General features: G+C 44.9%; 42 protein-coding genes and 1 pseudogene (1 of these 43 only partly in view). 20 read left to right on the forward strand and 23 right to left on the reverse strand.

Annotation, left to right across the window (positions count from 1 at the left end):
• Positions 1-158 precede the first annotated feature (158 nt).
• Positions 159-782 carry an FMN-binding negative transcriptional regulator gene (locus tag LEP1GSC052_RS14955; protein ID WP_010573447.1) on the reverse strand — a complete coding sequence of 208 codons (624 nt, stop codon included), beginning with the start codon at positions 780-782 and terminating at the stop codon, positions 159-161.
• 363 nt (positions 783-1,145) lie between these two features.
• Between LEP1GSC052_RS14955 and LEP1GSC052_RS14960 the strand changes: the two genes are divergently transcribed.
• The gene (locus LEP1GSC052_RS14960) at positions 1,146-2,612 is read left to right on the forward strand and encodes a potassium/proton antiporter (protein ID WP_010573446.1); all 1,467 of its coding nucleotides are present in this window, start codon (positions 1,146-1,148) and stop codon (positions 2,610-2,612) included.
• Between the two features lie 37 nt (positions 2,613-2,649).
• On the opposite strand, the gene LEP1GSC052_RS14965 is transcribed toward LEP1GSC052_RS14960, so the two are convergent.
• Positions 2,650-3,099 (reverse strand): SRPBCC family protein, encoded by a 450-nt coding sequence (locus LEP1GSC052_RS14965; RefSeq protein ID WP_010573445.1) that lies wholly within the window; start codon positions 3,097-3,099, stop codon positions 2,650-2,652.
• Between the two features lie 119 nt (positions 3,100-3,218).
• Here LEP1GSC052_RS14965 and LEP1GSC052_RS14970 point away from each other — a divergent pair, with 119 nt between their 5' ends.
• Positions 3,219-3,416, forward strand: coding sequence for a hypothetical protein (locus LEP1GSC052_RS14970; RefSeq protein WP_010573444.1), 198 nt, complete (start codon positions 3,219-3,221; stop codon positions 3,414-3,416).
• 122 nt (positions 3,417-3,538) lie between these two features.
• Complete coding sequence (locus LEP1GSC052_RS14975) at positions 3,539-4,330, forward strand: ArsR/SmtB family transcription factor (RefSeq protein ID WP_010573443.1); 792 nt, start codon at positions 3,539-3,541, stop codon at positions 4,328-4,330.
• Between the two features lie 18 nt (positions 4,331-4,348).
• Here LEP1GSC052_RS14975 and LEP1GSC052_RS14980 read toward each other — a convergent pair whose 3' ends face one another.
• Positions 4,349-5,272, reverse strand: coding sequence for an NAD(+)/NADH kinase (locus LEP1GSC052_RS14980; protein ID WP_010573442.1), 924 nt, complete (start codon positions 5,270-5,272; stop codon positions 4,349-4,351).
• Entirely contained in the window at positions 5,269-6,291 is a 1,023-nt protein-coding gene (locus LEP1GSC052_RS14985; RefSeq protein ID WP_010573441.1) for an SPFH domain-containing protein, read from the reverse strand. Before LEP1GSC052_RS14985 ends, LEP1GSC052_RS14980 begins: the two co-directional genes overlap by 4 nt.
• 276 nt (positions 6,292-6,567) lie before the next feature.
• Between LEP1GSC052_RS14985 and lfb1 the strand changes: the two genes are divergently transcribed.
• Positions 6,568-6,930: an LIC10280 family protein gene (lfb1, locus tag LEP1GSC052_RS14990; RefSeq protein ID WP_010573440.1), complete on the forward strand. Its 363-nt coding sequence runs from the start codon at positions 6,568-6,570 to the stop codon at positions 6,928-6,930.
• 226 nt (positions 6,931-7,156) lie between these two features.
• Complete coding sequence (locus LEP1GSC052_RS14995) at positions 7,157-7,618, forward strand: PaaI family thioesterase (protein ID WP_240630995.1); 462 nt, start codon at positions 7,157-7,159, stop codon at positions 7,616-7,618.
• Between the two features lie 136 nt (positions 7,619-7,754).
• Here the strand turns inward: LEP1GSC052_RS14995 and LEP1GSC052_RS15000 are convergent, their stop codons facing one another.
• The 4 genes and pseudogenes from LEP1GSC052_RS15000 to LEP1GSC052_RS15020 all read right to left on the reverse strand — a co-directional run bounded on the left by LEP1GSC052_RS15000 (position 7,755) and on the right by LEP1GSC052_RS15020 (position 15,221).
• Positions 7,755-8,318, reverse strand: a complete 564-nt coding sequence (locus LEP1GSC052_RS15000; protein WP_156892127.1) for a hypothetical protein — start codon at positions 8,316-8,318, stop codon at positions 7,755-7,757.
• Between the two features lie 331 nt (positions 8,319-8,649).
• On the reverse strand, positions 8,650-10,410 hold the full coding sequence (locus LEP1GSC052_RS15010; protein ID WP_010573437.1) for an acyl-CoA dehydrogenase family protein: 1,761 nt from the start codon (positions 10,408-10,410) through the stop codon (positions 8,650-8,652).
• A 72-nt stretch (positions 10,411-10,482) separates the two neighbouring features.
• Positions 10,483-11,880 (reverse strand): annotated as a pseudogene (locus LEP1GSC052_RS15015) (TolC family protein); the annotation flags it as partial.
• A gap of 59 nt (positions 11,881-11,939) precedes the next feature.
• Positions 11,940-15,221 (reverse strand): efflux RND transporter permease subunit, encoded by a 3,282-nt coding sequence (locus LEP1GSC052_RS15020; RefSeq protein WP_020986176.1) that lies wholly within the window; start codon positions 15,219-15,221, stop codon positions 11,940-11,942.
• A 479-nt stretch (positions 15,222-15,700) separates the two neighbouring features.
• Here LEP1GSC052_RS15020 and LEP1GSC052_RS20755 point away from each other — a divergent pair, with 479 nt between their 5' ends.
• Complete coding sequence (locus LEP1GSC052_RS20755) at positions 15,701-18,052, forward strand: ATP-binding protein (protein ID WP_020986761.1); 2,352 nt, start codon at positions 15,701-15,703, stop codon at positions 18,050-18,052.
• Positions 18,053-18,074: 22 nt separating this feature from the next.
• Here the strand turns inward: LEP1GSC052_RS20755 and LEP1GSC052_RS15030 are convergent, their stop codons facing one another.
• The 4 genes from LEP1GSC052_RS15030 to LEP1GSC052_RS15045 all read right to left on the reverse strand — a co-directional run bounded on the left by LEP1GSC052_RS15030 (position 18,075) and on the right by LEP1GSC052_RS15045 (position 20,850).
• Entirely contained in the window at positions 18,075-18,275 is a 201-nt protein-coding gene (locus tag LEP1GSC052_RS15030) for a cysteine-rich CWC family protein (RefSeq protein ID WP_040913059.1), read from the reverse strand.
• 22 nt (positions 18,276-18,297) lie between these two features.
• Entirely contained in the window at positions 18,298-18,738 is a 441-nt protein-coding gene (locus LEP1GSC052_RS15035) for a GNAT family N-acetyltransferase (RefSeq protein ID WP_010573431.1), read from the reverse strand.
• 82 nt (positions 18,739-18,820) lie between these two features.
• Positions 18,821-20,113 (reverse strand): alanine racemase, encoded by a 1,293-nt coding sequence (locus tag LEP1GSC052_RS15040; RefSeq protein ID WP_010573430.1) that lies wholly within the window; start codon positions 20,111-20,113, stop codon positions 18,821-18,823.
• Between the two features lie 83 nt (positions 20,114-20,196).
• Positions 20,197-20,850, reverse strand: a complete 654-nt coding sequence (locus LEP1GSC052_RS15045) for a TetR/AcrR family transcriptional regulator (protein ID WP_020986598.1) — start codon at positions 20,848-20,850, stop codon at positions 20,197-20,199.
• Between the two features lie 103 nt (positions 20,851-20,953).
• Between LEP1GSC052_RS15045 and LEP1GSC052_RS15050 the strand changes: the two genes are divergently transcribed.
• Positions 20,954-21,901: a hypothetical protein gene (locus tag LEP1GSC052_RS15050; protein ID WP_020986312.1), complete on the forward strand. Its 948-nt coding sequence runs from the start codon at positions 20,954-20,956 to the stop codon at positions 21,899-21,901.
• Between the two features lies 1 nt (position 21,902).
• Positions 21,903-22,343, forward strand: a complete 441-nt coding sequence (locus LEP1GSC052_RS15055; RefSeq protein ID WP_010573427.1) for an ABA4-like family protein — start codon at positions 21,903-21,905, stop codon at positions 22,341-22,343.
• A gap of 16 nt (positions 22,344-22,359) precedes the next feature.
• Here the strand turns inward: LEP1GSC052_RS15055 and LEP1GSC052_RS15060 are convergent, their stop codons facing one another.
• The gene (locus LEP1GSC052_RS15060) at positions 22,360-23,619 is read right to left on the reverse strand and encodes an esterase/lipase family protein (protein ID WP_010573426.1); all 1,260 of its coding nucleotides are present in this window, start codon (positions 23,617-23,619) and stop codon (positions 22,360-22,362) included.
• Positions 23,620-23,752: 133 nt separating this feature from the next.
• On the opposite strand from LEP1GSC052_RS15060, the gene LEP1GSC052_RS15065 reads away from it, so the two are divergent.
• From LEP1GSC052_RS15065 to LEP1GSC052_RS15080, 4 genes are all read left to right on the forward strand, one after another.
• Positions 23,753-25,456 (forward strand): B12-binding domain-containing radical SAM protein, encoded by a 1,704-nt coding sequence (locus tag LEP1GSC052_RS15065; protein WP_040913060.1) that lies wholly within the window; start codon positions 23,753-23,755, stop codon positions 25,454-25,456.
• A gap of 1 nt (position 25,457) precedes the next feature.
• The gene (locus tag LEP1GSC052_RS15070) at positions 25,458-26,573 is read left to right on the forward strand and encodes a helix-turn-helix domain-containing protein (protein ID WP_010573424.1); all 1,116 of its coding nucleotides are present in this window, start codon (positions 25,458-25,460) and stop codon (positions 26,571-26,573) included.
• A gap of 107 nt (positions 26,574-26,680) precedes the next feature.
• Positions 26,681-27,778, forward strand: coding sequence for a fatty acid desaturase (locus tag LEP1GSC052_RS15075; protein ID WP_010573423.1), 1,098 nt, complete (start codon positions 26,681-26,683; stop codon positions 27,776-27,778).
• 9 nt (positions 27,779-27,787) lie between these two features.
• Positions 27,788-29,119, forward strand: coding sequence for a condensation domain-containing protein (locus LEP1GSC052_RS15080; RefSeq protein ID WP_020986632.1), 1,332 nt, complete (start codon positions 27,788-27,790; stop codon positions 29,117-29,119).
• A gap of 17 nt (positions 29,120-29,136) precedes the next feature.
• Here the strand turns inward: LEP1GSC052_RS15080 and LEP1GSC052_RS15085 are convergent, their stop codons facing one another.
• The 4 genes from LEP1GSC052_RS15085 to rsgA all read right to left on the reverse strand — a co-directional run bounded on the left by LEP1GSC052_RS15085 (position 29,137) and on the right by rsgA (position 34,113).
• A complete protein-coding gene (locus tag LEP1GSC052_RS15085; RefSeq protein ID WP_040913625.1) occupies positions 29,137-31,608 on the reverse strand; it encodes a hybrid sensor histidine kinase/response regulator in 2,472 nt (823 codons plus the stop codon).
• 110 nt (positions 31,609-31,718) lie between these two features.
• Positions 31,719-32,312, reverse strand: coding sequence for a ClpP family protease (locus tag LEP1GSC052_RS15090; protein WP_010573419.1), 594 nt, complete (start codon positions 32,310-32,312; stop codon positions 31,719-31,721).
• Between the two features lie 15 nt (positions 32,313-32,327).
• On the reverse strand, positions 32,328-32,909 hold the full coding sequence (locus LEP1GSC052_RS15095; protein WP_010573418.1) for an RNA polymerase sigma factor: 582 nt from the start codon (positions 32,907-32,909) through the stop codon (positions 32,328-32,330).
• 124 nt (positions 32,910-33,033) lie between these two features.
• A complete protein-coding gene (rsgA, locus tag LEP1GSC052_RS15100; protein ID WP_010573417.1) occupies positions 33,034-34,113 on the reverse strand; it encodes a ribosome small subunit-dependent GTPase A in 1,080 nt (359 codons plus the stop codon).
• Positions 34,114-34,365: 252 nt separating this feature from the next.
• Between rsgA and LEP1GSC052_RS15105 the strand changes: the two genes are divergently transcribed.
• From LEP1GSC052_RS15105 to LEP1GSC052_RS15115, 3 genes are all read left to right on the forward strand, one after another.
• Complete coding sequence (locus LEP1GSC052_RS15105; protein WP_040913626.1) at positions 34,366-37,779, forward strand: alpha/beta fold hydrolase; 3,414 nt, start codon at positions 34,366-34,368, stop codon at positions 37,777-37,779.
• A 48-nt stretch (positions 37,780-37,827) separates the two neighbouring features.
• Complete coding sequence (locus tag LEP1GSC052_RS15110; RefSeq protein WP_010573415.1) at positions 37,828-39,396, forward strand: FAD-dependent oxidoreductase; 1,569 nt, start codon at positions 37,828-37,830, stop codon at positions 39,394-39,396.
• A gap of 166 nt (positions 39,397-39,562) precedes the next feature.
• A complete protein-coding gene (locus LEP1GSC052_RS15115; RefSeq protein WP_010573414.1) occupies positions 39,563-40,273 on the forward strand; it encodes a class I SAM-dependent methyltransferase in 711 nt (236 codons plus the stop codon).
• 137 nt (positions 40,274-40,410) lie between these two features.
• On the opposite strand, the gene LEP1GSC052_RS15120 is transcribed toward LEP1GSC052_RS15115, so the two are convergent.
• The 4 genes from LEP1GSC052_RS15120 to LEP1GSC052_RS15135 form a co-directional block, all read right to left on the reverse strand.
• On the reverse strand, positions 40,411-44,610 hold the full coding sequence (locus LEP1GSC052_RS15120) for an AAA family ATPase (protein WP_010573413.1): 4,200 nt from the start codon (positions 44,608-44,610) through the stop codon (positions 40,411-40,413).
• Positions 44,611-44,729: 119 nt separating this feature from the next.
• Positions 44,730-46,454: a GMC oxidoreductase gene (locus tag LEP1GSC052_RS15125; protein WP_010573412.1), complete on the reverse strand. Its 1,725-nt coding sequence runs from the start codon at positions 46,452-46,454 to the stop codon at positions 44,730-44,732.
• A 27-nt stretch (positions 46,455-46,481) separates the two neighbouring features.
• A complete protein-coding gene (locus LEP1GSC052_RS15130) occupies positions 46,482-46,916 on the reverse strand; it encodes a hypothetical protein (protein WP_020985679.1) in 435 nt (144 codons plus the stop codon).
• Positions 46,901-47,911, reverse strand: coding sequence for a hypothetical protein (locus LEP1GSC052_RS15135; protein WP_010573410.1), 1,011 nt, complete (start codon positions 47,909-47,911; stop codon positions 46,901-46,903). The genes LEP1GSC052_RS15130 and LEP1GSC052_RS15135 overlap by 16 nt, the downstream gene beginning before the upstream one ends.
• A gap of 301 nt (positions 47,912-48,212) precedes the next feature.
• Here LEP1GSC052_RS15135 and LEP1GSC052_RS15140 point away from each other — a divergent pair, with 301 nt between their 5' ends.
• Entirely contained in the window at positions 48,213-50,732 is a 2,520-nt protein-coding gene (locus LEP1GSC052_RS15140) for a SpoIIE family protein phosphatase (protein ID WP_020986714.1), read from the forward strand.
• 189 nt (positions 50,733-50,921) lie between these two features.
• Positions 50,922-51,863, forward strand: a complete 942-nt coding sequence (locus LEP1GSC052_RS15145) for a cation diffusion facilitator family transporter (protein WP_010573407.1) — start codon at positions 50,922-50,924, stop codon at positions 51,861-51,863.
• Between the two features lie 18 nt (positions 51,864-51,881).
• On the opposite strand, the gene LEP1GSC052_RS15150 is transcribed toward LEP1GSC052_RS15145, so the two are convergent.
• Together LEP1GSC052_RS15150 and LEP1GSC052_RS15155 are read right to left on the reverse strand one after the other, a co-directional pair.
• Positions 51,882-52,388 (reverse strand): PaaI family thioesterase, encoded by a 507-nt coding sequence (locus LEP1GSC052_RS15150; protein WP_010573406.1) that lies wholly within the window; start codon positions 52,386-52,388, stop codon positions 51,882-51,884.
• Positions 52,375-52,968 (reverse strand): TetR/AcrR family transcriptional regulator, encoded by a 594-nt coding sequence (locus LEP1GSC052_RS15155; protein WP_010573405.1) that lies wholly within the window; start codon positions 52,966-52,968, stop codon positions 52,375-52,377. Before LEP1GSC052_RS15155 ends, LEP1GSC052_RS15150 begins: the two co-directional genes overlap by 14 nt.
• A 391-nt stretch (positions 52,969-53,359) precedes the next feature.
• Between LEP1GSC052_RS15155 and LEP1GSC052_RS15160 the strand changes: the two genes are divergently transcribed.
• The 3 genes from LEP1GSC052_RS15160 to amt form a co-directional block, all read left to right on the forward strand.
• Complete coding sequence (locus LEP1GSC052_RS15160; protein ID WP_051185416.1) at positions 53,360-54,973, forward strand: 7TM diverse intracellular signaling domain-containing protein; 1,614 nt, start codon at positions 53,360-53,362, stop codon at positions 54,971-54,973.
• Between the two features lie 9 nt (positions 54,974-54,982).
• Positions 54,983-56,077, forward strand: a complete 1,095-nt coding sequence (locus LEP1GSC052_RS15165; RefSeq protein ID WP_020985748.1) for an MltA domain-containing protein — start codon at positions 54,983-54,985, stop codon at positions 56,075-56,077.
• A 275-nt stretch (positions 56,078-56,352) separates the two neighbouring features.
• Positions 56,353-57,671 carry the 5' portion of an ammonium transporter gene (amt, locus tag LEP1GSC052_RS15170; RefSeq protein WP_010573403.1) on the forward strand. 784 nt of this gene lie beyond the right edge of the window, so only the first 1,319 of its 2,103 coding nucleotides appear in the window; it begins with the start codon at positions 56,353-56,355; its stop codon lies off the right edge, out of view.

A 57,671-nucleotide genomic window follows, 5' to 3' on the forward strand; every position in this document is an offset into this window, starting at 1 on the left:
TATTTCTAAAAAAATTCTACCGACAACGCTCCGTCTCCTATTGCTGACAACGACCGAACAGAACCCAGCCCAGCCGGACCAAATTACGCCGCACCCGACTGCACGACCCTTCGCCGAAAACGCGGTACACGACATGCGACCGCCCGACAGACTACAAATCAAGAATTCTTCCGACTAATATTCTCCCTCATCCACCGAGCAATCGTTTTAGAATTATCATCCGACAACTCCTCCAGTTTTGAAGCGACCCGAGTCTGAAGTTCCACGGATTTATTCTGACTCAATTTGAATTTTCCTTCCAACCGAGTGACTTCGATTTGAAACGCAACCAACCCTCTGATCGTATTTTTAAAGTAAGAATTTTCAAAGTCCAACTTCCAATCCGGAGAAGGTTCGGTTTCATAAGAAGCGACAAGCTGGGCGATTCTTTCCATAGATTGAACGTCGTCCAAAAAACTCAGATGGCCGGACGCATGCACGGCCGCGTAATTCCAGGTCGGAACGGAATTCGGTTCGCCGGTCCAAGTCGGAGAAACATAACAATGCGCTCCCGAAAAAACGACCAAGACCGGTCCGTTGATTTTTTTCCAATGTTCGTTGGGACGCGCGAAATGTCCGAAAAGAAAAAGTTTTCCGGACTCGTTCTTTTCCGGATGAAAAACGAGATGACTCGCTTCGGGAAAAACATCCGAAGCCGACGCAAGAATTCCAAAAGGATTTTCTTGAATAAAGGAGATCAGTTTATTTTCGTCCGCTTCTTCGAACGCTTTTGGAACATACATAAATTTAAAACTCCTATATGCAGAATTTTGAATTGAACAAACGGAATTAAACGTTTATGGCAATCGGCGCCTTGGCGGCGCCGATTCAAATCCTTTTTTTAAACCGAATTCGATCGGATCATAAAACGATAAGGACCCGTTTCCCAAAATCAAGCAAATCTTCGAAAAGAAAATTTCTTGTACGAAAACGGAGAATTTGAGAAAAAAGGACTTTCAGAAGGTTCGATCCGAAAACTTTCAGGGTCTAATGAGCGATCTGCAAGAAACTCTTCGGAGTCCCTCTTGAATACGATGAAACGGATGAGAAAAATTCTGTTTCCCATCTACAATCGATAATACGGAATCTTACTCTTACGGTATTGAATGGAATTTGAATTCAGCACTCTTATTTTATCCGGACTGATCATACTCAGCATCGGACTTTTACGAATCTCTTCCAAGTTCGGAGTTCCTTCTCTTCTTCTCTTTCTTATGATTGGAATGGCCGCGGGTTCTGACGGCCCCGGAGGAATCGAATTCGACAACGCTCTTTTGGCGAGACAAGTCGGTTCGATCGCTCTCGCTTATATCCTTTTCTCGGGCGGATTGGAAACCGAATGGCAAAAGATCAAACCGGTTCTTTGGAAAGGAATCATTCTCGGGAACTTAGGCGTTTTAATCACTTGGGCCGCGATGGGACTTTTTTCCGTATATGTTCTCGGATTTTCTCCGATTATCGGATTCTTATTGGGCGCGGTCGTTTCTTCGACCGATGCGGCCGCGGTTTTTAACGTACTCAGAACCAGAAATACGGGGATGAAAAAGGGACTGACATCCCTTCTCGAACTCGAATCGGGAAGCAACGACCCGTTGGCGGTTCTTTTGACGGTGAGTATTCTCAGCTTATTAGGACCGACGCCGCCCCAACCCGGAGAACTCGCGCTTCATATCTTTATGCAATTCTCCATCGGAAGCGCGGCGGGGGCCGTGTTCGGATATCTGATCTTCAAAGGGCTCAATCGAATCAAACTCGAATACGAGGGATTGTATCCCGTATTGATTTCCGCTTCGGTTTTGTTCGTTTACTCCGCGACCGAGTTGATCGGAGGAAACCCGTTCTTGGCGGTTTATATCGCGGGACTCGTTTTAGGAAATCAATCCTTCGTCCACAAACGAAGTAATCTCAGATTCTTGGACGGGATCGCATGGTTGATGCAGATCATCATGTTCTTAACGTTAGGCTTGCTTGTATTCCCGAGCAGAATTCCTCCTCTTTTCGGAACCGGAATTTTGTTTTCCCTCTTTCTCGTATTCTTTGCAAGACCGATCGCCGTTTTCATTTCGCTTTTCCGATCGGGTTATAATATTAGAGAAAAGTTATTGGTCTCTTGGATCGGACTCAGAGGAGCAGCGCCGATCATTCTCGCGACGTTTCCGTTCGCGCAAGGAGTGGAAGGCTCGGACAAAATCTTTCACTTGGTATTTTTTACGGTTCTCATCTCGCTTCTTTTTCAAGGAACGAGCGTACCGCAAGTTGTTCGTTGGCTCGGGTTGGACGCGCCTCTCGAACAAAGAGCTTCGTATCCGTTCGAATTCGAAAACCGAGAACAAAGCGATTCCAATCTTCTCGAGTTCATTGTTCCGTACGGATCGACCTCGGTCGGAAAGTTCGTGTATTCTTTGAACTTCCCGGAGAATTCCCTCATCACGCTCATTTATCGCGGGGACGGACATATCGTTCCAACAGGAAAAACTAAATTAGAAGAAGGTGATGTTCTTTTGATTCTGACTCCGAAAGGAAGTGAAGACAAGATCCGGGAAATTCTATCCAAGATGGAAACCCCCGCTTAAAAAAATTTGCGGCCGCGGCGGGCGGTTCCTTCGTTTTTTACTTTTCCAAAAATTCTTTTAAAATCTTCAAAGAATGATCCCAACCCGTATCCGAATGTTCGTAAGAAGTCTGAGTCGGAAAATTCTCCTGAGTCAATAAAAGACGCGTTGTAGTTCCCACACCTCCGCTTTGATTTGGTTCCGCGCTCAACTCGAACGTAATGATGGAATAATTTTCGGGAACGTCCGGGATGCCCGAAAAATTGCTCCAATAATCGTATTGAAATACTTTTTCCTTTTCGAACCTACGAATCGTTCCATGATCCTCGTATTCTTTCCCTTCCCAAACACCGGTAAAAAGGATCGGAGTTCCGACCTTCCATTCTGAAATCGCCTTCGTTCCGTACAGATATAACTTGATGATTTCGGGATCCACGAGCCCGTTCCAAACCTTTGCGATCGGCGCTTGAATGGAAATTTCCTTTTTGAGCATTAACTTTTGATTCATTTCCCGTTCTCCAAAACGAAAACCTTCGTAATACTTTTATAACACGAATCGCAAAACTTGGATTGTAAAAACGCGACTTCCGATCGAATTCTAAATCTTTGAAGAATCCGGAAAAGAAATTGAATCGATTCTCCGATCCCGAAAACGATCAAAAAGAAATTTCCGTTTTGGAAAACGAACTCGGAGGTCTCGGAGGGAGCGGAGAAATGCTCGTCGAGGCCGCGCAAAAAGCGGATGCGCAATCGATCCGATCTGCGTTCGCTACGGTTCTTCTGATTTTATTTACGAAAATTGCCTACAAGCTTTACAAAGTTTAGAATTTGGAAGAGACATAATTCTCCTCTGCCAACGCCTTCGAAAAAGCCGATTTTTTCTTTTCCTTCCTAGCGGATTTGATTGACAGATCGGTGTTTTGAGGCTCATGTTACCAATAGGTCACATGTTAGAAGAAGAATTGAGTCCGGTCTTCAAAGCCCTTTCCGACGAAAGTCGGAGGAGAATTCTGGACATCGTTAAAAACAAACCCGGTATTTCGGTGGGAGAACTGACTGACTTTTTCGAGTTCAGTCGTTTTGCGGTGATGAAACACCTCAAGGTTCTCTCCGAGGCGAATCTTCTGAATATAGAAAAAAAGGGAAAGTTTCGAAGCATTCATCTCAACGCGATTCCGATCCAGATGATCTACGATCGTTGGATCTCGCAATACAGCAAACACTGGGCGACTTCTCTGACGAGACTCAAATATCAAATCGAAGGAGAAAGTAGAATGGAAGAGTTAAGACAAATCTATACTTTGTATATCAAGACCAACGTCGATAAACTTTGGGAAGCGTTGATCCAAGCCGACATCACACCGGAATGGTTCGACGGAATGAAGGTTCAATTCGAACCCAAGGCGGGTGCGAAGTTGACGTATGACATCAAAACTCCGGACGGAAATCAATTGTCGGTCGTCGAAGGAAACGTATTGGAATTTAATCCTAAGAAAAAACTCGTTTATACCTTCCGACTTTCCGCAGAACCGAAAGCGACTTCCGATCGTGAATCCAGAGTTACTTACGAACTCGATCCGGTCGGACCGGACTCTGTAAAACTCACAGTAACACACGACGACTTCGACGGTAAAACGCATACGTTCTTCGGAGTTTCTCAAGGATGGCCGAGACATCTCAGCAACCTGAAAACATATCTTGAAACCGGAAAAGGTATGAACCTGCCTCCGATGCATTGATATACATTGATTCGAACGTTAAGAAGGAACCACCAAATTTGCGTTTTCCTTTGAAACGCCGATCGTTGCGACCGAACCGGAATTGAATTTGAGATAATCGGATTCGATTCCGTCGCTGAAAATCACACCGCCCGAAGGCATCAACGATTCTACCGTCAGCGGAAATTCGTCATTTAAAACTCCCGCGGTGATTCCGATCTGAGTTCTTACGCTTTGAAACGGTTCGCGAACCGCAAACAAAAGTTGATCGTCTTTGAGAGCCGGACGTTTTAACGTTAATTCTTTTTCGAAAACTCCCGCAACTCCATAAGCCATATTGAATATAGAACTGAGCCAGCCCGTGCTCCCCGCCGGTGTGGAAACGATGATTCCGCTCGAGGATTGTTCCTCCATGGTTTCGTTGTAGGAAATTTTATATCTCGCCGAAGTATGCGAAGACGGGCCGATAAACAGATCGTTGAACGCGAGAAGTTTTTGTCCGTCGTTCAACTGCGCCTCGGCGAACCGAACCGTCTTGGAGGAATATTTTCCGTTCATCACGTTTTCAACCGCATGAACGAAACTTTCACGATCGAAAGGAAGAAGAACCCCGTCGTATCGTTCCCGATCGGGATTGACCGCGATGATAGGAACTCCTTTGGAATACTTGGCGGTGTTGGCGACCAAACCGTCCTGACCAATCGTAACGATCACGTTCTTATTCGAGAATAAAAACGAAGGAACGTAGATCCTTTCCACGATCTTGTATTTGATTCTTTTCGAAATTCTTTTCTGAACCAGATCCAACGACTCGTGAAAAATCTCGTGTTCGAGTTCGTATTCTTCGAACTTTCCGCCGAGTCTTTCTATATAAAAACGCGCCTGTTGTTTGGTGTTGAATCGTTCGATCAACGTTTCCAAACGCGTCTTATTCTTTACGATGATCGCGTATTCGACGCTCATTTTTTGGAATCTTTCTTTTCCTGAAGAAGATTTTCCAGAAGTTCGGGGCTGATGTTTAAGTTGCCGATCTTTTCGGCGTTCTCCGCGAGTTGTCTGAACGCGAGAGCGATGTTGAACTTAGGATCCGGATTGTTGTTCAAGGCGACTAACGTTCTCCAGTCGATGTCTCGGAAAGGTTTTAACGTCGTTTCGGTGACAAATCCTTGCGCTTCCGCTTCCTTTCTTTGGTTCGAGGTTTTCATCTCGATGAATTTTTTCTTTTGTTCCTCGACGACGATATCCGCTTGAACCTGCATTTCCCTGAGTTTTCTTTTGTTGTCCGCTTCGAGAATTTTGGCTTCCATCTGCTTTTCGGAAATTTGTTTTTTCTTTTCTTCCACCGCGATCTCGGTGTTCAACTCGCTTTCCTTGATTTTTCTTTCCTGCTCGACCGCGAAATTTCTTCTTTCGTAAATCGCTTGGTCCGCTTCTTGTTGGAGTTTTTCCCGCGTTTCGGTTTCCAAGGCTCTTTCCATTTCCGGATTGGGGCGGATGGCGAGAATGTTTACGTTTAGAATTTCGATTCCCAAAGTCGAAATCGCGGGCGAAGATTGAAGCCCCTGAAGAATTTGGGTTTCGATCGTCTTCGCGGAACGAATCGAATCCTTCAAACCGATTCCGTGGATAAAGGAAGAAGTGGAAGTCTGAGCGTAGTTGATGATTCTTTGATTCAGTTTTTCGATTTCATTCTTCTTATACGTTCCGCTTGAATCCACGGTAAAATCCAAAAGTTCGGAAAGAGCCTTGGGATTGGAAATCTTATACGTGATCTGACCTTGGATCGAAACCGTTTGATAGTCGTTCGTGGATTCGTTGAAGATAAAAGGCAAGTCGTTACTACCGAGAGGAATCGCCGCGATCGAACTCGTCGGGGCGAAGTAGAAAAAAGAAAGCCCTCTTCCTTCTTTGGAGACTTTTCCGTTTTTATAAAGAATTACGTGAGTCATGGAATCGAATTGGATGTAGTTCATTCCGAACATGATTTTGTTTCCCCCGCATTTTGGTTTTGTTACAGTTTCGATTTAGAACAACCGAGTTTTTCAGAAACGGTTTCTCCGATCAAATCATTTTGTAAAAGAAAGTTCGGTTTAAATTCTTAGCGTTCGATTTTACGATTCGTTCGTTCCTACTTGTAATCTGATTTTTATAAGTTAAGAAATAATTTCCTTTGGAAACCGATTCGTTTTTCGAATTATGAATTGACTTTTCCGAAATTCCTCCCAAAACTTCTTCCACTCTTTAAGGAGAATACGCAAATGTTTCGAATCATCTCAAAACTCTTTCTCGTTCTTCTGGTGTTCGGTTTCGTTTCAACCGCATACGCGCAGATCGGCCAAATCAATCCTTCTTCCATTAGCGGAAAGTATAGGGTTGCGGGAACCAATCCGGACGGTTCGTCCTACGGCGGAAGCGTTACGATCACACAATCCAACGGAGAATATCTTTTCACCTGGACCGTAGCCGGACAAACGTTTACGGGAACCGGAACCTTGGACGGAACCACCTTAACCGTGGATTGGGGACAAGCCGACCCGGTCATCTACGAAGTGAAAAACGGAGGCAGGCTTTTGGAAGGAACCTGGGCGGGTGGAAGCGCCACGGAGACATTGAGGAAATAAGAATATTCTTATATACTAAAGTCGCGGAACGATCGGTTTTTTCGGTCGATTCCGCGATACGCGATATCGAAGATTACCTCGCTCCTATTCTTTTCTTTTCCGTTTTCGTTGCCATCTTGATTAGTTTTGTTTCAAAACTTTAAAAACTCTCAGAACCATAAACGATTTTTTAGGAATCCATTCTTACCAAAAGAATTTGATTTTATTCTCCACTTTAAGAAGCTCAATGTCTATGGGCAAAGAATTCAAAACCAAAGATCCGAACTTTAAGGATCGAATCCAAGAAATTTTTCATAAGGCGAACTTCATCAATCTTTTGGAAATCGGAATCGATTCGGTCGAACCGGGCAAACTCCGTTCTTCCTTGGAAGTAAAAGACAAACATCTGCAACAAAACGGTTATGTTCACGCGGGCGTCATTTCCACGTTAGCCGATCATACTGCGGGCGGCGCGGCGGGAACTCTTATCGGTGAAAAGCAAGTCGTTTTGACCTTGGAATTTAAGATCAATCTTTTGCGGACCGGAATCGGAAATCGCCTTCGTTGTGAGGCTGAAGTTTTTTATCACGGTGCGACCGTGATCGTCGTCAATTCCGACGTTTATGCGCTTCATAAAAATCGGGAAAAACATATCGCGAAAGCGACCGTTACGTTAGCGGTTGTGGGCAGTCAATACAGCGGGAGTTGATTTGTTTTTGTGGTAGTTCCTGCAAATTACGTCGCATTGTTCGATCTGGGTCGTCCCAGGATCTTCTGCACAGCTCGAATTCGTATGAGTTCCTACATTTTAAAAAACTTCGAGACAAACCTCGGTTTTTGTTATTTCACTCCTCCTCGTCATCGTCTTCTTCCAATAAATAGGTAACTTCTTCCCAATCTAAAGAATCGCATTCAATCACCTCATCTCCGTCAGGAGAATCTCCAATCGTCGCCAAAAAATTGTCGAGCGTCCTCGTCAAAAGATAAACTCCGGAATGATAACCGTCTCCTTCTTTTCCTTCTCCCAACGATCCGGCCAACGCCTCTTCTTCGAACCAACCGACGCTACACTCCGGAGTATCGATCTTAACTACGAAGAAAAAAGATTGATCGGCGTGAAAGAGAGGAATGAATTTTTTCGCGTTCGTCCATTCTCCTCGAGGTCCGACAACCGCGTCGTCCAAACAATGATCGCTCATTGCCTCCCAAGAAGGAACGGCGGAACTCAATTGAAAGGAGCCGTCCGGACCCAAAGGAGTTTTTATAAACCGGGTGTAACCGTTTTCAAACTTTTCGAATTCACCGTCTTTCCAAAACTCCCGGAGACGTTGGGGAACTTTTTGTCCGAAGACTTTTTCATGACGATCCAAGAACCTCAGTGCAAGTTCGATTTTTTCGTTTGTATTCATGGAAATAAATTTATCACGAGAAACGAAATCGTCTTTGCATCGGATAATTTGGAAAATAATTTACAATCTCGATTCTTAAATGAACATAATTTCGCGGACGATCCGAAAATCACGCCTTACATCGAATGACAAAATCGATCTCAGCCGCGCCGCGCATCCAAGATAAAGAACATTCGAATATTGAAATGTTTAGAAGTGATCGTTTGTGGTTTGTTGGGATCGGAAATAGTTTGAAATTATTTCGAATGAGTTGGGATCGATCGTTTTGTCGATTTCCAATTCGACCGAAAATTCTCCGCTTAGAAAAACCAAGCGGAGAATCTAACAATCGTTATGCGGGAATCGCTTGTTTCGAAGCTCTTTCCAATTTGATCAAATTGGCGCTCGCGGTTGCGACGCTGTCCAAGTTGTAGGCTTGTGCAATCGACTTGCGTTTTTCCAGTTCTTTGCCGTTCAAGACTTTGAAAGATCTTTCCAAAAGCATTCCGCAAAGAAAACGAGCCGCAATTTCCACGACTTCAAAGGCCAAAGAATCTTTTACGCTTCCGTCATGGATCGATTTGAAAAGTCCTACGCTTGTATCGAGATCGTTCCAAACTTTTTTGAGATCTTCCGAAGCGGAGAATTTGGACAATTCTCCCTCGGCGTATTGTCTCAGTTGTCCTGTCGGCGACATTCCCGAAACCACGCCGCCGATCGCCGCGACCACTTGCAGTTGGGTGGTTCCTTCGTAGATCGTCGTGATTCTACTGTCTCTGTAAATTCTTGCGACGTCGTAGTCTTCGGTATAACCGCTTCCTCCGTGAATCTGCAAGGCGTCCGATGCGATCGAAACACATCCTTCCGAAGCGTAGTATTTGCTCAGAGGAGTAAAAAGATCCGCGAGTTTTTCCCAACGGCGAATGGACTCGTCTTGGTTCACGTCCCTTTCGGATTTTCCTTCCACCTTGACCGCGTGTTCTTTCGGCCAGTGATAAAGATCGATCGCCTTTCCGGTTTCGGCGATCAAAACGCGGGTCGCAAGAATTTCCCGTTCCATTCGATCGAGAATTTTTCGGACTGCTGGAATCTGTTCGATCGGTTTTCCGAATTGAATTCTTTCCGAAGCGTATTTTTTTCCTTCGTAATAAGCCGCGGTCGCGATTCCTAATGACTGAGTTGCGATCGTAAGTCTTGCGGCGTTCATCATTCCCATGGAATACTTTACGAGACCGTATCCGGTTTTACCGATCAATTCTCCCGGAGAATTTTCGAATACGACTTCGCAAGTAGGAGAACAATGAAGTCCCATCTTGTGTTCGACTCCGGCGACATGTACGTCGCTTCCTTTTACGAGAAAGAAGGAAAGTCCTCTCGCTCCGCTTTCGGGCGATCCGGTTCTCGCTAACGTAAGAATCACGGAAGGAGCGTTGACGTAACCGCAAGCGTGTGTGATAAAACGTTTTGCTCCGTTGATTCTCCATTGTCCGTTCGCGTCCTGAGTCGCTCTGGTTTGAACGTTCGGAAGATCCGATCCGTAGTTCGGTTCGGTCAACGCCATCGCCGCGCTGTATTTTCCGGCGGAAATATCGGGAAGCCATTTCTCGCACATTTCGGGAGAAGCGAATCGTTCCATAATCTCGACGATGTTGATGTTCCCGTAAGCGAGACAAAAAGCAGCATCGGCTCTCGCGGCGATCTCGCACATAAAGGATTGAACGGTTGCGGGCAAACCCATTCCGCCGTATTTTCTACTGATCGAAATCGGCATCAACCCGGCGTCTCGGAGCGTATTGTAACAATCTTCTTGCGCTTTCGGAAACGTCACCTTTCCGTTCTCGTACTTGAGTCCGATCTGATCCATTTCTTTACTGCGGGGAGCGACGAATTCTCCCATAATTTCGCCTAAGGATTCCAATACGGACTTATAGTATTCCTTGGCTTCTTCCACGTTGGAAGGAGCGTATGCTAATCTTTCGTTTCCGGACTTTTTATATTCTTCCGCATCCTCGAATTTATGTTCGTATGCGCGGACAATTTCTTCCCAATCGATCAACTCGTCGAAGACGAGTTTGATATCCTCATTGTCCTGAAAGTAATTACTGATAATCATGGGGATTCTTACCTCTCAACTATGCCCAATAGTTAAAACCATTGAGAAGAGATGTCAAGCGTACAAAGAAAACTAACCCCCCGTCTTATCCTCTTCTCTCGATTTTTTTAATCTCGGCAGTTCTCCGATCGCTACGGAATACCAAATCGTATTCAAAGAATGTTGATAATACGCCTTTCGATACGCGATTTCCGAATCCAGAAAAGAAGTCTCCGATACGAGAAGTTCGAGCCGGGATGCGGTTTTGAAACTGAATCCTCTTCTTTGACTGCTGAGATTGGATTCCGCGGAATTCCGAGCCTTTGCATACAATGATAATAACCGCGCCGAGTTTAAGGAACTTTCATACGCCTTTCGAATTTCGTCCGAAGCCACGCGTTTCGCCTGCGACAACTGAAGTTCCGCTTGTCTTACGGCGGATTCCGCCTGTTTGACGCCCGCGGTGATCGTTCCCGCAGACAACAACGGAACGTTGACCGACAACTGCATCGTTATATCCTTGTTCGGAGTCGTGTTGTGTTCGGGAATCGTATAATAATTGTTTAATGTCACCGAAGGCAAATGTCCGCCCCAAGCCTTTTTCAAATTGAGCTCGGCCATCTTGAGATTTTCCTTCGCCGCGATCACGTCGTATCGTTTTGCGATTCTTTCCTCGGGCAAAAGATTGTGCGGAAGCGTAACCGCCTCCCTGGGAATCGCAAGTTTCAATCCGCCTTCTCCCGCGCCTACGAGACTTTCTAAGGCCATCTCCGCTTGTTTGAGTTGATATTTAAAATCTTCCAGACCCGCTTCGGATCTGGAAAAATCGGCTTCGGCCCCGCTTAAATCGGCTCTTGTAACTCTGCCCAAGGAGAAAAGTCTTCTGCGTTCCTGGATCGTTTTACGAACCAGATCCGTTTTCTTTTCTTCCAGAAGAATGACTTCCTTTAACTGTAGAACATTATAATATGCTTGTGCGATTTCCAGATAAAGACGTCCGGATTCGTATCGAGCCTCGTTCATTCTTACGTTGGTAAGAGCGCCCGCCGCTTTGTAAGTCGTATATTGACTGACTCCGTTCAGAATCGGAATCGTCAAAAGCAATCTCGTTCCCGGTCCGACCGTAGGTGGCAAACTGCTGGACGAACTTCCCGTATACGGATTCGGGTCGGTATAATAAGGATTAAAGTGAGAATTCGGTCCCGGAATCCGATAGAACTTGTTGTAAACCAAGGACAACGAAGGAAAGAAAGAAGCGAAAGCCGCCATCTTTTGAGAATCCGCTTGCTGAATCGCTTCTTCTTTAAGCGCGATTCTTTCGGTTCTTTCCACCGCGTAAGAATAGAGTTCGTCTACGGTCAGTTCCTGTTCCGGAGAAATGTTTTTGATCTTTTCCGTAGTAACGCCGGTAACCTCTTCCAAACGAGGTTCTACGATCCCGTCGTTCGTTCGTATCGTGGAATCGTCCGTACATCCGGACAGAAACAAAAGCGGCAACGCAAATTGAATTATAAAACTTTTATATTCTATTTTTTGAATTTTCTTTGAAGTCATTTTTTGATTTTTTTATGTTTGGAAGCGTGTTCCTGCGCGAATTTGTGCGCCGGTTCTTGAATCGGCTTGTGCATCGGTTCGGGAAAAACGATCGTGGGCGACTTTGCCGTAGTTCCGACCTCTTCCTTCTTTTCCTTTTCCCCGAGATAATACGCCGCCGGAACCACCAAAAGCGTGATCAAAGTGGAAAGTGTCATTCCTCCCAAGATCGTAACCGCCATCGGAATTCTCGTTTCGGCTCCGGGACCCAAGGCCAAAGCGGGAGGAATCGCGGCGGCGATGGAGCTGAAAGAAGTCATAAGCACCGGTCTCAATCGGATCGGACAACCTTCCTTGATCGATTGTCTGATATCCTTTCCCGTGGATCGAACGTGATTGACGAACTCTACGAGAAGAATCGAATTCTTTTTCACCAAACCCAAAAGAAGAATCAATCCGATAAAACTGTACATATTGAAGGATTGTCCGAACAGATAAAGAGCGACTAACGCGCCCGTAAAACTGAAAGGCATCGCCAAAAGAATATACAAGGGTTGTTTTAAACTGTTGAACTGGCTCGCGAGAATCATATACGAAAGAAGAATTCCGAAAAGCAACGCGACGGTCAGACTGTTTCCCGATTCTTTTGCGGTTTTGGCCGAGCCGGTCACCGCGACGGAATAACCTTCGGGAAGAATCGACTTCGCTATTTCCAAGGCCTTTTCCGTGGAAGCGGTTTGTCCCAAAGCGGGCGGAGGATTTCCGAAAACTCGAATCGCTCTTTCCCGGTTGATCCGAGTGATCGTTTTCAACGCTTCCTTTTCCTGAATGCTGACTACTTCTTTAAGTTTTACGAATTCTCCGAACGTGTTTCGAACGCTTATGTCCGGGAGAACGGCGATCGATTCTCCCTTGTCCTTTTGAATCTTAACGCGAACATCGTAACTCCGACCATTTTCGGTAAAACGACTTACGTTTTTTCCGCCCATCAGCGTTCCGACCGTATTCCCAACGTTCGCCATACTCACGCCTCGAAGCGCCGCGGCTTCGCGATTGGTAACGAGTCTAAGTTCCTTTTGACCCGCGACGTAATCCGTATCGACGTCCAACACAACCTTACTTTCTTTCAATTTTTCTAATATTTGAACGGAAAGCGCGGACAACTTCTGCCAATCCGGACCGGTTAACACGAGTTCGACGGGATAACCTCGTCCCGCGGAAAATCCCCTTTGAGAAAGATCCTGCACCGAAAAGGTAGCTTCGGGAACGAGTTCCTTGAGATCCTTTCTTAAAATTCCGAACAAGGCGCCTTGTGTGATTTCCCTTCCGGTCTTCGGATTTTTCGGTCGATGACCCATCTCCTTCATCGTAACGAAGAACATGCCCGTATTGGCCTCGGTTCCTCCGAAGCCGCCCACGTTGGAAATATATTTTTCGATTTCCTTTCTTTGGATCAGATATTGTTCCACGGTTTTCATCACTTCGTCCGTTCTTTGCAGGGAAGAACCCAAAGGAAGTCTGGCTCGGATGATAAAACGGCCCATATCCTGAGGCGGAATGAATTCCTTTTTTAAAAGAAAAAAGAATCCGAGGGAAGCGACGAACAACGCAGTCGATCCGAACACGATCCAACGCGGATAATTTAATACGAAGTCGATCGAACGTCCGTAGAGATCCGTGCTGTAATCCAAAAATCTTTCGATATAAGGATCCATTCTTTTGAAGATCGAAACCTTAGAGACCCAAAGATTCCAGGTTTCACGCGCGTTCACCGAAAACACGGAAGAAAGAAACGACTTCCTTCCATTCTTAACCTGATCCTCGGAATATAAGGAAGCGCGCATCGGAGTAAAACTCAAAGCCTCGAACAAGGAAAGAAGAACCGAAACGGAAATCGTAACTCCGAATTCCAAAAAGTATCTTCCGATGATTCCTTTCATAAACGCTACGGGAAGAAAGATCGCAACGACGGCTAACGTGGCCGCGAGCGCGGCGAAACGGATTTCGGAAGCTCCTTCCAAAGCTGCGTCGAACCAGGACATTCCCATCTCTCGATGTCGCGTAATATTTTCGAGAACCATAATCGCGTCGTCGACGACGATCCCGGTCGCAAGAGAAAGGCCCAACATCGTAAACGTGTTGATCGTAAATCCAGCGAAGTATAAAAACAAAAAGGTTCCGATTACGGAAGTAGGAATCGCAAGAAGAACGTTACCGGTGCTTTTCCAATTTCCCAAAAACAATCTACAAACAAATCCGGTAAGAATGGCCGAAAAGATCAGTGTGAATTCGAGTTCGTTTACGCTGTCTCGGATATAACCCGTGTTATCGTTCGACACGGTAAGATCGTAACCTTTCGGAAGTTTCGGTTTTAATTCCTTCACCTTCGCCTTGATCAGATCTCCGACTTCGACGGCGTTTGCGCCTTTTAGTTTTTTGATTCCGATCGCTACGGCGGAGACTCCGTTGAATCGGGAAATTCTTCTTACCTCGCCTAACCCGTCTTCTACGATCGCGATGTCCTTAAGACGGATCGATCGGAAAAGCGGAGAACCGCTTCTCGAATTCAAGAAAATATTTCCGAACTGTTCCGCGGTGGGAACCTCGCCCACGGCGCGGAGACTGATTTCGCTCGTTCGATTCTCCACTCTTCCCGAAGGAACTTCGAGATTCTGTTCCTTCAAGGTGTTGACGATATCGTCCACGGCGATTTCGCTTCTGGAAAGTTTAATCGGATCGAGATAAACGTTGATCGTTCGATCCACGTAACCGCCGAGAATGATCTCGCCCACTCCCGAAATTTTCTGAAACTTATCCTTCAGAAAATCTTTCACGAAAAGCATCTTCTCCTTTTCGGTTTTGTCGACCGCGGTTACGGAAACCCAGATGATCGGGGTGTCGTCCGGATTCGATTTCGTAATTACCGCGGGATCCAATTCTTCCGGAAGTTTATTGGACACTTGCGCGAGTTTGGTTTGAATCTCCTGCACCGCAACGTCCACGTCTCGGCTTAACTCCAACTCGACCGTGACGGTCGCGGAACCGTCCGAAGAAATCGATCGCACTTCGGTTACGCCTTCGACGGCCATCAAAACTTCTTCGATCGGATCGACCACGTCGGTCTCCATCACCTGCGCGTTGGCCCCGACGAGAGTAAGAGAAACGTTAACCACGGGAAAGTCGACGTCGGGCATCTGAGAAACGCCCATTCGCGAGAATCCGACCGAACCGAACAGAATGATCGCGGCCATCATCATCCAGGAAAAGATCGGATTGCGTATAGATACTGCGGAAAGCAAGGCAAACCTCTTTGGAATTTAATAAGAACGAAGATCTAAAACGAACTTTGAATATAGGTCCGACCTGATTTTTCAGCCTCGGGTCCTATTTTTTATCCTAGGTTCCATCGTTTTAAGTATAGAATCTTGAACAATTAGCTCATTATTTCACAGAGTCGGAAATTATAATACATATTTCCTTAAAAAAAACGGAATCAACACAATTCGGTTTTCATCCGAAGCCCGTCCATAGATTTTTACCGCTCGATCCGGACTTCGTTCTTTCGAATAGACTAAACGCCGTTAGTAATTCCTATAAATAGAATCCAATAAATAACTTATAGACGACACGTAACTCGTTATCGAAGCGTTCGAATCGTTTTAAAAAAATCGAAATTTATTTTAAATCATTCAGTAAATTTCTTTCAATTCAATCTTTTCGTCCAATACTATGCGACCGGGTTCATCGGGGAAAAAACGATACGCATCTCGTTACGTCCATGAAAAAGAACGATATTTTTTCCACAGACCATCCTACTGCGAACGGAAAAGCGGACGATCCGCTTCGAAGTTCCTTTACGAAGAATCTAATCGGTAAAAAACAAAAGCTCGGAATTCGTACGAGAATCTCCGTTATACTCGCCGCCCTTTTATCCGTGGGTGCCCTTCTCGTAACCACGATCAATTCCGTCGTCGCTTATCAAAGACTCAAACAGGAAGCGGAATCCGGAGCCAGACTCGCTTCGGAAAAATACACGAGAGAAATATCACAGTTTTTGAATGTAGGTTTGGGAGCGGTTCGAGGTTTCAAATCCGTTCTGGAAAAAACGAGACCGAACCGACCCATGTTGGTGGAAGCCTTCGGAGGATTTCTTCATATCCAACCCGACTACTTCGGAGTTTGGGCGGTATTCGAACCGAACGCATTCGACGGTTTGGACAATTCTTATAGAAACGCGAAGGGGCACGACGCTTCGGGAAGATTCGTTCCTTATATCAATCGCGCCTTGGACGAAGATAAACTAGTATATGAGAATTGTGTAAACTACGAAGATCCCGGACCCAAAGGACTTTATTATTCCGTTCCGAGACAAACTCAAAAGGAATTTCTCACCGAACCGACGAGTTATCTCGTTTCCGGAAAATCGATTCTGATGGTTTCGATCGTCGCTCCCGTTTTTAGAAATTCGAAATTCGCCGGAGTCGTCGGAGTCGACGTCACGATCGAAAGAATGCAGACTAAGATCGGATCGATTCGTCCGTTCCGAAATCAGGGTTACTTGGCTTTTCTTTCCCCGGACGGTTCCTTTGCCGCAAACGGAAAAGATCCTTCGACCGTTGGAAAACAAATCGCCGAACCTTCGGAGAGAAAAAGAATCACGGACGGAATCGCCTCGGGTCAACCCTTTCTAGAAAACAAGGACGGTTTTACGCATTATTATTATCCGGTTTTATTGGGAGATTCTCCGAGACCCTGGGCCGTTCGAGTATCCATTCCGGATTCATTATATTCAGGAGATCTAATTTATCTTTGGTTCATCTCCCTCGTATCGACCTTCGTCATTCTCGGAATGATCCTTCTTACGCTCAGATTCTCCTTTGATCGATACGTTCTCAAAGGACTTTCCAAAGCGATCGCGTATTCCGAACAGATCGCAAAAGGAAATCTTTCCGCAAGGGCTCATTATCCGAGAGAGGATGAAATCGGCGCGCTTCTCGGCGCGATGGATAAGATGCGCGAGGATCTTTCCATGTATCTCGAGGAAAGAATCGCGACACAGGCCGCGCTTCGGGAAAGCGAAGAGATCCGAAAAAGAAACGAACTCATTGAAGCGCAGAAAAAACATCTGGAAGAAGCTCTTGAAAATCTGAGAAAAGCGCAGAACCAACTTCTTCATTCCGTGAGAATGGCGACGCTCGGACAACTTTCGGCGGGGATCAGTCACGAACTCAACAATCCTCTCGGCGCGATCAAGGCTTCCAATCAAACTCTTCTCGCTTCCGTTCCCAAAATGAGATCCATGCTTCCCGAGGTTCACTCGATTCTTTCCCTCGCTTCTCCCGAAGAAAGAAAACTTTACATTTCCTTTATAGACGCTTGTAGAAAAGGAGATTCCGGAATCGCCGGTCTCGAAGTGAGACGAAGAAGAAAAAACATCAGCAACACTTTGAAAGAATGGGACGTGCCGAACTCGGACGCATTAGCCGACACCATTGCTGATATGGGAGTCGAAAATCTTTCCGAAACGTACAAACCTTTGTTTCAAATGTCCAATCGCGAAACTCTTTTGGAATATATCTACTTGGAGGAAATCTATTTTCGAAATTCGGATACGATCCGCGTTTCTGTCGATCGAGCTTCCAAAATTCTTTTCGAGCTGAGAAATTATTCCGAAGCCGGAGACGAAAGTGCGGCTAAGAAGGTCCATATCGAGGAAACCCTGGAAACGGTTTTTACGGTGTATCAGCACTATATCCGACGAGGAGTCGATCTTACTCGATCCATCGACGAGATTCCGCCCGTTCTTTGTGTTCGGGAGGAAATCGTTCAAGTGTGGACGCATTTGATTTTCAACGCGTTGCAAGCGATGCAGTTTAAGGGAAAACTTACGGTTCGTCTTTTTCAACGGGAGAAGGAAGCCATAGTGGAAATAGAAGACAACGGACCCGGAATTCCGGACGAGATCCGCGACAAGATATTCGAACCTTTCTTTACGACCAAGGACGCGGGAGAAGGAAGCGGACTCGGACTCGATCTCGTTCGTAAACTTCTCGATAAAAACGAGGGAAGAATCGAATTTATCAGCGAACCCGGAAAAACCGTCTTTCGGGTATTCCTTCCTTTAAATTAGAATTTCAGAATATACTTTATAATCAAGAACGGTTCAATTCCTCCAAACAGGAAATACAAAGACAATCGTTATAATCTTCCTTAAGGCGTTTACGAACTTCTGGAGAAAGACTTACGGAAAAACAATCGCAGGCGTGGGCCGCCGCGCCGCAGGAGAACGTTTTCCCGCAGCGTTGACAGGGCTTTTGAACGATTCCGGTTTGGGAGAATTCAGTCATAGACATACATTCAAAAAATCGAATTCGATTACACGTCCCAGGAGTAATGAAAGAATTCTTGATCCTTGACGAACCCGATCGACTCGTATAATTTCTGAGCCGGATGATTGTCGAAAGCCGTGGATAAAGCGAGATACTTTGCGCCCGTTTCTCTCGCAAGAGAACCCGCTTGTTGGATCAGAGCTCTTGCGCCGCCTTTTTTACGATGCGCCGGACGAACAAAAAGATCGTTTAAGATCCAAGTGCGTTTCATCGACAAGGAAGTGAAAGAAGGATACAATTGCGTGAATCCGCAGTATTCGTTCCCATCGAGAAAGAGATAGATTTTGGATTCTTCATTGAGAATTCTTTCCTCGATGAACTTCGTGGCGCTCGCCAAATCCGAATCCTTTTTATAAAACCGACGATACTCGTCGAACAACTGCGCGATTTCCGGGAGGTCTTGAATCTGGGCTTCTCTAATTTTCATCGTTTATTTTCAATTTTCCTAATAGAATCATTTTGAAAAAGCCCGCTCGATTCAAGCGTAAATTGTGCGTTTCGACTTCGCATTAATTTACGAAACTCTTCCATTTCCCGGAAAGTTTTCCTTTGCGTAAAAGATGGATTTCTCCCAGTTCCGCCATTACCTTTTCGCTTTGAGTCGGTCTGTAAAAAACGAAATCGTTCGGATAAAGGGAAGTTTTAAAAGATCCGTTTAGGATTCCCTGGTTGGTACTCGCGCCGAACAAGGAATTATCCTGAAGACCCGAAGGAGATTCTTTCTTTGCGGAAAACGCGCCTCCATATGTGAAATAAGTTAATTCCTGATTTGGATCCCAAAGAGGAAATAAAAAGGAAATCGATTCCAAAAACGGAATTCGAGTTCCCTCCAAACGTTTTAAAATCGGAGCCGCGATAAAAACGGCCGGAGAATGTTCGTCCAAACTTACTACGTCGAAATCGGTCGGTTTTACAAGCGCGGAACCGACAGAAACGTCGTTGACGATCCCGTTTCCGAACCGCTGATAAAAACGATAGGTTTTACTTCCTCCTCCGTTGAACACCAAATCCTTTTGAAAAAATTCCGGAAAAGAATCCTTCGAGTCTTTTATAAATTTTGAATATACTTCCAAGGACTTCCGCAAAGAATTTTCGATCGCCTGAATCTTATCTCCGAAAACCACCGGTACCGAAGCTACATGAGGTTCGTATCCCATAAAACCCGCGAACTCAATACGGTTTCGATTTTTACGGATCAACTCAAAGGAAGAATGTAAACTCTTCGAATCCGAAAAGCCGCCCCGATGAAGACCGATGTCGATCTCGAAATTTACGGAAAGTTTCAGATTCTCCTTTTTCGAAAACTCCAAATATTCGTTGAGCCGTTCCTCCGTGTCGATCAGCCATTGAATCTTTTGAAATTCCCGGGCGCCGCTTTTCGAATAAATGTCCGCCAAAGCGTTTACGGGCATGGGTTTCCCCAAAAGAATATTATAATTCTTGAATTCTAAATCCGACAAAAGCATCGTTATATCCCCGGAATGAAACACCATCAATCGATCCGTGTCCGTCGCACGAACGATGTATCGTAGAAGTTCGAGAGAAGGAAGGGACTTAACGACAACGCGATACCGCAAAGGGGATTTCAGATTTTGTTTCAACAACTTGAGATTCTCATCCAAACGATCCAAATCCAAAAGAACGATCGGCTTTCCCGGTCCGTTGGCTTTCAGTTCTTCGTTTAAATTTTGAAAATAGGGAGAATAGGGTTTGCCCTGATCCTTGGGTTTGATCGCGCCTAACGCGAGTAAGAGTAAAACAACACTTCCGATTCCGATCGTCTTCTTGTTTATGAATTTCATTTTCGTATCCCGTTCCCGATGGAGAATTAAGAATTAAACTCGCCGGTTTACAACTCTTTTTACAAAAGAACGCACTACGTTTCTTAGGAACGAACGACTCCGTTTAAGATTGAATTCAAAGTGGAATCGATGATTTTTTCCAAGGTGCGTTCTTCTATAATTGCCTGGGGAATTTGTCTTCCGTTTGTAAGAACCGCAAAACCGTGAACCAAACTCCAAACCGTAAACGAAAGACCGTATGTGTCCTCCGATTTGAACAGACTCTTTTGTTGCCCGTCTTCCAAAATTCGAAAAAGACCCATGAAGGCCTCTCTTCCGATTTGTTCGAGTTCTTGCGGTGCTTCCTCTTCGCAGTTCAGCGCGCCTCCGAACATAAGCTCGGTTCTTCGAGGATGCTTCAACGCCAAGAGCACATAACGTCTCCCTGCGGAACGAAGTCTTTCGATCGGATCATCGCTGCTTTCCCAAGCGAGACGCATCTCGTTCGCGAGATCGGAAAAACCGCGCGCGGCAAGAGTGAATAAAAGATCGATCTTTCTCGGAAAATGTCTATAAGGCGCGGCGTGACTTACTCCCAAATCCGCGGCGATGTCCCTAAGACTCAAACCTTCGATTCCTTTTTTTTCCAAGATCTCCTCGGATTTAAGAATGATCGCCTTTTTGAGATCGCCGTGATGATAAGCCTCGATCGTCTCTTTTTTGGAAGATTTCTTTTTGGGGCCGATTTTTTTTTCCATAAAATGTTGCCAGTGACTACTTTTTATGTTGACAGAGCCAACATTTGATGTTTACAGTGGTAACATGAATTCCGGACGGGTCAAGACCCTTTTAGGAGGAACCATGAGAATTTTAAACAAAGTCCTTTCCGTTTCCAGGACCAACCCTTCGCTTTTTTGGAACGGTATAATCAACGTGATCAGTTTATTCGTATTGATTCCGGCGGTTTTTATCGACGAAAGAACGGTCACAAATTCTCCCGTTTGGCTAAAACCGATTAAGTTCGCTGTTTCGATCGGAATGTATTCCTTTACATTGGTGTGGATTCTTCAGTTTATCGAAGGAAGGGAAAGAACGATCCGAAATATCTCCCGGGTGATCACGATCATGTTGATCGTGGAGAATGTCGCGATCTTCGGACAGGCTTATCGCGGAGTTCCGAGCCATTTTAACATCACAACTCCTCTCAACGGTTTCATTTTCAGCCTGATGGGAACGAGCATTTCCATATTATGGATCTTTCATGTAGTTTTAGCGTTTTTGCTAATTCGACAAAAATCCGAAAACAAAGCGCTTATGGAATCTCTTCGTTGGGGAATGGGAATCGCCGCAATCGGAATGATCTTGGGATTTTTTATGACCGTTCCAAGGCCGGAACAAATCGAAGCGATGAAAGCCGGAATCCTCGAAGCGAACGGAGGGCATACGTTCGGCGCAAACGACGGCGGTCCGGGACTTCCCGTCCTCGGTTGGAGTACGATCGCGGGCGACATGAGAATTCCTCATTTCGTCGGAATCCACGCGATGCAGCTGATCCCGATGATCGCTCTTATATTAGGAAGTCTTAAAATATCGCAATCGATTTCCGTAAACGTAATCCGGAATTTTTCGATCTTCTTTACCGGATCGATTTTGGTTCTCGCTTTTCAGGCTTTAAGCGGAGAATCGCTTTTACGACCTTCTATTGGAATCGGAGTCGGACTTTCGACCTGCGGAATCGGGATGTTGTTTAGTTTTTTGATTCCGCTTTTTTCAAAAAGAATCTACAATACGTCAATCAAAGGAGTGTAAAATGGAGCTTTCCCTTCTATTTAAAATAGCAAACAACGTCGCGCTCGCGGGTTGGGTCTTATTGATCGTTGCGCCGAAATGGAAACATACGAGGTTGGTTACGACCGGTTTTTTAGGAACGCTTCTTTTCGGAAGCGTTTATACAATTTTACTAATATTCAGTTTTGGTAAAACGCAAGGAAACTTCGGTTCTTTGGAGGGGGTTACTTTGCTTTTTCAGAATCAAACCGTTCTTGTCGCGGGTTGGATTCATTATCTCGCGTTCGATCTTTTCGTGGGAACGTGGGAAAGCGCAAACGCAGAAAAGCTCGGAATCTCGCGCTGGCTTGTGATTCCTTGTCAGATCGCTACGTTTATGTTCGGACCTTTCGGATTACTAAGTTATCTGCTTCTCAGAACGATTCTTAGAAAACCGATCTTGATCGACCAGCCGTTCGAATAGAACGGCTTCTTACCTCTCAGCGATTCTTTAAAACTTTACGAAGAATTTCTCTGGTTTCCGGATGTGTCATCACCTGATAGTGGGAAGTTTCCAACAAACGATAGACACGCGATTCCGGATTCGGTTTTTTACGATACACCTTGTCGCTTAACAAAGTAAGACTCGGCTTCTCGACGATCCCGTCTCCGATCCAGGAAGACCATTTGGATTCTTCCTCGGTGACGAGACTGTAAATCTGAGTCGCATTAATATCGTCGAGTTCCCCGAAGTAGGAATCGTTCGTATATCTTTTGATCTGATCGTTGTGAACCCAATCCTCTTCTCTGATAATTCCGTGGGAAAGATCCTTGATCGCGTCGCTTCTTTGGTTCCCGATAAAACCCACGATGCTCACCGGAAGAATCGGCAAAGATTCCGCTCCGAGCCCGAGCCAAAAGCCGATCTTCTCGATATAAGATCCTCCGTCCGGAGAATTGATCACAAGAGCGTGGCGGATTTTTTTCGGAAAGGGAGAATTTTTCGTCCTCGCCTGATACAAAGCGCTTCTGAAAATCAGACCGCCCTGACTATAAGCAATGACGTCTAACGTTTTATCTTTCAATTCGAGAGAATTCAGAAGATTCTCCACAAGCTCGAGCATAAGCTTGGCGTTCGTGGAAAGATGAATTCCCGGATTAAAACGAAGATAAATCGGATAATAACCGCATTCTTTCATCGTATCGGACAAAGGAACTTCTCCCTTCGCGTTCCAAAGCCCTTCGTCGCAGAACAAACCTGGAATACAAAGGATCAAGTTCGGAAGTTTGGAATTCTTCCAGTCCATTAGAATTTCTTGATATTCTACGTCCTTTCCGTCCAAACGAAAAGACGCTTTGATATGCGAAGTCGTAACGAGCCCCGCAAAGGATTCTCCCACGATGCTGGATACGGGAATATTTTCGAAAAGAGTTCGTTTAACAACGATGTCCGCATTCTCAAGAGCGTCTAACGCGACGTGCATCGCCTTAGCGGTCGAAGTCAAAGCCTGGGTCAGACCTTGTTCGGTCTTTTGACCCGCGTTTCTTAACGATTCTCCGGACTTGGAAAGAAATTCGGACAAACTCGTGTTCTGAATCAAAGGCGCGTCCGAAAGCTGAGAAAGTTGTTTGGAAGTCCAGTCGAACGACTCGGTAAGAATCGAACGAACGCCTTCCAAGGTTCCCACCGAAGTGTCCTTCGCAAGTCGAACCAACAACTTACTCAGATCCATGCTCGGTTGTGTGGGTTTGTAAGGCATTTCCTTTTCTCCTTTCATCGCCCGCGAAGGATAACACGAAAACCGCGATGAGTCAACGGATAAAATTCTTTTTCAAGATCGAAGAAGAAGCGAAGTGACTTGATCTTACGATTCTTTATGTTCCTATGGCGACATGCGGCTCCTATTGATTCAACCGCCGGTCGAGGATTTTTACGATACGGATATTCGATTGCAACCGATCGGACTTTGTTATCTCAAAGGAGCCGTTCAAAAATTCTTACCCGATGTGGAAGTAATCATCCGCGATTTTCATCGAGGACTCGGGAACAAACTCGCGGGAAGGAGAACGGTTCCGATTCCGAGCGAACTCAAATACTTAAAGGACTATTATCCCGTTCCCGATAAAAGTCCGTTCTCAACGTTTTTTGAATATTTCCATTTCGGCGCTTCGTACGAAAGTATCGCGAACGAAGTTAAGGAGTTACAACCGGATCTAGTCGGAATCTCTTCGTTATTCTCCCCTTATTACAGAGAGGCGTTAAAAACCGCCGAGACGATTAAAAAAGTTTTGAACGTTCCCGTTTTGATGGGAGGTTCTCACGTTTCCGCCTGTCCGGAGTTGATGTTGTCGGATCCGAACGTGGACTTTATCATTCGGGGAGAAGGAGAAAAGCCGCTCTGCGATTTTCTTTACGAGTTTCAAAACGAGAAACGTTATGCGCTCGTTGATTCTCTCGGATGGAAAGAACACGGAAGACTGAACTTAAACCCGATCGGCGAGAATTTTTCCATACAAGAACTTCCTCCTCCCGATCTATCCTCTTTGTCCAAGGAACACTATCTTTTCGAAGGAAAGCCGATGCGTTTTATCATAACTTCGAGAAGTTGTCCGCATCGCTGTAGTTTTTGTTCGGTTCATACCACTTTCGGAACCAAGTATAGAAGAAACACGGTCGAGAACGTATTAAACGAAATCAAGGAATCGTATCGATTGGGTTATCGAGTTTTCGATTTTGAAGACGATAACCTAACCTTCTTTCGTCCCGAAATGAAACGCCTTTGCGAAGAATTGATCAATGCATTTCCGAACAAGGACGTTCAATTCGTCGCGATGAACGGAATTTCCTACATCAGCTTGGACAGCGAACTTCTTCATCTGATGAAGGACGCCGGTTTTACAAATCTGAATCTCGCGTTAGTCAGCTCGGACAAACTCGTTCGGGAAACAACCAAAAGACCGCATACGATCGAAAAATATCTTCAGATCGTTCAAGAAGGTTTCGAACTCGGATTTCAAATCACATCCTATCAAATCCTGGGACTTCCGATGGAAACTTTGGATTCGATGATGCAAACGCTTCGGTTTAACGCGAGACAACCTGTATTGATGGGTGCTTCTCTTTTTTATCTGACTCCGAATTCTCCGATCGCGAGCGGTTTTCCGAAAAGAAGCGAATCCGATATTTTTCTTTCCCGATTGACTTCGATGGCGATTCCTTCCGAACATTTTCAAAGAGAGGAAATTTATTCCCTTTTTATCGTAACCCGAATTCTGAATTTTTTAAAAAGCGCGCCCGTTCCAAAAGAGGAAACCGTTTCGCTCCATGACATTTTAAGAATATTAGAAAATTCCGGAATTCGATCCGCGCTCGGCGTTTCCCTTTTCAAAAAACTCACGGACGAAAAAATTCTTTACGCTTCCACAAACGGAGAATTCTTTCGTTTGAATAAGTTTCGTTACGAGGTTTTCGAGAAAGTGTTTTCGGAATTGGATTTTATAACCACGCTGAGCGGAGGAAGAATCGATCTTCAAGATTTAAAGGAATCAGTTTCTTCCAGCGCGAACGATTCCAAACTCGATTTTCGTCCGGTCTGATATGGAAACGTTCCGACTTTTTCTAATCTCTTATACAGTTTTCGGATCGTATCTCGGTTTTTTACTCTGCACGGGTCAAATGGTTTTAAATAAAATCACGGCCCTCAACCGACTTCTCGCTTTGTTGTTCGTTTGTCTAGGAGTGTTACAAATCTCCGTTCTTTGCATCGTTTACGAACCCGAGAATTTTTATCCTCGTTTGATTCTTTTGTATCTTCCTGTGTTGGGAACGATCGGTCCGGTTTTATACGGGATTCATAAAATCATCCAAGATCCGAATTTCGAACAAACCAAATTCGGGTTAAGAATAAAACACTGGATTCTTCCCGGAATTCTGTGGGCGATTTATCTTCTCAGTTTTGTTAAACGAAGTTCCGAAATCGAGGACGAAATCCGTTTCTTTTTAATCGAAAGAAGTTCTGCGGATTGGATCTGCGTTTTGCCGTTGGGAATTTTGATTTCTTACATTCTTTCCATTCTTAAGGGAAGCAGAATGTTGTTCAAAGGCGAGATTCTTAGAAACGAATGGACCGCGCGCGTTCTTTTGTTTATCTTATGCGCTACGATCCTCAATCATTCCGTTGCGACTTTGTTTTTGATCGATCGAAACGTTTTCTTTCTTCTTTTGAGTTCTTCGATGATGGCGTTCAGCCTTTGTGTTTCTTATCTAATCGGAAGAAAATATCCGCAGTATTTTCAAAATCTTCAAAACGTTGCAATGGAAACAGCCAAAAAATACGCGCGATCGCTTTTACAAGGAATCGATCGAAACACGGTGCGGGAAAATCTACTTCAATGTCTCGAAAAGGAAAAAATCTTTCGGGACGAGGACTTAACCTTATCAACGTTAGCCGACGAATTGGCGCTGACTCCGCATCAGCTTTCGGAGTTCATCAATCAGGAGATGGGAAAAAATTTCGCGGCTTTGATCAACGATTATAGAATTCGAGACGCGTGCGACTTTTTGTTAAACGAACCGGAACGGTCGATTTTGGACATCGCGTATGAAGTGGGGTTTAGAAGCAAAACGTCGTTTCATCGTTCTTTTCAGAAAGGAACGGGCTTGTCTCCGTCCGAATACAGGGAAAAGAATCGGAAAAAAGTTTCGGAATTTTAAAAACTAGGATAGAATTTCAATCGGATCGGACCCGGTTTATAAACTGGGACGACGACTTTCCGAAAGCGAGTTAGCATAACCCGATTCGACGATCGAAGAGGCGACTTATGAATTCTCAAGTGAAAACTCGAACCAAACCCTACGAAACGTTTTCCGAAAAGGAAAAGACGAAACGGATCATTCAATGGATCCGTTTTTGGGACAATCGAATTCGGTTTAGATTTCCTTTTTTAACGCGACATCAAGATACGATCGGTTTATCGATCACGATCGGCTCGGCATCCGGTATGATCCTGTTCGCCTCGCTCTATTTGATCGGAGCGATTCCTTTTTGGGTTTGTATCGTTTCCAACGCGATCCTTGCGTCCTTTCTCCACGAGATCGAACACGATCTGATTCATAATCTTTATCATAAGGGAAATGCGAAGATCCAAAACTTCATATTCTGGGTCGTTTGGCTTTTTAGAGCGAATACGGTCAATCCTTGGTTTAGAAGGGAGATTCATCTTCTTCATCATAAACTTTCCGGAAACAAAGAAGACGTGGAGGAAAGAATGATCGGAAACGGAATGCCTTTCGGTTTGAGAAGAATTCTTACGATGATCGACGGAAATTTCGCATTGGTTCTTCAGGGAAGAAAAGTCGCAAAGGACGCGTATTCCCAACTCAGAAAGATCAAAGCTCCTCGGATCATCGGACCTTATCGGGAAATCTTCTTTCTTTCGTGGTATTCGTTTTTGTTGTTAAACGCATTCCATATTTTGAATGTTTTGGTCGGAACTCCGATTTCCGAACCGGAGTTTTTACAGACGTTCCGATCGATTCTAAACGCGGCGGCCGTGGTCTATCTGATTCCGAACTGGCTTCGTCAAACTTCGATCCAGATCGTGTCTTCAAACATGCACTACTACGGCGATATACCGAACGTTTACAATCAAACCCAGGTTTTGAATTCTTGGTTTGTGTTTCCCTTTCATCTTTTCTGTTTCAACTTCGGAGCGACTCACGGAATTCATCACTTCGTTGTAAATCAACCTTTTTATCTCAGACAGTGGACTGCGTTTTACGCGCTTCCCGCGATGAAACGTTACGGAATTCGTTTTAACGATTTTGCAAGTATGTTCCGATCGAATTCCAAACTCGTTTCCGAAAATGAGTTCGAACTTTCCGAACCTACAAAACTTCAAATTCCCAATCCAAGATAACATAGATCGATGCAGAACACGAACGACTTGGAAAAAATCAAGATCCGGGAAAGAAGTTTAGACAAAGCGGAATCCGCGTTTTGGCTTTTGGATCAAGCGTCCTCGATGAACTTCGCGGTGATCGCGGAAGGAAACGGAGAATTGAACCAAAACGAAATCAGAAAAGCGCTCGATCACGTTCAAGCCAAACATCCGCTCGCAAACGCAAGGATCGAGCTCGAAAATGGAACCTACTTAACCTTTCGGATCGGAAACGAAAATCGAATTCCGATCCGGACCTTACGATCCGAAGGAACAAATTGGACGGACCTCGTCGCGGAAGAAATGATCGCTCCTTTTTCTTTAGGAGAATCTCCGTTAATCCGAAGTCTGATGATCGAACTCGAAGCGGATCGACGGATTTTCGTTTTGATTTTTCATCATAGCATTGCGGACGGCCGATCCGGCGCATATTTTATGATAGAGGTCCTGAACGCCACGAAAAATAATTTAGATAAATCGAATATTCAAAATTCAATAAATATCCCGGACTCGGCATTCTCCCTTTTGTCCGATAAAAGCTACGAACCAATCGATCCAAAAGCAAAAAACACGGACGCTCCCAAGACCGAAAAAATCAAAACGGGAACGATCCCTTCTTTTTCCAAAAAGAAAGAAAACGCAAAACCTTCTCTGTACGGTTTTCAAATCAACGAAACCGAACTTGAAAAACTTCTAATTCGTTCCAAAAAAAACGGAACCACCTTACACGGAATTCTCGGAGCCGTTCAACTATTCTCTTTGCGGGAACTGCTGGAAACGGAAGATCCGATTCTACTCAATCTTTCCAATCCTGCGGATCTAAAACCCTATCTCAACGAAAGAACTTCCGCATCCACACTCGGACTTTATATCACCTTGTTGACCGTCGGAGTTCCGATTCATAAAGGTTCGGATTTTTGGGAAGTCGCTCGGGAAATTTCATCCTCGCTCAAATTGCAACTCGGCAATCCGAACGAACGAACCCGTTTTTACGATCTACTTCCGAGCGCGGAACAGATTCTCAACAAACCCAATGGAATTCCGTTTTTTTCGGCTTTGTTGCAGAAATTTCCGCAGGCTTCGGCGCTCAGTAACGTGGGAATTCTACCTTCCGTAGAAAAATTCAAAATTAAGAATATTCAAAATGTATCATTTACGGTCCATCCGTCCCTATCCCAACCGGTCTTCGTTTCGGCTTCGACTTACGAGGGAAAACTAACGATCTACATCCATTGCGACTTGAATCGATGGATACGAAAAGATCTGGAAAAGTTTCAATTGGGATTTGAGGAAAAATTAAAGAGACTTGCAGGAAGTTGAATATTCCGAATCGAAATCTACAATCTCCAGTGAGACGTTTCGACCCGATCCGACCAATAATCCAAAGTGTTTTTTAGAATCGCCAGATCTAACGGTTTGATCAGACAGTCGTTCATTCCTTTGGAAACGTATTTTTCCTTACTGCTTTCGATCGCGTCCGCGGTCAAAGCGATGATGATCGGAAGTTCCTCGTTCTGTTTTTGGGAACGAATCCATTTGGTCGCTTCGATCCCGTCGACTTCGGGCATGTGAATATCCATAAGAACGATGTCGAACGTATCCAACTGCATTCTTTCGATCACCTCACTGCCGTTATGTACGACAACCGGATCGTATCCCAATTTTTTCAAAGCCCTTTCGATCAAAAGACAATTCGTTTCGTTGTCTTCCGCGACGAGAATTCGGATCTTCTTGGGAACCACGTCCGAAGAAACTCCTTCCAAATCTTTCGCGCTTGCAGGTTCGAGAATCGTTTCGATTTCGGACGCCGACGGAATTTCGTAAGCGATCGAAAAAGAAAACCGAGAACCCTTTCCTTCCTTACTTTCCAAACTCAAAACTCCGCCTTGCAATTCCACGAGTTGTTTGGTGATGCTCAAACCCAAACCGGAACCGCCGAACTTTCTCGCCGTGGACGTATCGCTTTGCGAGAACGCGTCAAAAACTTGTTTCTGTTTTTCGGGAGGAATTCCTATGCCCGTGTCCGAAACCGTAAATTCGATGAGAATATTTTCGTCGGAAATTTTTTTCTGAGAAACTTTTAATACGACTTCGCCGCGATTGGTGAACTTGATTCCGTTTCCGGAAAGATTCCATAAAATCTGACGAAGTCGAAGTTGATCTCCGTAAACGTATTCCTGAATGTCGAACTTGCCTTCCAGCTTGAAGTCGATCTGTTTTCGTTTTGCGAGAGGATACAAAAGATCGTGAATCTCGTCCAGAACGGAACGGATCGAAAAAACTTCCTTGTCGAGCGAGATTTTTCCGGCTTCGATTTTCGAAAAGTCGAGAATGTCGTTGATGATCTGTAACAACGATTTGGCGGAACCGGAAAGAATCTTGATGTATTCCTTTTGTTCTTCGTTGAGTTTCGTCGTTCCCAAAAGCTGAACCATTCCGAGCACGCCGTTCATAGGAGTTCGGATTTCGTGACTCATATTCGCGAGAAAACTACTTTTAACCTGGGACGCTTTTTCCGCGACTTCCTTCGCTTGAATGAGTTCCCATTCCGTTTCTCTTCTTTGTTGGATTTCCTTTTTGAGAAGAATGATGTTCTTATGAATCTCGGATTGTAATCCGTCCTTGAGTCTGAATTCCAATTCCTTAATTCTCTGAACGAGCATGATCGAAAAAAGAACGGATTGGGAGATATACGCCAACTTAAGAATGTGCAACGAAAAATAATCGAGAGAGATCACGCCGGACGCGCTGAGATTGGTGAGAATTCCCGCCGTCGGAAAGATCATGTGAATCAACAAAAGACTTTTCGCCGATTTAAAGCCGCTTTGAATCCGGATGATACAAAAGTAAACGATGATGAGGTTGTTGATCAATATTAGATAATATGAAAATTGATTCAGTTGAGTCGGATACAACAAGGACAACGGAAACAGAAGAAGATTGAAGAACACGTAAGTATACGTGGTGATTCTCGCGCGTTTGTCCTTTTGAACCTTATCCGGATATAAGAACTCCAAAGAAAAAAGAAACAAAAACAAGGCCGCGCTGTAAACGAGAAGAAGAGTGACCGGAAGATAATAGTGTCCGTAGTTCGGTTTAAAAAGAGGCAAAGCCAATCCGTCCCAAGACGTGAGATAAGCCGCGAAAAAGGTCAACATCAGAAAGTAATATAGATACGACCTCGTTCGGAAAAAGAAATACAACGAAAGGTTGTATAAACTCATCGCGATTCCGAAACCGACGGTCAAACCGACGACGATCGATCTGAATTGTTTCGTAACACGATATTCTTTTTCGGATTGAAGAACGAAAGGAATTCGAAGAGGAGTTCCGCTTTTGATTCTGCAGATGATCTGAACCTCTTCGCCCGGTCGAAGATCGAAGTCCAACGTGGGAAAGTTTTCGTCGTAGGTGCGGTTCGATCCGGCGAGAATTTCATGAACGATATTCTCGTGCGCATAACGATAATGAATGTCCACTTCCTGAAGATAAGGATTGTAAACTTCGAACTTTCCGTAATAACTTACGTCCGTATCGTTCTTTAACGGAATGTAAAACCACGCGGTATGATTCGTAAAACCGAGAGAGATCAGTTCGGAAGGAATGGTTTGAAAAGAAAGCGACTCGTCTCGGTTGAAAATTTTTTCCTTTAAGTCTTCGCCTTTCGCATCGCTAAAGTAATGCATGAAGGAACGAAAAGAACCGCTCTTCTGCAACTGAGAAATTTTGCCGGAAACGGGGAACTCGGATTCGCCGAACAGAGAAGCGTTGAGTAGAATCGTTATGCCGAATGATAATAAAAATCTCATATTAAAAACGGAAAGAACCAAAAAATCGGAACGGTTATTTTTGAGATACTTTCCGAGATCTATTTTATGAGTAAAAAGATTTTTTCAACCCGAGATCTTTTTGGCGTTCTTTAAAATCGATTAGACGATTCGTTTTCCTCGATTCCCGCACCGAGAATCTTATCGATCATTCCGTATTTCAGCGCTTCCTTTGCGGAAAACCAAGAATCCCGATCCGTGTCTTGTACGATTCGATCCAAAGGTTGTCCCGTGGCATTTGCCATAATTTCGTTCAAAAGGTCCTTTTCCCTCTTAACGGATTCAGCAAAAATACGAATGTCCTCCGCGGGACCTTTAAATTCTCCCATAACATGAGGTTGATGGATGAGAATTTTACTGTGCGGATACGCCGAACGATTTCCCTTATCACCGCAAAGAAGAAGAACCGCTCCGAAAGACATGGCCATTCCCAAACAAGTCGTATACACCGGCGGACGAACGCTATTCATTACGTCCAAGATCGCCAAACCCGCGTAAGTCGAACCACCGGGAGAATGAATGTACAACGAAATCGGTCTCGTGGGATCGACCGCTTCCAAATATAAAAATCGATCGATCAAATATCTCGCGGAGTTGTCGTTGACTTCTCCCCAAAGAAAAACCTTTCGTTGTTCGAGATAAACCGATTCGATCTGAGGAGAAGAATAAATCTGAGTTGCTTCCAATGTATTCTCCTCCGTCTAAGCCGCGACCGAAAGAAATCGAAGACAAGCCTCGGGTCTGTAAATTTCACCGATCCCGTCCCGGAGAATATCCTTCAACTTCAGATGTCTTTTTTTGATAAACGAAAGCGTTTTTCCCTGTGACTTTGAAATTTCGTCTAACGTAAAGTTTTTGTAATAATACAACTCGATCAGTTTTCGATCCTCGGGAGAAAGTCGGTTTACGTTTTTCAGGATCGCTTCCGAACGTTCCTTTTCGAAATAGGTAAGATGGGTTTCGCCCGCGTTCTGTTCGAATTGTTGGAGATCGGCGAAAACGAGACTTTGGTTTTCTTTTTTTCGTAGGATTCTATCCCCGTGTTTGATTACGGCTCTTTTGAGAAGAATCGGAAACGCTTCAAGAACCTTGATCGCGTTTAAGTTTCGATAAAGATCCCAAAAGGATTCCTGAACGACGTCCTCGGAAAGATCCTCGTCCTTGAGAATTTTCACCGCGTGTTGATAAGCGAAGCGGGAAAACCGATTCTGCAATTCCGTCCAGGATTTAAGATCTCCTGCCTTTGCGTTTTCCAAAAGTTCGATATAGGATTTGTCTTTCATACGTTTCAAAGTCCCGGTTCGCCGAATTTTAGTTCTTAAAAAACGATTCTCCTCCGGGAATTTTTCGGAAAAAGCATTTTATTTCCCGAAGCGGCCCGAAGGAGAATCAACGGCTAATGGATGTCTACATTCTACCCTTATCTTTCAGCCGATTTTTTAAAGCCTTGGACATCTGTTTGTCCTTTTGTTTTTTCTTTCTCGCCTCTTCGGGATCGTTTAGAATCCGATAGGCCCTCAGCTCTTTCGAGAGTTTTAAATAGGAAGAATATCGAGCCTCTTCGATTCTTCCGTCTTCCAAAGCCGCGGCGACTCCGCAATCCGGTTCTCCGTTATGCGAACAGTCGTTAAAGCGACATTGTTCCGCTGCCAAGGCGATCTCCGGAAATACTTCGTCGAGTTCGTCTTCGTCGCCTCCGGTAAAAAGTCCGACTTCGCGGATTCCGGGATTGTCCATCAGAATTCCGCCGCCGGGCAACAGAAACAATTCCCTGTGAGTCGTGGTATGTCTTCCGGTTCCGTCCGAGATTTTCACCCCGTTCGTTTTCTGGACGTTTTCGCCTAACAACGAATTAATGATCGTCGACTTACCCGCGCCCGAAGAACCCAAAAACGCGATCGTTTTTCCCGGTTCTATAAAACGGAGAATCGCGGAAGTCTGATTCGCGTCCAAAGCGGAAATCATTTCCACCGGAATTTCCCCCGCGACGGTTTTGATTTCTTCGAATTTGGTTTCGGGATTTTCGCAAAGATCCATTTTGTTCAACACGATCGCGGTTTGCGCTCCGCTTACCTTCGCCAAGAACAAATAACGTTCGATTCTTCTCGGACTGTAATCGTTGTCCAAACCCATGATGACCAACAACAAATCTATGTTCGACGCGATCGCTTGGGAACGGTTTCGTTTCCCGGGATTGCTTCTTCTTAAAAAGGTTTTTCTAGGAAGAATTTTTTCCACGATACAAAGATCGTCTCCGTCGATCTCGCGTACGAGAACCCAATCTCCAGCGACGATGGATTCTCCCGAAGATAAAAGGATTCCGGAGGGGATTCCCTTACGTTCGCCTTGGTCCGTTAGAATTTTTGAATATTCTCCGTAAACGGAAAGAATCCGTCCGGGTTTTAAGTTTTCGATCGATGGAGATTCCGTAAGAAAGATTTCCGGATCCCAACCGTATGAAACGAGGATTGAAGTTGATAGTGACATTTGATTCCTACTGATTTTGAATTAAGATACATAACGCCCCTATCCGTTTGGCGGATTCGAGGGTTTAGATTTTCAAAAAGGAATTAAACAATCATATTCGAACTTTCGATAATAGATTCCGTAAGTGATATTTTGAAGTCAACCAAAGAACGACTCAATTATTTCCACGAATTCAAATCCTCTCATCGCTATTTTTCTTGCAATATTTTCCTTTTTTGGAAATATTTTGCCAATTTAACCCAGGCAAAAACATTGATTAAAAAAATTTCTCAACCCATCGAAAAAATTAAAAGTCAATACGAGGCGGTCGTAATCGGTTCCGGTTACGGCGGCGGAATCGCGGCTTCGAGACTTTCCAGAGCCGGAATCGAAGTCTGTCTTCTGGAAAGAGGTAAAGAAATCAGACCTGGAGAATTTCCGAACAAGGAAATCCCCGCTTTTGAAGAAGTTCAAGCGAACTATGAGGACAAACATATCGGTTCCAAAAGCGGTTTATACGATTTTCATTTTAACAAAGACATCAACGTTTTGGTGGGATGCGGTTTGGGCGGAACTTCGCTTATCAACGCGAACGTAAGTTTGAGAGCGGTTCCCGAAGTGTTTCAGGATTCCGCTTGGCCGAAAAACATTCGCGAAGAAGCCGCGCGTCACGGGATGGATCCGTATTATTCCAAAGCGGAAGAGATGCTGAGACCGAACGTTCTTCCGAGTCAATACCGCGATCTCGCGAAGTTTAGAGCGTTGAAAACGTCCGCTTCTTTTTTGAAGAAGGATTTCTATCCGACTCCGATCAACGTTACGTTCGAATCGAAGTTGAATCACGTCGGAGTCAAACAGGACGCTTGTACGAACTGCGGTGATTGTGTAACGGGTTGCAACGTTTCTTCCAAGAACACTACGTTGATGAATTATCTTCCCGACGCGACCAACTTCGGAGCGCAGATCTTCACCGAAGTAAAAGTGAATTATATCGAAAAGAAATCGGATCATTGGCTCGTTCACTTCATTCCTTTGGGAGTGGATCGCGAAAAATTCAGCAAGGACGAACTTTTTATCCGTGCAAACACGGTGATTCTCGCAGCGGGAGCTTTGGGTTCCACGGAAATTCTTCTGAGATCCAAGGAGAAAGGTTTAAGCGTTTCCGACGCGGTCGGAGTTCGGTTTAGCGGAAACGGCGATATGTTAGGTTTTTCTTATAATGGAAACAAGAGAATCAACGGAATCGGTTTTGGAAGTAAGAATACGAACGGAAACGCAAACGTGGGCCCTTGTATTACGGGAGTGATCGATACGCGCGTTAATTCTCCCTTGAACGAAGGAATGATCATCGAAGAAGGTTCGATTCCGGGTGCGATCCGCGGACAACTTCCGGCGATCTTCGCCCTCGGTTCCAAACTCACGGGCGTAAAAACCAAAAAGGGATTTTTTCAGTGGGTAGTTGAGAAATTTAGAATATTCTTAAGTTTTATTCTCGGTCCGTATCGCGGCGCGGTTCGAAACACGCAGACTTATCTCGTGATGGCTCACGACGGAAACGACGGTAAGATGTTTCTTCAAGACGATCGTTTGAGAATTTCCTGGCCGAATGTGGGTAAAAAACCGATCTTCGAAAAGATCAGCACCATTCTCAAAGAATCCACCGTTCCGCTCAAAGGAACTTATATTAAGAATCCCGTATGGAACAAACTGACCGATCAGGATCTGATTTCGGTTCATCCTCTCGGCGGTTGTCCGATGGGAGAGGACGCGAGTTCATCGGTGGTCAACGAAAACTGTCAGGTTTATTCAGCTAACAGCGGTTCGGCGGTCCACGAAGGTTTGTATGTGATGGACGGTTCCGTGATTCCAAGATCGTTGGGAGTCAATCCGTTGTTGACGATCTGCGCGATTTCGGAAAGAGCCTGCGAAAAACTCACCGAACAAAAAGGACTCAAGATCAATTATCATCTTCCTTCTTATCCCAAGAACGCGGACGTTTCGGACGAAACGACCTTAGGAATCGAATTCACGGAATGTATGAAGGGATTCTTTTCCACACAATCCAAAGAGGATACGGAAAGAGGATATCAAATCGGAAAGGACGAAGGATCTTCGATCGAATTCCTTCTTACGATCCGAAGCGAAAACCTCGAAGAGATGATCGACAATCCCGATCACAAAGCCACGTTATTCGGAACCGTAAAGGCTCCTTTTATATCCAAAGACGTCATCACCGTAACGGGCGGAGAATTTCTGCTTTTTATTTCCAGAGAGGATCGGGTCGAAACCAGAAACATGGTCTATCGTATGATTCTCAACACGGAAGAAGGTAAGAAATATCTTTTCGTGGGCGCCAAGTGGATTCAAAACGACGGGCTTACGAACATCTGGAGAGATACGAGCACTCTCTATACGACCATCTACGACGGTGAAACCGAAAATTCTCCAGTTTATGGTAAAGGAATTCTGCATATTCTTCCCGAAGACTTCGCCAAACAGATGACGACGATGAAAGTTATTAATGCGAAGTCCATCCTCGACGATGTAAAAGGAATGGCCAAGTTCGGTTCGTTCTTTGCGGGCGCGTTATACGACGTCTATGGAGGCGTTGCGAGTTCCATCGTTCCTTGGGACAAGGACGCAAGACCGAGAACCAAAAGACCTCTTCGAGTTTCTCCGCCCGAAGTTCATTTTTTCAAAGCGGAAGACGGAGCGGACTTAAGACTTTTACGATATAAGGGCGGAAACAAAGGACCGGTTCTTTTATCTCCGGGCTTGGGCGTTTCGAGTTTGATCTTCAGCATCGATACGATCGATACGAATCTTTTGGAATATCTGTACGCGAACGGGTTCGACGTTTGGCTTTTCGATTATAGAACTTCGATCGCACTTCCTTCAGCGCCTCTTCCGAACACCGGAGACGTGATCGCAACCAAAGATTATCCCGCCGCGGTTAAGAAGGTTCGCGAACTGACCAAGGTCGATAAGATCCAAGTGGTCGCTCATTGTTTCGGCGCGACCACGTTTACGATGGCCTTACTCGCAGGTTTGGAGGGAGTTCGTTCCGTTGTGATTTCCCAAATTTCCGCCGATGTCGAGGTTCCGACTTCGATGGACATCAAGGTGGGACTTCATACGGCCGAAATTCTCGACGCGCTCGGCGTGGAAGACATGACCGCTTACACGAGCGATCACGACGGCTGGCTGGACAAATTCTTCAACAGCGTTTTGGCGTTACAGCCCCAATCGTTATTCGCACACGACGTAAATCCGGTCAGCAGAAGAATCACCTTCCTCTACGGAAGTCTTTATAAATTAGAAAACTTGAATGAAGAAACCTATCGATACGGTTTGGGAGAAATGTTCGGCGTTTCGAACATCAAGGCTTTCGAACATTTATCGAAGATGATCCGCGCTCACAAAGTGGTAAGCGCACAGGGAGAAGACGTTTACGTTCCTCATTTGGATCGGCTCAATCTTCCGATCACGTTCATTCACGGAGCGGAAAACCAGTGTTATCTTCCGGAAAGCACCGAAGCGACTTATCAAAAGTTGATCAACCGGTTCGATCCGAATCAGTATAGACGTCACGTGATTCCGGGTTACGGACATATCGATTGTATGTTCGGAAAGAACGCTCACAAAGACGTGTTCCCTTTGATTCTTCAGTCCTTAAACAAATACTGAAGAATCAAATACTTTAAGATTTTATAATATTATCGAACGGAAGAAAGAATGTTACAAGACAACTCATATTACGACGCAATCGTCATCGGCTCCGGATTCGGGGGTTCCATCAGCGCGCTAAGACTTTCCGAAAAAGGTCAAAAGGTTCTCGTTTTGGAAAGGGGAAAAAAATATTCTCCCGGACAATTCCCGAGAGACGTAACCCAAGTGAACAATCTACTTTGGCGTTATCCTAAAAAAAGAAAATCCCTCGGTCTTTACGAACTGAATTTTTTCAGCGGACTCGGAACCGTAACCGCTTCCGGTTTGGGCGGCGGGTCTTTGATTTACGCCAACATTCATATCCGGCCCGATCAAAAGGTTTTCGACGATCCTCGTTGGCCCTCTCCGTTTAACAGAAGTTATTTGGATCCATACTACGATAAGGTCGCCTCCAAGTTGGACGTAAAACCGGTTCCTCCCGAATGGGATCTTCCGAAACGAAATAAATTTCGCGCGGCCGCGGAACTCAATCAACATACGTATTTCGATCCGGACGAGGCCGCAAGTTGGTTGAGCCCTGCAAGACCGGGACAATCGACCTGCGTTCGTTGCGCCGAATGCGAATTCGGTTGCAATCACGGGGCGAAGAATACATTAGATTTTAATTATATTGCAGACGCGCAAAAAAACGGAGCCGTATTTCAAACCGATTCTTTGGTTTCCCATATCGCTCCCGATCCGAAGAACGGTTACGTAGTTTATTACGAGAACACCGAAACCGGACAAAAACATGCCGTATACGCGAAGCGGGTCGTTCTTTCCGCCGGGACCTTGGGCACCAACCGAATTCTTTTCAACAGCAGGGACAAATACAAAACGCTTCCGAACCTGAGTAAACATCTTGGTAAAGGATATTCCGGCAACGGAGATTTCTTAGGCGGAATCGAATCGAGCAAAACCGATCTCAAACCTTGGGACGGCCCGGACGTGACCACGGTCATTAATTATTTTCCGAAAGGTTTTCAATTTACGATGGCGGCTCCTACGTTCAATCAACCCGTGATGACAGTTCTTGCTTCCTTAGGAATTGCTAAACCGAATTGGTTCTTGAGATTGATCGGTCCTCTTTTTTGGAAAAGTCTGCAATGGATTCTTCCTTTTATCTTTAAGAAAGGATTGCTTTCCAAACCTCTACCTCCGGGAGCTCCGGGAGCGGGAAACCCGACTTATATGACGAACCTGTTCGCGATCGGAAGAGACAACGCCAACGGAAGAATCGTCCGTTGCGGCAAAAACATCGACGTTAAGTGGAATTATTCCAAAGAGAATCAAACTCTCATTAAGGATATGACCGCTTCGATGCAACAAGTAGGAGACGCATACGGCGGACAATTCGGACCACTGGCAACGTTTCTGTTATTCAATCGAATCATATCGGTTCACTCGTTGGGCGGATGTATTCTCGCGGCGAACCCGGACAAAGGAGTCGTCGCGGAAACGGGCGAAGTTTTCGGTTATAAGAATCTATTCATCGCGGACGGATCGGTGATTCCTTCTTCGATCGGATTTCATCCCGTAATGACGATTTCAGCGGTCGCGGAACATACCGCGGCTTCGATCTGTGCCGGTTTATAAATCGATCGCGCAAACAAGGGATTCGAGAACGAAAGTAATCCATATTTTTTGAATACAAGAATACCTTAATTTAAGAATATACTTGAACTATTTCAAACGGAAATAAATCGTTCCGGAATCGACGCGTCCGCATCCGAACGTCGCAAACATAGAAAAGGGACAAAAAATGCAACAGGATCAACTCTATATCGACCTTGGTTTGTCTGAAAATCAATACAGTCCGGAAGTGATCGCCGGACAACAAGTTTATACGAGCAGTTTTTTAAGAGTCTACGACCTCGTGGTTTTACACATCATCAGCAGATGGTTTTGGCGTTGTGATCCACAGAACATGGTCGATTTATACACGAAAAATTTAACCGGAAATCATTTGGATATCGGAGTGGGAACCGGTTATCTTTTGCAAAAAGCGAAATTCCCCGTCGAAAAACCCACGATCTCGGTGATGGATCTCAACGCGAACAGCTTGATCGAAGCGAGAAGAAGACTTTCTCATCTCGCGGGAAAATTCAACGCGTATCGAGCCAACATTCTCGAGCCGATCCAGACGAAGGAAAAATTCGATTCGATCGGAATGAGTTTTTTGTTTCACTGCGTTCCGGGTCCGATTCGTACAAAGGCTTCCACCGCGTTTCGAAATCTTTTGAAAATCCGCACGCCCGACGGTGTGATCTTCGGTTCCACGGGATTACACGATCTCGGTCAAACTCATTTGTTATCGAGAAGAGGAATGAAGAATTTAAACAAAAAAGGCGTTTTTCACAATACTCAGGACACTCTTCCCGATCTCGAAGCGGCTCTGAAAGAAAACTTTAAAGAATACGAACTGTATGTGATCGGCGCGATCGCATTCTTCGTTGGAAAAAAAGCGAAGTAAACGGAAAGAACGAAAACGTTTTAAGATTTTTGTAAAGTCGAACGGATTCCCACATTAGAATTCCTCTTCGATAAAGCGTCTTTCGGATCGTCAGAGATGATCACTCATTCTCCATTCTTACGTTTGCACGGTTTCGATCAAACAACAACCGAACGGTTTTCTTCCAAACGTTTGAGATCGGCCTTGGCTCCGAGCTGTTGAAGAATTCCCGTAGCTGTGGAAATTCTATCCTGATCGTCCAGAAGAAGACCGGCTTCATACAGAGCGGTCGCGTATTCCCATTGATTCGGCGTGTTGGACAAAAAGGATTCCGCTTCCTTAAAGATGGCTTCTGCTTTTTTGCGATCCCCCGCGTAGAACTTCAGTTTTCCTTTGAGCATCAGAGCCGGTCCGTAAAGATACGGAAGAGATTTTCCGAGTTTTAAACCGTTCTTCAAACCGTAGTTTATGATCTTGTTTAAACTCTTATCGCCCAATTCGTTCTTTGCGTAAAGAGCGGCTTCCGCAAGATAAACGTTACCGATTTGAAGTTGAGGAAACTTCACTTCACATTTTAAGAATCCGGCGTAACTTCTTCTGGACCAATGCGCCGCCTTTTCGGGCCAACCTTCGAGAATCGCAAGTTTGAGAAGTTTATTGATCGTGGAAAGTTCGTTCATCACGTCGTTTTCCAAAGCGGCTCTTTCTACTTCGATCAACAGTCGTTTCTCCAATTCGAGAGGCTCCACTTCCCCGAGAAGATAACCGAAATACGGGGACCAAATCCGAGTCCATCGGAGCTGAAGTTGCGCGCCCAAGTCGCTCGCGATTTCTCCGATATCGTCGAAGTATTTTTTCGCCGTTCTAAAATCGGATTGAAAGTAGTAGAGAAACCCGCCCGATGAAAGCGCGGATAACAAATCCCATTTCTCCCCGACTTGACGATAGATCGAAATCGAATCGTGAAGAAACGGAAGTCCGAGATCGGGACGGTTTAGCATCATGTAATATACGCCTTGAACCAAAAGACTGATCGCCTTCGCGTACGGATCTCCGGTTTTTTCCGCGAGTTCTCTTCCCTTAATCAAGAAATGTTTCGAAGGTCCGAAAAGATTCATTCCCACAAAAACCTGACCAAGGGCGCATTCCGCAAGGGACTGACGAACCGGATCGTTAAAACGTTGTGTCGCGTTGTATTGAGTGAACACAGACCAGCCGAACTTCTTGATGTCCTTCATGATGTATAACTTTGCGAGAGTCACGAGAATGATACATCTGAGTTTCAAACGTTCCGCCTTGCTCGCGGAAGTATAAGAGGAACCGAATAAGGAGAATCTAAAAACAAAAGGAAGTTGTAATACGATTTTGAAAATCGTATCGGGTCGGCTTCCCGGAGGACGAACGCCGGTAATCCGAAGCGCCTTCTCCAAGGTTTCCATCGCCCTGGAAATATCGTCCTGTTCCTGATAAACCTGACCGAGACCGGTATAAGAACGAATCAGATTGAGAGTGGATTTGTTTTCGAGACATTCTTTAAAAAGAACTTCCGCGACGGAATATTCTCCGAGCTGACGATGAACGTGCGCGAGTTCTTGGGTGATTTCGTAATACGTATCGCTCTTCGACTTTTCGAACTGAGCCATAAACTCGAGAGTTTTGCCGTAGTGATAGATCGCGTCGCGGTTCGCGTATCTGCTTCTCGCCTTGCGTGCGGCCATCAAAGAATACTTCGAAGCTTTTTCGAAATCGGAACACTGTTGATAATGGAACGCGAGAATGTCCGCCATCTCCACGATGTTATCGTCGTTTTCCTGCTCGATAAACGAAGCGATTCTTTTGTGAAGATCCTCTCTTGTGGAATGCAAAAGAGTGTTATAGACGATGTCTCGAATCACGATATGTTTGAAGATATACGTAAGCGGATCGGTGATTTCCAAAGGAGTCAGATCCAAACCTTCCAAACTCTGGAGAATATTCTGAATTTCGGAACGGAACTCGACGGGCAACAAATGATTCAAAGTTTCCACGTTGATCAAACGTCCGATCACGGAAGCAGTCTTGATAACGATCTTTTCCCTTTCTTGAAGACGATCCACGCGCGCCAGAAGAACGTCGTTTAACGTATTCGGAATCTGAATGTCCCTGGTTTTATCGGAAGGAGAAAGGGTTCCATTCTCCAGTTTTTTCAGAGTCCCCTCTTCGATTAAGTTGTGAACGATGGATTCGAGAAAGAAAGGATTTCCGCTGGATCGGTTGAGAATCTGATCCAAAAATTCCTCTTGGCTCGTGTCCATCTGAAACTTATGAATGAGAAAATCCTTCGCTTCTTCCGGTTTGAATTCCTTCAGACGGATCAATTCCTCGTTAGGCGAAACCGCTTCTTCCGCGAATTGGCCTTCCGGTCTGGAAACGAGAATCAACATAGATTTCATGGAAGGAAGACTCGACGCGAGTTTTTCCAAAAGACGACTGGAAAGTTCGTCGATCCAGTGAACGTCTTCGAAGATCAACATCAAAGGTTTTTGTTCCGCTTTTTCGCGTAACAAAGAGATGATGATCTCGAACAATCTTTCGTTCTTCTGTTTACGATCGAGTTCTTTGGTCAAAGGATCTTCTTCGACGGGAACTCCCATAAGAGCCACCAGAGCCTTGGCCCAAGCGAGATCGAACGAATTCAAAGTATCTAATGCTTTTTCAGCCTTGTTTACTCTTGTTTCCACGGAATCGTCTTCGAAAATTCCGAGGAAAAGACTCAACAATTCCTTCCAAGGATAGAATGGAGTAAACTTTTCGTAAGGATAACAATAACCGATGAGAATCTCCACGTTCCGATCGTAAGCCTGATCGATAAACGTGTTCGTCAATCTCGACTTGCCGAGTCCCGCGTCCGCGATGATTCTGCAAACGACCCCGTTTTTTTCGATAACGGTATCCAACATCTTATGAAGACGATCGATCTCTTCCTTTCTTCCGATCATCGTATCTCTGTATTGAATCAAAAGACCGGGAATATTCTTTTGTTCTCCCGTGAGTTGAAAAACTTTTTTGGCTCCCGCAACCCCTTTGAGTTCCACGTCGCCGATTTCGTGAAAGGAAAAATTCTTACCCAACTTGGCTTTAGTTTGAGAATCGATGAGAATCCCGCTCTGACCGCCGAGGGTCGCGAGTCTTGCGGCGATGTTCATCATCTCGCCGATCGCCGTGAAGTCTTTTCGAAACGGCGCGCCCAAATCTCCGCAATACGCCATTCCCGTTGAAATTCCGATTTGAATATTCTTTGCCGCCGGATAATTCACGGCTCCTTCCATCAATCGAATCGAAAATCTTGCGGCCAACGCTTCCTTGTTTTCCAAAGCCGCCGGCGCTCCGAAAAGAATGCTGAACACGCCGCCCTTATCGGATAAATCGGTGACAACAAACGTTCCCGAACAAGCCGCCGCGACGCTTTGAACGTGCGTGAAAAAATCGTTGAAGTTTCTGGAATCCGTACTCGATTCCAAGGGAGAATCGATCCGCACGAAAACCGAAGCGACTTCCCGATAATCTCCCGAAAATGCCTTATGAATGCTCGTCGCTCTTTGATACAACTCGGGGACGATAAACCGTTTACAACGTTTGAAGAATCGTTCGTCCGAAATCCGATCCTCCGCTTTGGAACGGGAAGGAGGCGCGACGATGTTATCGCTCTTTTCGCAATCGACCAAACGATAAAAGTTCGGATTCACCGCGTCTCCCACTTTGGATGCGGGCAGAAGATTCCAAAGATCCGCGCTGAGAATGATCTCACCGCCTAACGCGTGTTTTTCGGCTGAAATGGATTGATCCACCGGGGTTCCGGCGATCACGGCTCTTAAGAATCGATCCTGTTCGCCTAAGATAAATTCCTGATATTCTCCGTAAGCAAGTCCTACGCGCGCGGGAAGGTTCACCGTTTCTCCCAAAAGTTCGTTGGAGCTGTATTCGGAAATCGAATTAAAAATTCCTAATGCACATGTGGCGACTCGATGCGCGGCCTCGACATCCGTTTCTTCCTCTTTTTTTTCGAAACTGACCAACACGGAGTCGCCCGCAAATTGATAAACCGCTCCTCCCCATTCGTTGAGATGTTTTAACAGCGCGGTGTAGTAATTGGAAAGAACGGTTTGTAAAGCGTCGATGCCTCGGGTTCCTTTTGCAGCTAACGCGAGAGTGGTGGGAGTAAACCCGACAACGTCGAAAAATAGAACGGCGCCGTGAAACGATTGGGATCGTTGCAGTTTCGATTCGTTGGAATCCGCCAACCTCCGAACGATCGCGGAGGGGAGATAAGGTCTGATCAGTTCCAGTGTGTCTTTGATGGATTCCGTTGCGCTATTCATATTAATCCTAAAAACGAATGTTATTTTTGTGTATTTAATTCTGCAAGCCTGTTAGACGAATATTTTTGGCTAAAAATTCTCCACATTGTTTCCGTGCTTGCAGAATTATGATTTTTTTACTAAAGTTTCGCTGTCGGCTTAATTCCCGTAATCCCCTCCGCAACTCTTTCCGAAAGAGCGGCGATCGTCATGGATGGATTGGCTCCGATCGCGGTCGGAGACAAACTTCCGTCCGCAACATACAATCCTTGATACGAAAAAACCTGACCGAATGTCTTGGAATCCGCGGATGTCACAGAGTTCGCTTTCGAATTCCCGAGTATACAACCGCCTAACGGGTGTACGGAGACGTTGTTACGAATCGGCCAAGCCCAAGTGGGAAGAGGAAAGTAAGAATCCGCTTTGATAAACGAAGCGAAGTCCTTCATCACTCCGAGAATCGCTTGATAAAGCGACATACTGTTCTTTTGCGGCCATTGAACTTGAAATCCTCTTTTTCGATCCCATACCATTCTTCCGTCCGCGCGATCGATTCCCATACAAAGCAAAACCGCCGACGTATAGGACAAATCGCCCTTCATCAGTTCGCTCAATAGATAACCGACCTTTCCGAAAATTTTTCCGCTCAAAAATCGTTTGAACAATTCTCCGATCATGTGAAAGAAAAATCCGATTCTTAAAAACCAAGGAATCGCCGCTTCCGCAAAGTAAGAAGCGAAGACGGGATAACTCGCGTCCTGAAGTACGAACGCTTTTTTCGGATCGTAACTCTTGAATAAATTATAATCCGTGTATTGAGTGATAACTGGACCATAGTTCGGATTGGCGGGTTCTTTCCCTTTCACGGCAAAGGATAAGAAATCTCCGTTACCGGAAAATTGAAGTCCGAGATGATCGGAAATATCCGGAAGCGTTTTGAATTCTTCCTTACATTTCAAAAGAAGTTCGGTACTTCCTAACGTGCCCGCGGAGACGACGACTCGTTTCGTTACGACCGAAGTGAGTTCTTTCGTTTTTCCTCCGAGATCCCTGTAGTAAACCCTGTATCCGTTTTCTCCGTGCGCGGACGGGTTGTCGTTTCCGTCCGGTCCGAGAGGAACGATCTTATGAACGAGATGTTCGGTTCGAACGTCCGCTTTGTATTTATTCTCCGCAACGAACAGATAATTCAAATCCAGCGTGTTTTTGGAATGTGTGTTGCATCCGATATCGCATTCCGCGCAATACACGCAGGAAGTCTGAACCGCGCCGTAACGATTCTTTTCCTGAAGTCCGATCTCGGTCGGTTTTTTAAAATCGTTTCCGAAGAATACGTTGATGTCCGCGAGTTTGGATTCTCTTCCCGCGGACTTTGCGAACTTTTGATAGAGTTCGGTGCGTACGATTTTTCTACGCGGATCGTCGTTGATCGGAATCGGTCTCGAACCCAAAACCTCTTTTACGATTTTGTAATACGATGTAAGACTTTTCTTTTTTACGTTTGCGGGCCAGCGTTCGTCGAAGATATGATCGGGCGGTTCGAGAAACACGTTCGCATAAATCAACGAACCTCCGCCCAATCCCGCGGAGATCACGACGTCCATATGTTTGTAGTTCCGAATGTCGAACAATCCGGTTTGATTCAGCTTGGACAACTTTTTCGGACGAACCTTGGAGCTGTTCTCCTCGGGAACGTTCCAAAAATTCTTGGACATATCGTGCGGAGAACGCGGAAAGGAGCCCTTCGGATAACGTTTTCCCCGTTCCAGAATCAAAACCTGTCCCGGCCACTTTTTACTCAGTCTACAACCGTTTACGGCTCCGCCGAAACCGGTACCAATCACAACCGCTTCATATTTTTTCATTACAACCCCAAAGAATATATGTGTATATTAGAATAAACTAAACTCAAAATGATTCAGAAGATAAATCCCGATGATCAGGGCGCCCAAAAACGAAAGAAAGGAAAAGATAAAATGAAACTTATCCCATTTTTCCAAGGACTTGAATCCCTTATAAATCCGTTTCGAAGACCACTTAGGCAATTCCTCGATTTCGTCTCCGAGTTGATGAAGATCGAAAAAGCTGAACAGGATCAGGAAGAATGTCAACACGAGAAGAAGAGGATTGATTCCGCCCGAAATCGTACAAAACACTTCACCCGTATAACTCAGATTATCCCAGCACACGAAGGTGCGCGCGGCGATCCAAGCGACCAGAACGGGAAAACCCGCGAATACGATCAGCACTTCTCCCCAGATCGACTTATTCTTTACTTTCTTTTTTCTTTTTTTACGGGGATTTTCTTCGCTTAACGATTCTGCCATAGGTCGTCTCCCTCATAGAGTTCGATTTGTTTGCGCGATTTCTCATCATTGAAATAGCCGAGACGTTTCCAAACGTCCAAAGAAACCTGTTTATAAATTTTCCAAGAACCTCCGCAATTCGGAGTGAAAGGAATATCTTTTTGTTCCACGACCTTTTCCACGTATTCCTGACAATTCTTTGCGGGATAACGTTCCTTTTGAATCGGATTGTATTTCGGATACGATTTGGATTCGGTCAAACGATTGAGAAGAATTTTCCGAAGTCGATCCTCGCACTTGGAACCGAAGATACAATGCCAAGGATTGTTGTTCGTAAGTTCCTTCGCTTTCGGAAAGTCGTCGTTGATCACGACGTCTTTTAAGTTCGAACGAAACAAACCCGGAATTCCTTTTGCGTAATTCTCCCAATCGGAAACGCGTTCCATACTATGAACCGGATGATCGGGTAAGGTCATATCGGAAGCGTGCCCTCTTCCGGTGGGATACATCTTCTTATCGTTTCGTAGTTTACGATGTGCAAACGAATCTCCCAAAAGATGAAACGCAAAACCCAACGCACAAAGTTTTTCGGGAGGTTTTTCTTTTTTGGAAGTAAGCTCGGTGCGAAGACGATCGAGCGTAACAAGCGCGACGTTTCTTAGATGTTCGCTGTCGCCTCCGGTCAAACCGTGAAGCAACTGTTGTACTTCCGCCATTCTTCCCAAGGTCTTAGGCGAACCCTGATCGGTAAAAACCCAAAGCAGATAATCGAACGGATGTTTAAACGCCAACTTTTGGTAAACTGAAATCGCATCCAATTCGGGAACCTCGTCCGGAAGCTGAGTGCAAAAAGCTACGAGTGCGGTTTCATCCTTTGTCAACGGAGAAGGCGTATGAAAATTATTCAAAACGGTTTGCACCGTATAAAAATGTCCGTCCTCCTGATACGAATATAGGCTGTGACATAACAACAAAAGGAGAACGGAAAAGAATTTAGTCAATTTCTTCCAAAACATAAATCGACAATAAATACTTTTTTTAACAACAATTGCAACAATAGTTTACTTCCGTGACAATTTTCCTGACATTTTTTAGGAAAAGCTCGAAGTTCTTAAAGAACGAAGCGTCGTGTTTGAAATTCGAAAAATATGCTTGTAAAAGAGGCGTTCCGATTCATTCTCCCCTGGATCTTTTACGATTTGAGAATTCTTTTTTTAAATAGGATCTTTTTCGGCCGTTATCCATCCTTTAAGGAGTTTCGGCAGAACGACGGATCACCGTTTCGGAACGCGGCTTTTCCGTTTTAGAAAGAAACAAATGAGTCATCAGTTTAGAATTTTTGCATATACATTTCTTTTACATTCGATCTTTTCGTTTTCGATTTCCGCACAAGAATCGATCGACCTCGTTAAAACCTGCGATTCAAAGGGAGAATGTAAGCCGAAAACCTGGCGTATTCTCGATCGATACGAAGACAAATTCTTAAACGAGAACTTCGCTCCCGACGCGGAATGGAAACGAGTCGAATCCTTTCCGATCTGGACGAATAAGTTTTATCCGTACAAATCTTCCGTTCATACGTTTTCGTTTTATGCCGAGTTCGATTTGCCTCGCGACTTTTTAAAAAGTTCCTTGGAACCCGGAATTCGTTTCGGTGAAATCGGAGAAGTCTTCGAAGTATACATCAACGGAAAACAGATCGCAAACGAGGGAGAATTTTCCGAAAACAAAATTTCGTTTCATAGAACCGTTCGCGGTCAGGTTTACGAAATCGACCGGAAGATTCTAAAACCGACGGACAACCGTCTTTTGATCAAAATTTCCGGAGATCCCAAGTTCGATCATACCGGATTTTATCTGACCTCCGGTTACGAAGTAGGATATTATAAAGATCTTATATACAAAGAACAGGATAGAATCACGCTCATTCTGATCGGGATCTACATCACCACGGGTTTGTATCATCTTTTTCTTTTTATCAAACGAAGAAAGGAAAGATACAATCTTACGTTCGGTTTGTTCGCGCTTTTGATCGGACTTTATATCTACACGAGGACCTCCGCCGTTTTCGAAAATCCGCTCGATTCCACACTCATTCAAAGAATCGAACTGATCGGTTTGTATATCTGCGTCTCCTGTTATTTTACGTTTATGAGCCAGTTGTTCAACGGAAGGACGATACGGCCGATTTTTTATTATTCCGTTTTTAACGTCCTTTTAACGATTCCGACCTTTTTTGCGCCGATGTATATCTGCGAATATCTGCTTCGAGTTTGGCAGATCGGCGCGCTTTTCTTTGCGGTTCCGATGAACTTTTACGTTTTGATCCAAGGAATCCGCCACAAACTTCCCGCGGCAAAACGATTGTTTTTGGGAACGGTCGTAATCACCTTTACCGCGTTTTACGACGTTTTGGATTCGATGTTTTTCAACACCGGTTTCGCGTTCAGCAAATACGGATTCTTTTTTTACGTGATGGGAATCGCCACCATTCTCGCGGAACGATTCAGCGAACTACACGCAAAAACGGAAGAACTCAACGCAAACCTCGAACAAAGAGTGGAAGAACGCACCAAAGAACTTTCGGAAACATTAGAAAATTTGAGTATTCTAAAGGATCAACAGGACGGGGATTATTTTCTCACTTCGCTTCTCATCAACCCTCTCGGTCAAAACAACGCAAAAAGCAAAAACGTTAAGATAGAATTTTTTATCAAACAGAAGAAACGATTTCATTTTAAAAACAGGGACAACGAGATCGGAGGCGATCTTTGTAAAACCGAAAGTATTCTTTTAAAGGGAAAAAGGGTCACCGTTTTTTTCAACGCGGACGCGATGGGAAAATCCATGCAAGGCGCCGGCGGCGCTCTCGTCTTGGGCGCGGTTTTCAAATCCATCATAGAAAGAACGAGATTCAGTTCCTTTATGAAGGATCTTTATCCGGAACGATGGCTTAAAAACGCATTCATAGAATTGCATAGAGTTTTCGAAAGTTTCGAAGGTTCCATGCTCGTATCGATCGTGTTAGGCGCAATCGAGGACGATACGGGATTCGTATATTACATGAACGCGGAACATCCGTATTCGATTCTTTACAGAGACGGAATCGCTTCCTTCTTGGGGGAAAATCATTTTTACAGAAAATTGGGTTCGCAACTCGTGGAAGGCGCGTTGTCCGTTCAGACGTTTCAGTTTATGCCGGGAGACGTTTTGTTCAACGGCTCGGACGGAAGAGACGATATTCTTTTGGAAAACATAGACGGCAAAAAGAATATGAACTACGACGAGACAAGAATTCTCCGCATCGTGGAAGAATCGAAGGGAAATTTGGAAAGAATCAATTCTCAACTGAATCGGGAAGGAGTTCTCACGGACGATCTTTCCATTATGAGAATCGAATGGAACGGTCAAGTTCCGAAAAGAGTACGAATCAAACTCGCAAAAAGGGATAAGAAGTCCTTGGATAAATTCTTTTCCGAGATCCAAGAAGGAAAACAAACGCACCCGGCCGCGCTCCGGGAACTGAGTCTTTCCTACTTTCGTTTGAGAGAATATGTTAAAGCGACATTCTGCGCTCAGGAATATCTCACTGCCGTTCCGTCCGACGATACGATGATCGGTTATACTTCGAGAATGCTCCGCAAAGCGGGCGATATGAATCAAGCGGTGGACGTGGGAGAAAGACTCAGGACCAGAGATCCTAAAAACGCGCGCAATCTCAGAAATCTGATCCGAGCCTACAAGGGTTTGAAGAACTCGGATCGTATCGCGAAGCTCGAGGAAATTCTCCGATCCTTAAACGGTAAAAAATCGTTCGACCGGACCTCCTTGAACTGACTCGATTCTTCTTTAGAAAAGTCTAATAGAAAACGGCGCCGATAAAACGAAGTCGAAAAAATCCGCGATCGGCTCGGGAAAGTTTTTCTTTTAAGAGAACCGATTCTCAACAACGGACCGTTTTTTCTGTTTACAGAGCCGTGGCTCCGCTATTCTGGGAAAGGTATCATTCTAAACTCGGAAGAACTCATGGGAAATCACCATCATCACTCTCATAACCATTCTCACGATCACTCGCATCATTCCCACGGTCATCATCACGGAAGCGCGAGTAAAAGTCTCGTGATCGCCATGTTGTTCAATTTGTTGTATGCGGGTATCGAAGCGGGAATCGGTCTTTGGAGCGGCTCCCTCGCTTTGATTTCGGACGCCGGGCATAACTTGATGGATGTCAGTTCTCTGCTACTCGCTTGGATCGCGGTCAAACTTCAGGATCGAGGACCTTCTCCCGGGTTTACATATGGTTGGAAAAAATCGACGATCCTCGTGAGTTTACTCAATTCGATTTTGATTTTCGGCACGGTTCTTTTTATCGCTCACGAATCCATCGAAAAGTTGGCAAGACCGACTCCGGTTCAGGGAGGAACGATCGCGATCGTCGCCTTGATCGGAGTGATCGTCAACTTCTCTTCTTCCTTATTGTTTTTCAAAAGCAAGGACGACGATCTGAATATGAAGGGCGCCTATCTGCATCTTCTTGCGGACGGTCTTGTGTCCGTGGGTGTGATCGTTTCCGGTCTTTTGATCCAGTGGTTGGGTTATGTTTGGATCGATCCGATCGTGGGAATCCTAGTCGCGTTCGTAATCATTTACGGAAATATTCCCTTATTTAAACAAAGTTTAAGACTGAGTTTGGATTCGACGCCCGATGCGATTCAATCGGAAACGGTGGAAAAGGAACTCAAATCCATAGAAGGCGTATTAAACATTCATCATGTTCATATTTGGTCCTTGAGTACGACGGAGAACGCTCTTACGGCTCATCTCGTTTTGAAAAACGATCTTTCTTCGGAACGTCAAAGGGTCATCAAGTCGAAGGCGAGGGAAATTTTAAAGGGACTTAGGATCGCGCACGTAACTCTGGAAACGGAGGAGGAAAGAGAAAACTGCGGACAGAAGGATTGTCACTGACCGCAGTTGATTTTTAGATCAATCTTCTTGTTCTTGTTTGCTCGTCATTCTTTTCAACATCGATTCTTGTAAGATCAATACGCTGGAAGTCGCGATCGCAATGAGTTTGTTTTTCGGATTTCTAACTTCCGCCTGCATCGTCATCATCGCGGGAGATTTCGAAACGACCTTCGCTTCGATCAAAACGTATTCGTCTTTCGGAAAGAAGGTTCTGAAAAACTGAGTCGATAAATCCGTGGTGACACAAGGTCTTTTTGCGGCGAGATAAGAAAGCGGACCGAACGTGTTATCCAAAGCGGTGCAGAGCATTCCACCTTGAAAGATTCCCATCGGATTCGCAAAACGTTCGTCATACGGAATACGAACCACGATTTTTTTCCCATTCTCAAACTCGACGAATTCGGCTTTCATTTCTTTAAAAGATTTCGGCGGAAGCTCGAGAGTAAGACCGTATTCTTTGGCCATCTTATCGGCCATCTTGTTCATATCTTCCCATGCTTTGGTAGCGGATTCAGAAACCGGCATTTTTATGCTCCTTTATTTGTATCATCGATTTAAGACTTTTAATCATCTTCGGAAAATATTCCTTGTCCTTGCGGATTCTAGAAATCTGCATCGAACCTTGAATCGCGGACATGAATAAATCCGCGGTATCCTTTACGTTGAGGGTCAGAATAAAGGAACCGTCTTTCGTTCCGTCCTGAAGAGTTTGTATTAGAAAATCGCGATGTTGATTGTGAAGAACCAAGGTCTTGTCCCGGATCGCTTGGGAAAGAACGTGATACTCCGTGCCCACGACTCCGAACGGACATATCTTTCCGTTTTCCCCCGTATAAGCTTCGTAGAGTTTAAACAAACCGAACAAACGGACGCGCGGCGGACGCTCTATTAGATTTTTCGTATATTCTTCGAAATCCCTGTAATAAACTTCGAGAACTTCGATCCCCAATTCTTCCTTGGAAGGATAATGATAGTGGATACTCGCCTTTTTGATCCCCAAATCGTCCGCGATATCCTGAAAGCTGAACGACTGAAAGCCGACACTTTGAAAATAATGTCGGGCAAGGGTCACGATCTTTTCGCGCGTATCTCCGGCGAGTTTCATAAATCCACTTACCTACCAGTAGGTAGGTAAGTCAAGATAATTTTTACATCTTAGACGAATCTTTCCTTAAAAAAAAGACACCCGATTCTTACGAGTTTTCCGCAGACATTTTGAAGCAAGAATTCGTTCTTAAGCACGAGAACGACTCACTTGAGTGAGAATTTTCTAGAACGAAGTTTCCACTCGATAAAGGAGCGTTCGGCGAAACGAGTTCGCATAACAAAATTAAGATATAATACGGTTAATTTTTTTTGAAATCTTGACTGGAGGAGTCGCTGTTGATATTATTATCAGTCTTAGGTTGTATACTCGGAAGTATAAAAACAAAAATCCGAGAAACGTTGCAGACTTCGGTGCTTTCGCGAATATTAAAATAGAATCATTGATTGAAATGCCACTTCGCTTAATAAAATTGATAGCCGGAAAAGGCGCTCGGATCGTCGTATTGATCCTATTTTTCTGTTCGGTTTCTTCGAATTTTCTTTATGCCGATCCGAACGAGGAAACATGCGAATTTGATAAAATAGAATTCGCGTTAGACGACGATTCTTCCCGGGAAATCCCCAAGATTCCCAATACGAAATTGGATTTTAAACCGAAAGAAACAGCGTTCCTCAAATTGGGTTTTATCAAAGAGGCCGCCTGGCTCAGATTCAACGTCAAACGACATCCCAGATCCAGATGTTTCGTGAGAATTCCTCAGGTGACGTTAGACGCCGCGGTTCTTTTTTCAAAATCCTCCGTTCAGATTTCGGGGGACCGTTTTCAATATTCGGAAAGATCGATCGACGATTATTATCCGGTCTTTCATCTGGAACCTTACGAGGTTCAGAACGAGGACAATCGGTATTATCTCTGGATCAAAACCTCTTCGATCATCAACTTTCCGATTCTCGTCGAGTCCGGTCTCGAATACGAAAAAGGAAGTTATTATAGAAATCTTTTGATTTTGTTTACTCTCGTTCTGAGTTTATTCGTCACTCTTCTTACGGGATTCATTTATCGTCAGACACTGGATCCGATTTATCTGAATATCGTGGGATTTCTGATCTTCGTTTCTCTGGAAGGTTGGGCGTGTTATGCGAACGGCTATAAATATCTTTGGCCGAACGCGCCCGAGTTTCAAAACATAACCCCTCCTCTTTTCGCGTTTTTGGCCCTCGCCTGTTCCACTTACTTTATGGTTCAGTTTCTTTCGCCTTCTTCGCTTAACAAATTCTTTCGTTCCGCTTTGTCCGCGACCGCGATCTCGATCGTGGGTTTCGCCGTTTTTTCCGCGTTTATTTCGGAACGTCCCACGGTCGTAAAATCCTTCTCCTGGGCCTTTATATGCGTTTCCGCTTTGATCGTGATCTCCACACTTTCGGTGATCCGAAGTTTTGCGCCCGCGAAAAAAATCGCGCTATGTATGATTCCGATCGCGGGAAGCGGATTGATTACGGTATTATACTATTTGGATTTTCTAAAGTACCACGAATATTTCGTACACGCTTACGTCCTTTCTCTTCCCACGATTTACGTCGTCGTGATGATCAGCCTCGGGGATCGGGAAAAGTTCGTAAGAAGAAAGTCGCTCCGCCGCGCCTACGACATTCAACAGATGCAGGAAAGACTCAAAACGCCCGCGAGAATTTCCGGTATGGAATTTCAGAGCAAAACTCCTTCGATTCAATTCAGTTTGGATCATCTTCTGAAGGTGGAAAGAATTTTCAAAAATCCGGAACTAAGCAAGGACGATCTCGCGAGCATTTTAAAAGTCGCGCCTCAGGATCTCGATAGATTCGTTCAGGAATCCTCGAACCTGTCCTCGTTCGAAACCTACGTAAATCAATACAGGGTGGAAGAAGCGAAGCATCTTTTAAAAACCAGGACCGATCTAAAACATTCCGAGATCGCGCATCGGGCCGGCTTTGTTTCCGGCCGCGAGATGGAAAAATCCTTTAAGACTTTGACCGGAATGACTCCCTCCGAATATAAATTGATGCTTTTTCCCGAATCCATTTGAATATCCGTCATGAGGTTCGCGTTCCTTTTCATTCTATTTTCCCTCGTGTGTACACATCTTTTGCAGGGAAAGGATTTGGAAGAATCCGGTTTTATCCCCATTGGCGAAACGCCTTTATTCTCGCCCGATCCGGAATCCGATACCTTACGACGGGCGATCCGAGAATCCGAATCGTATTACGAAAAACTTTCCACCGAGTGGAAAATAACGATCAAAGGAACTTCGTTTAACAAAAACGATATGTTGAAGTCCTTAAGAACCTTAAAAAGAATCCTTAAGGAGAAAAACCCCGAATCGTTTCGGAATCGATTTCGAAATTCCTTTTCGATTCTCGAAACGGCCGATCCGAACGAGGGAAAGATCACCGCATATTATGAAGTTTTAATGGAAGGAAGAACTCGTCCCGAGGGGGAATTTATTCATCCAATTTTGGAGACCCCTTCCGATTTGATCGTAAAAAAACAAGGAGATGAAAGAATCGTGGGAAAATCCGTAAACGGAAATCTGATCCCGTACGAAACGAGAATCGAATTGTCCGAACCCTCCGTCTGGAAACGCAAAACAAAGGCGATCTCTTACGTTAAAATCACCGATTTGCATCTCGCACAATTGGAAGGCTCCGCAGTGATTCGAATCCCGGACCAAGATCCGTTTCGCATAACGTATTCTTCCGATAACGGAAAAGAATATCTGAGTCCCGCCGAATCCTTACGAGGAATCTGTAAAAGTCTGATTCCTTCCGATCTTAGAAATTGTATCGTGGAATTTCCGAAGGAAGTCCGGGACGCGATATTAAAAAATCCGAGATACGTCTTTTTCAAAAAGGAACCGTCCGCGCCCCGAGGAAGCGGAGGAATCGAATTGATTCCGAAACGATCAGTGGCAATGGATCCGAACATTCCTTTAGGGATTCCCGCCTTGATCAGTTTCGAATCGCCCGTTTTAGCGGAAAAAAACCGAATCGTGTTCGTTCACGATCGAGGTTCCAAGATCCAAGGCCATGGAAGACTCGATTACTTTTTAGGAACGGGTAAAAAGGCCGAAGAGCAAGCGGGAAGGATTCAAACCCAAGGAAGAATTCTTTTGATACTGCCGAAGAAATAAACAAATCATTGAAAGAACCTGCAAATTGTGTCCTTAAGAATCTTATCATCGAAAAGTGTATTCAATTTTAATCATAATCCATTGCGCTTAACAAAACGATCCCATTCTTTTTAAGAATTCTAATAAATCGTTTTACAACGTTATGATCTTCTGTTTCTTATTCATCTAAAAGAATTCTCCGTTTCGGTATAACGTTATCGTCGTTTTAAGAATTCTTTGCCGATATATAGAAAAGAGATTTAGAAGTTGGGTTTCAATCTTACAGGGAAGTATGCATGCATTTGATGTTTATGGGCGCGACTGAAAAAACATTAACGGACGTTTTGTGGATCTTACTCTGCTCGGGTTTGGTTCTTTTGATGCAGGGCGGATTTTTGATTTTAGAATCCGGTCTGACTCGTGCTAAGAATTCGATCAACGTTGCGATCAAGAACATCGCAGATTTCGGAATCGCCACGGTTCTGTTTTGGTTTATAGGATTCGGTTTAATGTTCGGCGATTCTTGGAAAGGAATCATCGGAACCTCTTGGTTTCTTCCCGTATTTCCGCCGGACGACGTTTGGAGTCCCGCGTTCTTTTTATTTCAATTGGTCTTCTGCGGAACGGCAGCGACGATCGTTTCGGGTGCGATCGCAGAAAGACTTAAATTCATTTCGTATATCATTTCCACGATTTTAATTTCCGGATTTATTTATCCGATCGCGGGTCATTGGGTTTGGTCCGGACTTTATCAATCCGAAACACACGGCTGGCTTTCCGTTTTGGGATTTCGGGACTTTGCCGGTTCTTCCGTGGTTCACAGCGTGGGCGGTTGGGTCGCGCTTGCATTCTTACTTGTTGTAGGTCCGCGCGCCGGAAGGTTCGTCGAAGGAGAACCTCCTAGAAAAGTTACCGGAAGTAATCTCCCCTTAGCGATGTTAGGCGGAATTATTCTTTGGGTGGGTTGGTTCGGATTTAACGGAGGAAGTACGCTCGCTTTCGATCGACACGTTCCCACCGTTTTATTGAATACGGTGCTCGCTTCGGGCGCGGCTATGTTTTCCGGTTTGTTCGTGGGTTGGTTTCGCAAAGGTTATCCGGACGCGGTTCTTCCCTTGAACGGTTCCCTGGGCGGTTTGGTCGCGATCACGGCCTGCGCCAACGTAGTCAACGCGGTGGAAGCGGGAATTATCGGTTTGTTCGCGGGGATCTTGGTTTCTCCGATCGAAGATATATTAGAAAAACTGAAAATAGACGACGCGGTCGGAGCGGTTCCGGTTCACTTGGGAATGGGGATCTTCGGAACTCTCTGCGTCGGAATTTTCGGAAATCTTCAGATTCTAAACTCGGGACTTTCGCGCTGGGGTCAAATCCAAGTTCAACTTTTGGGAATCGCTTCCATCGGTGTATTCGCATTCGGAACTTCTTATATTCTATTTTCCGTAATCAATCGATTCTTTAAACTCAGAGTGGACCCCGAAGAGGAATACCAAGGCCTGAACATTTCGGAACACAAGGCGACCACGGAACTCATCGATCTTTTTTTAGTCATGGAACATCAAAAAAGAACCGGAGATCTGAGCTACGACGTTCCCGTGGAACCGTTTACCGAAGT

The sequence above is a fragment of the Leptospira kmetyi serovar Malaysia str. Bejo-Iso9 genome, assembly GCF_000243735.2.
Lineage (GTDB): Bacteria > Spirochaetota > Leptospiria > Leptospirales > Leptospiraceae > Leptospira > Leptospira kmetyi.

Bases quoted from the DNA above. Each gene is read 5' to 3' on its own strand.
- LEP1GSC052_RS14955 (WP_010573447.1), bottom strand. From the start codon at position 782: ATGTATGTTCCAAAAGCGTTCGAAGAAGCGGACGAAAATAAACTGATC.
- LEP1GSC052_RS14960 (WP_010573446.1), top strand. From the start codon at position 1,146: ATGGAATTTGAATTCAGCACTCTTATTTTATCCGGACTGATCATACTC.
- LEP1GSC052_RS14965 (WP_010573445.1), bottom strand. From the start codon at position 3,099: ATGAATCAAAAGTTAATGCTCAAAAAGGAAATTTCCATTCAAGCGCCG.
- LEP1GSC052_RS14975 (WP_010573443.1), top strand. From the start codon at position 3,539: ATGTTAGAAGAAGAATTGAGTCCGGTCTTCAAAGCCCTTTCCGACGAA.
- LEP1GSC052_RS14980 (WP_010573442.1), bottom strand. From the start codon at position 5,272: ATGAGCGTCGAATACGCGATCATCGTAAAGAATAAGACGCGTTTGGAA.
- LEP1GSC052_RS14985 (WP_010573441.1), bottom strand. From the start codon at position 6,291: ATGTTCGGAATGAACTACATCCAATTCGATTCCATGACTCACGTAATT.
- lfb1 (WP_010573440.1), top strand. From the start codon at position 6,568: ATGTTTCGAATCATCTCAAAACTCTTTCTCGTTCTTCTGGTGTTCGGT.
- LEP1GSC052_RS14995 (WP_240630995.1), top strand. From the start codon at position 7,157: ATGTCTATGGGCAAAGAATTCAAAACCAAAGATCCGAACTTTAAGGAT.
- LEP1GSC052_RS15000 (WP_156892127.1), bottom strand. From the start codon at position 8,318: ATGAATACAAACGAAAAAATCGAACTTGCACTGAGGTTCTTGGATCGT.
- LEP1GSC052_RS15010 (WP_010573437.1), bottom strand. From the start codon at position 10,410: ATGATTATCAGTAATTACTTTCAGGACAATGAGGATATCAAACTCGTC.
- LEP1GSC052_RS20755 (WP_020986761.1), top strand. From the start codon at position 15,701: ATGAAAAAGAACGATATTTTTTCCACAGACCATCCTACTGCGAACGGA.
- LEP1GSC052_RS15030 (WP_040913059.1), bottom strand. From the start codon at position 18,275: ATGTCTATGACTGAATTCTCCCAAACCGGAATCGTTCAAAAGCCCTGT.
- LEP1GSC052_RS15035 (WP_010573431.1), bottom strand. From the start codon at position 18,738: ATGAAAATTAGAGAAGCCCAGATTCAAGACCTCCCGGAAATCGCGCAG.
- LEP1GSC052_RS15040 (WP_010573430.1), bottom strand. From the start codon at position 20,113: ATGAAATTCATAAACAAGAAGACGATCGGAATCGGAAGTGTTGTTTTA.
- LEP1GSC052_RS15045 (WP_020986598.1), bottom strand. From the start codon at position 20,850: ATGGAAAAAAAAATCGGCCCCAAAAAGAAATCTTCCAAAAAAGAGACG.
- LEP1GSC052_RS15050 (WP_020986312.1), top strand. From the start codon at position 20,954: ATGAGAATTTTAAACAAAGTCCTTTCCGTTTCCAGGACCAACCCTTCG.
- LEP1GSC052_RS15055 (WP_010573427.1), top strand. From the start codon at position 21,903: ATGGAGCTTTCCCTTCTATTTAAAATAGCAAACAACGTCGCGCTCGCG.
- LEP1GSC052_RS15060 (WP_010573426.1), bottom strand. From the start codon at position 23,619: ATGCCTTACAAACCCACACAACCGAGCATGGATCTGAGTAAGTTGTTG.
- LEP1GSC052_RS15065 (WP_040913060.1), top strand. From the start codon at position 23,753: ATGCGGCTCCTATTGATTCAACCGCCGGTCGAGGATTTTTACGATACG.
- LEP1GSC052_RS15070 (WP_010573424.1), top strand. From the start codon at position 25,458: ATGGAAACGTTCCGACTTTTTCTAATCTCTTATACAGTTTTCGGATCG.
- LEP1GSC052_RS15075 (WP_010573423.1), top strand. From the start codon at position 26,681: ATGAATTCTCAAGTGAAAACTCGAACCAAACCCTACGAAACGTTTTCC.
- LEP1GSC052_RS15080 (WP_020986632.1), top strand. From the start codon at position 27,788: ATGCAGAACACGAACGACTTGGAAAAAATCAAGATCCGGGAAAGAAGT.
- LEP1GSC052_RS15085 (WP_040913625.1), bottom strand. From the start codon at position 31,608: ATGAGATTTTTATTATCATTCGGCATAACGATTCTACTCAACGCTTCT.
- LEP1GSC052_RS15095 (WP_010573418.1), bottom strand. From the start codon at position 32,909: ATGAAAGACAAATCCTATATCGAACTTTTGGAAAACGCAAAGGCAGGA.
- rsgA (WP_010573417.1), bottom strand. From the start codon at position 34,113: ATGTCACTATCAACTTCAATCCTCGTTTCATACGGTTGGGATCCGGAA.
- LEP1GSC052_RS15110 (WP_010573415.1), top strand. From the start codon at position 37,828: ATGTTACAAGACAACTCATATTACGACGCAATCGTCATCGGCTCCGGA.
- LEP1GSC052_RS15115 (WP_010573414.1), top strand. From the start codon at position 39,563: ATGCAACAGGATCAACTCTATATCGACCTTGGTTTGTCTGAAAATCAA.
- LEP1GSC052_RS15120 (WP_010573413.1), bottom strand. From the start codon at position 44,610: ATGAATAGCGCAACGGAATCCATCAAAGACACACTGGAACTGATCAGA.
- LEP1GSC052_RS15125 (WP_010573412.1), bottom strand. From the start codon at position 46,454: ATGAAAAAATATGAAGCGGTTGTGATTGGTACCGGTTTCGGCGGAGCC.
- LEP1GSC052_RS15130 (WP_020985679.1), bottom strand. From the start codon at position 46,916: ATGGCAGAATCGTTAAGCGAAGAAAATCCCCGTAAAAAAAGAAAAAAG.
- LEP1GSC052_RS15135 (WP_010573410.1), bottom strand. From the start codon at position 47,911: ATGTTTTGGAAGAAATTGACTAAATTCTTTTCCGTTCTCCTTTTGTTG.
- LEP1GSC052_RS15140 (WP_020986714.1), top strand. From the start codon at position 48,213: ATGAGTCATCAGTTTAGAATTTTTGCATATACATTTCTTTTACATTCG.
- LEP1GSC052_RS15145 (WP_010573407.1), top strand. From the start codon at position 50,922: ATGGGAAATCACCATCATCACTCTCATAACCATTCTCACGATCACTCG.
- LEP1GSC052_RS15150 (WP_010573406.1), bottom strand. From the start codon at position 52,388: ATGCCGGTTTCTGAATCCGCTACCAAAGCATGGGAAGATATGAACAAG.
- LEP1GSC052_RS15155 (WP_010573405.1), bottom strand. From the start codon at position 52,968: ATGAAACTCGCCGGAGATACGCGCGAAAAGATCGTGACCCTTGCCCGA.
- LEP1GSC052_RS15160 (WP_051185416.1), top strand. From the start codon at position 53,360: ATGCCACTTCGCTTAATAAAATTGATAGCCGGAAAAGGCGCTCGGATC.
- LEP1GSC052_RS15165 (WP_020985748.1), top strand. From the start codon at position 54,983: ATGAGGTTCGCGTTCCTTTTCATTCTATTTTCCCTCGTGTGTACACAT.